The sequence below is a fragment of the Marinobacter sp. bablab_jr003 genome (assembly GCF_016464245.1).
Taxonomy (GTDB): domain Bacteria; phylum Pseudomonadota; class Gammaproteobacteria; order Pseudomonadales; family Oleiphilaceae; genus Marinobacter; species Marinobacter vinifirmus.
On record NZ_JADARC010000095.1, the window covers coordinates 1 to 56,951 of the forward strand.

Annotated in this window: 54 protein-coding genes (1 of these 54 running past the window's edge); 25 read left to right on the top strand and 29 right to left on the bottom strand. The window is 59.3% G+C overall.

The genetic code is table 11. From position 1 onward, the window contains the following. On the top strand, nt 1-242 hold a 242-nt coding region (locus H3Z84_RS08505; RefSeq protein WP_140443226.1), incomplete at its 5' end, for a transposase. Between the two features lie 95 nt (nt 243-337). Here H3Z84_RS08505 and H3Z84_RS08510 read toward each other — a convergent pair. From H3Z84_RS08510 to H3Z84_RS08540, 7 genes are all read right to left on the bottom strand, one after another. Continuing rightward, nucleotides 338-853: a nucleotidyltransferase domain-containing protein gene (locus H3Z84_RS08510; protein ID WP_323126964.1), complete on the bottom strand. Its 516-nt coding sequence runs from the start codon at nt 851-853 to the stop codon at nt 338-340. A gap of 47 nt (nt 854-900) precedes the next feature. Then, a complete protein-coding gene (locus tag H3Z84_RS08515) occupies nt 901-1,917 on the bottom strand; it encodes a nucleoid-associated protein (protein ID WP_199457153.1) in 1,017 nt (338 codons plus the stop codon). Nucleotides 1,918-2,165: 248 nt separating this feature from the next. Continuing rightward, nucleotides 2,166-2,420 (bottom strand): Txe/YoeB family addiction module toxin, encoded by a 255-nt coding sequence (locus H3Z84_RS08520; protein WP_022989703.1) that lies wholly within the window; start codon nt 2,418-2,420, stop codon nt 2,166-2,168. Next, nucleotides 2,417-2,668, bottom strand: a complete 252-nt coding sequence (locus tag H3Z84_RS08525) for a type II toxin-antitoxin system Phd/YefM family antitoxin (protein ID WP_022989702.1) — start codon at nt 2,666-2,668, stop codon at nt 2,417-2,419. The genes H3Z84_RS08520 and H3Z84_RS08525 overlap by 4 nt, the downstream gene beginning before the upstream one ends. Nucleotides 2,669-2,898: 230 nt before the next feature. Further along, on the bottom strand, nt 2,899-4,557 hold the full coding sequence (cysN, locus tag H3Z84_RS08530) for a sulfate adenylyltransferase subunit CysN (RefSeq protein ID WP_199457154.1): 1,659 nt from the start codon (nt 4,555-4,557) through the stop codon (nt 2,899-2,901). 1 nt (nt 4,558) lies between these two features. Then, nucleotides 4,559-5,467, bottom strand: coding sequence for a sulfate adenylyltransferase subunit CysD (cysD, locus tag H3Z84_RS08535; protein WP_199457155.1), 909 nt, complete (start codon nt 5,465-5,467; stop codon nt 4,559-4,561). 146 nt (nt 5,468-5,613) lie between these two features. Next, on the bottom strand, nt 5,614-6,060 hold the full coding sequence (locus H3Z84_RS08540) for a PilZ domain-containing protein (RefSeq protein WP_199457156.1): 447 nt from the start codon (nt 6,058-6,060) through the stop codon (nt 5,614-5,616). A gap of 253 nt (nt 6,061-6,313) precedes the next feature. Between H3Z84_RS08540 and rimO the strand changes: the two genes are divergently transcribed. Next, entirely contained in the window at nt 6,314-7,654 is a 1,341-nt protein-coding gene (gene rimO / locus H3Z84_RS08545) for a 30S ribosomal protein S12 methylthiotransferase RimO (RefSeq protein ID WP_199457157.1), read from the top strand. Nucleotides 7,655-7,810: 156 nt separating this feature from the next. On the opposite strand, the gene H3Z84_RS08550 is transcribed toward rimO, so the two are convergent. The 3 genes from H3Z84_RS08550 to H3Z84_RS08560 are packed head-to-tail and all read right to left on the bottom strand — an operon-like array spanning nt 7,811 to nt 11,749. Further along, nucleotides 7,811-8,476 carry a carbonic anhydrase gene (locus H3Z84_RS08550; RefSeq protein WP_199457158.1) on the bottom strand — a complete coding sequence of 222 codons (666 nt, stop codon included), beginning with the start codon at nt 8,474-8,476 and terminating at the stop codon, nt 7,811-7,813. An 18-nt stretch (nt 8,477-8,494) separates the two neighbouring features. Continuing rightward, complete coding sequence (gene oadA / locus H3Z84_RS08555) at nt 8,495-10,303, bottom strand: sodium-extruding oxaloacetate decarboxylase subunit alpha (protein ID WP_199457159.1); 1,809 nt, start codon at nt 10,301-10,303, stop codon at nt 8,495-8,497. Between the two features lie 18 nt (nt 10,304-10,321). After that, nucleotides 10,322-11,749, bottom strand: a complete 1,428-nt coding sequence (locus H3Z84_RS08560; protein WP_058341314.1) for an acetyl-CoA carboxylase biotin carboxylase subunit — start codon at nt 11,747-11,749, stop codon at nt 10,322-10,324. Between the two features lie 132 nt (nt 11,750-11,881). On the opposite strand from H3Z84_RS08560, the gene H3Z84_RS08565 reads away from it, so the two are divergent. Next, nucleotides 11,882-12,829, top strand: coding sequence for a LysR family transcriptional regulator (locus H3Z84_RS08565; RefSeq protein WP_199457160.1), 948 nt, complete (start codon nt 11,882-11,884; stop codon nt 12,827-12,829). A 460-nt stretch (nt 12,830-13,289) separates the two neighbouring features. Here the strand turns inward: H3Z84_RS08565 and gatB are convergent, their stop codons facing one another. Genes gatB through gatC form a run of 3 tightly spaced genes read right to left on the bottom strand, consistent with a single transcriptional unit; the run spans nt 13,290 to nt 16,542 of the window. Continuing rightward, entirely contained in the window at nt 13,290-14,741 is a 1,452-nt protein-coding gene (gene gatB / locus H3Z84_RS08570) for an Asp-tRNA(Asn)/Glu-tRNA(Gln) amidotransferase subunit GatB (protein ID WP_199457161.1), read from the bottom strand. Nucleotides 14,742-14,763: 22 nt separating this feature from the next. Beyond that, nucleotides 14,764-16,221 (bottom strand): Asp-tRNA(Asn)/Glu-tRNA(Gln) amidotransferase subunit GatA, encoded by a 1,458-nt coding sequence (gatA, locus tag H3Z84_RS08575; RefSeq protein WP_199457162.1) that lies wholly within the window; start codon nt 16,219-16,221, stop codon nt 14,764-14,766. A gap of 33 nt (nt 16,222-16,254) precedes the next feature. Then, on the bottom strand, nt 16,255-16,542 hold the full coding sequence (gene gatC / locus H3Z84_RS08580) for an Asp-tRNA(Asn)/Glu-tRNA(Gln) amidotransferase subunit GatC (protein WP_199457163.1): 288 nt from the start codon (nt 16,540-16,542) through the stop codon (nt 16,255-16,257). A gap of 400 nt (nt 16,543-16,942) precedes the next feature. Between gatC and H3Z84_RS08585 the strand changes: the two genes are divergently transcribed. Genes H3Z84_RS08585 through H3Z84_RS08615 form a run of 7 tightly spaced genes read left to right on the top strand, consistent with a single transcriptional unit; the run spans nt 16,943 to nt 26,037 of the window. Then, a complete protein-coding gene (locus H3Z84_RS08585; RefSeq protein WP_036219800.1) occupies nt 16,943-17,983 on the top strand; it encodes a rod shape-determining protein in 1,041 nt (346 codons plus the stop codon). Nucleotides 17,984-18,012: 29 nt separating this feature from the next. Continuing rightward, complete coding sequence (mreC, locus tag H3Z84_RS08590; RefSeq protein ID WP_199457198.1) at nt 18,013-18,879, top strand: rod shape-determining protein MreC; 867 nt, start codon at nt 18,013-18,015, stop codon at nt 18,877-18,879. Then, entirely contained in the window at nt 18,879-19,355 is a 477-nt protein-coding gene (mreD, locus tag H3Z84_RS08595) for a rod shape-determining protein MreD (RefSeq protein WP_022989687.1), read from the top strand. The genes mreC and mreD overlap by 1 nt, the downstream gene beginning before the upstream one ends. 4 nt (nt 19,356-19,359) lie before the next feature. After that, nucleotides 19,360-19,962: a Maf family protein gene (locus tag H3Z84_RS08600; protein WP_199457164.1), complete on the top strand. Its 603-nt coding sequence runs from the start codon at nt 19,360-19,362 to the stop codon at nt 19,960-19,962. Then, complete coding sequence (gene rng / locus H3Z84_RS08605; protein ID WP_199457165.1) at nt 19,959-21,440, top strand: ribonuclease G; 1,482 nt, start codon at nt 19,959-19,961, stop codon at nt 21,438-21,440. The genes H3Z84_RS08600 and rng overlap by 4 nt, the downstream gene beginning before the upstream one ends. 39 nt (nt 21,441-21,479) lie before the next feature. Then, nucleotides 21,480-25,202: a YhdP family protein gene (locus H3Z84_RS08610; RefSeq protein WP_199457166.1), complete on the top strand. Its 3,723-nt coding sequence runs from the start codon at nt 21,480-21,482 to the stop codon at nt 25,200-25,202. 10 nt (nt 25,203-25,212) lie between these two features. Continuing rightward, nucleotides 25,213-26,037: a carbon-nitrogen hydrolase family protein gene (locus H3Z84_RS08615; RefSeq protein WP_058341307.1), complete on the top strand. Its 825-nt coding sequence runs from the start codon at nt 25,213-25,215 to the stop codon at nt 26,035-26,037. Between the two features lie 28 nt (nt 26,038-26,065). Here the strand turns inward: H3Z84_RS08615 and yjgA are convergent, their stop codons facing one another. The 12 genes from yjgA to H3Z84_RS08675 all read right to left on the bottom strand — a co-directional run bounded on the left by yjgA (nt 26,066) and on the right by H3Z84_RS08675 (nt 35,309). Then, nucleotides 26,066-26,593 (bottom strand): ribosome biogenesis factor YjgA, encoded by a 528-nt coding sequence (gene yjgA / locus H3Z84_RS08620; RefSeq protein ID WP_199457167.1) that lies wholly within the window; start codon nt 26,591-26,593, stop codon nt 26,066-26,068. Between the two features lie 18 nt (nt 26,594-26,611). Then, on the bottom strand, nt 26,612-27,973 hold the full coding sequence (gene mgtE / locus H3Z84_RS08625; RefSeq protein ID WP_058341306.1) for a magnesium transporter: 1,362 nt from the start codon (nt 27,971-27,973) through the stop codon (nt 26,612-26,614). A gap of 86 nt (nt 27,974-28,059) precedes the next feature. Beyond that, complete coding sequence (locus H3Z84_RS08630; RefSeq protein ID WP_022989680.1) at nt 28,060-28,329, bottom strand: HPr family phosphocarrier protein; 270 nt, start codon at nt 28,327-28,329, stop codon at nt 28,060-28,062. Nucleotides 28,330-28,335: 6 nt separating this feature from the next. Then, on the bottom strand, nt 28,336-29,220 hold the full coding sequence (gene rapZ / locus H3Z84_RS08635) for an RNase adapter RapZ (RefSeq protein WP_022989679.1): 885 nt from the start codon (nt 29,218-29,220) through the stop codon (nt 28,336-28,338). A gap of 34 nt (nt 29,221-29,254) precedes the next feature. Continuing rightward, nucleotides 29,255-29,725, bottom strand: coding sequence for a PTS IIA-like nitrogen regulatory protein PtsN (ptsN, locus tag H3Z84_RS08640; RefSeq protein WP_058341304.1), 471 nt, complete (start codon nt 29,723-29,725; stop codon nt 29,255-29,257). Between the two features lie 95 nt (nt 29,726-29,820). Then, nucleotides 29,821-30,123, bottom strand: coding sequence for a ribosome hibernation promoting factor (gene hpf / locus H3Z84_RS08645; RefSeq protein WP_094623924.1), 303 nt, complete (start codon nt 30,121-30,123; stop codon nt 29,821-29,823). A 96-nt stretch (nt 30,124-30,219) separates the two neighbouring features. After that, entirely contained in the window at nt 30,220-31,752 is a 1,533-nt protein-coding gene (locus H3Z84_RS08650; protein ID WP_199457199.1) for an RNA polymerase factor sigma-54, read from the bottom strand. Nucleotides 31,753-31,885: 133 nt separating this feature from the next. Continuing rightward, nucleotides 31,886-32,611 carry an LPS export ABC transporter ATP-binding protein gene (gene lptB, locus H3Z84_RS08655; protein WP_022989675.1) on the bottom strand — a complete coding sequence of 242 codons (726 nt, stop codon included), beginning with the start codon at nt 32,609-32,611 and terminating at the stop codon, nt 31,886-31,888. Next, nucleotides 32,589-33,158, bottom strand: a complete 570-nt coding sequence (lptA, locus tag H3Z84_RS08660; RefSeq protein WP_199457168.1) for a lipopolysaccharide transport periplasmic protein LptA — start codon at nt 33,156-33,158, stop codon at nt 32,589-32,591. Before lptA ends, lptB begins: the two co-directional genes overlap by 23 nt. After that, a complete protein-coding gene (gene lptC / locus H3Z84_RS08665) occupies nt 33,142-33,741 on the bottom strand; it encodes an LPS export ABC transporter periplasmic protein LptC (protein WP_199457169.1) in 600 nt (199 codons plus the stop codon). Before lptC ends, lptA begins: the two co-directional genes overlap by 17 nt. Beyond that, entirely contained in the window at nt 33,738-34,319 is a 582-nt protein-coding gene (locus tag H3Z84_RS08670) for a KdsC family phosphatase (protein ID WP_199457170.1), read from the bottom strand. The genes lptC and H3Z84_RS08670 overlap by 4 nt, the downstream gene beginning before the upstream one ends. Beyond that, nucleotides 34,320-35,309 carry a KpsF/GutQ family sugar-phosphate isomerase gene (locus tag H3Z84_RS08675; RefSeq protein WP_199457171.1) on the bottom strand — a complete coding sequence of 330 codons (990 nt, stop codon included), beginning with the start codon at nt 35,307-35,309 and terminating at the stop codon, nt 34,320-34,322. Nucleotides 35,310-35,447: 138 nt separating this feature from the next. On the opposite strand from H3Z84_RS08675, the gene H3Z84_RS08680 reads away from it, so the two are divergent. The 11 genes from H3Z84_RS08680 (at nt 35,448) to H3Z84_RS08730 (ending at nt 44,595) form a co-directional block, all read left to right on the top strand. After that, on the top strand, nt 35,448-36,260 hold the full coding sequence (locus tag H3Z84_RS08680; RefSeq protein ID WP_199457172.1) for an ATP-binding cassette domain-containing protein: 813 nt from the start codon (nt 35,448-35,450) through the stop codon (nt 36,258-36,260). After that, entirely contained in the window at nt 36,257-37,039 is a 783-nt protein-coding gene (mlaE, locus tag H3Z84_RS08685) for a lipid asymmetry maintenance ABC transporter permease subunit MlaE (protein WP_022989669.1), read from the top strand. Before H3Z84_RS08680 ends, mlaE begins: the two co-directional genes overlap by 4 nt. A gap of 22 nt (nt 37,040-37,061) precedes the next feature. Then, nucleotides 37,062-37,511 carry an outer membrane lipid asymmetry maintenance protein MlaD gene (mlaD, locus tag H3Z84_RS08690; protein WP_022989668.1) on the top strand — a complete coding sequence of 150 codons (450 nt, stop codon included), beginning with the start codon at nt 37,062-37,064 and terminating at the stop codon, nt 37,509-37,511. A gap of 38 nt (nt 37,512-37,549) precedes the next feature. Further along, entirely contained in the window at nt 37,550-38,203 is a 654-nt protein-coding gene (locus tag H3Z84_RS08695) for an MlaC/ttg2D family ABC transporter substrate-binding protein (RefSeq protein WP_199457173.1), read from the top strand. Continuing rightward, a complete protein-coding gene (locus H3Z84_RS08700) occupies nt 38,200-38,511 on the top strand; it encodes an STAS domain-containing protein (protein ID WP_199457174.1) in 312 nt (103 codons plus the stop codon). Before H3Z84_RS08695 ends, H3Z84_RS08700 begins: the two co-directional genes overlap by 4 nt. Before the next feature lie 60 nt (nt 38,512-38,571). Beyond that, entirely contained in the window at nt 38,572-38,820 is a 249-nt protein-coding gene (locus H3Z84_RS08705) for a BolA family protein (protein ID WP_022989665.1), read from the top strand. Nucleotides 38,821-38,839: 19 nt separating this feature from the next. Next, complete coding sequence (murA, locus tag H3Z84_RS08710; protein ID WP_058341293.1) at nt 38,840-40,102, top strand: UDP-N-acetylglucosamine 1-carboxyvinyltransferase; 1,263 nt, start codon at nt 38,840-38,842, stop codon at nt 40,100-40,102. A gap of 27 nt (nt 40,103-40,129) precedes the next feature. Beyond that, nucleotides 40,130-40,780: an ATP phosphoribosyltransferase gene (hisG, locus tag H3Z84_RS08715; protein WP_199457175.1), complete on the top strand. Its 651-nt coding sequence runs from the start codon at nt 40,130-40,132 to the stop codon at nt 40,778-40,780. 241 nt (nt 40,781-41,021) lie between these two features. Beyond that, on the top strand, nt 41,022-42,326 hold the full coding sequence (hisD, locus tag H3Z84_RS08720) for a histidinol dehydrogenase (protein WP_199457176.1): 1,305 nt from the start codon (nt 41,022-41,024) through the stop codon (nt 42,324-42,326). A 239-nt stretch (nt 42,327-42,565) separates the two neighbouring features. After that, the gene (hisC, locus tag H3Z84_RS08725; protein ID WP_199457177.1) at nt 42,566-43,627 is read left to right on the top strand and encodes a histidinol-phosphate transaminase; all 1,062 of its coding nucleotides are present in this window, start codon (nt 42,566-42,568) and stop codon (nt 43,625-43,627) included. Between the two features lie 224 nt (nt 43,628-43,851). Further along, nucleotides 43,852-44,595 carry a Nif3-like dinuclear metal center hexameric protein gene (locus tag H3Z84_RS08730; protein ID WP_199457178.1) on the top strand — a complete coding sequence of 248 codons (744 nt, stop codon included), beginning with the start codon at nt 43,852-43,854 and terminating at the stop codon, nt 44,593-44,595. 270 nt (nt 44,596-44,865) lie between these two features. Here H3Z84_RS08730 and H3Z84_RS08735 read toward each other — a convergent pair whose 3' ends face one another. Then, on the bottom strand, nt 44,866-45,303 hold the full coding sequence (locus tag H3Z84_RS08735; RefSeq protein WP_199457179.1) for a YhcB family protein: 438 nt from the start codon (nt 45,301-45,303) through the stop codon (nt 44,866-44,868). A 233-nt stretch (nt 45,304-45,536) separates the two neighbouring features. On the opposite strand from H3Z84_RS08735, the gene zapE reads away from it, so the two are divergent. The 4 genes from zapE (at nt 45,537) to H3Z84_RS08755 (ending at nt 52,969) form a co-directional block, all read left to right on the top strand. Beyond that, on the top strand, nt 45,537-46,637 hold the full coding sequence (gene zapE / locus H3Z84_RS08740) for a cell division protein ZapE (protein WP_206768865.1): 1,101 nt from the start codon (nt 45,537-45,539) through the stop codon (nt 46,635-46,637). Between the two features lie 273 nt (nt 46,638-46,910). Continuing rightward, a complete protein-coding gene (locus H3Z84_RS08745; protein WP_199457181.1) occupies nt 46,911-48,692 on the top strand; it encodes a DUF1302 domain-containing protein in 1,782 nt (593 codons plus the stop codon). Nucleotides 48,693-48,725: 33 nt separating this feature from the next. After that, entirely contained in the window at nt 48,726-50,087 is a 1,362-nt protein-coding gene (locus H3Z84_RS08750) for a DUF1329 domain-containing protein (RefSeq protein WP_199457182.1), read from the top strand. A gap of 191 nt (nt 50,088-50,278) precedes the next feature. Next, the gene (locus H3Z84_RS08755) at nt 50,279-52,969 is read left to right on the top strand and encodes a LuxR C-terminal-related transcriptional regulator (RefSeq protein ID WP_199457183.1); all 2,691 of its coding nucleotides are present in this window, start codon (nt 50,279-50,281) and stop codon (nt 52,967-52,969) included. On the opposite strand, the gene H3Z84_RS08760 is transcribed toward H3Z84_RS08755, so the two are convergent. The 3 genes from H3Z84_RS08760 to H3Z84_RS08770 all read right to left on the bottom strand — a co-directional run. After that, a complete protein-coding gene (locus H3Z84_RS08760) occupies nt 52,970-53,866 on the bottom strand; it encodes an acyltransferase (RefSeq protein WP_094623938.1) in 897 nt (298 codons plus the stop codon). Between the two features lie 12 nt (nt 53,867-53,878). Then, complete coding sequence (locus H3Z84_RS08765; RefSeq protein ID WP_199457184.1) at nt 53,879-54,697, bottom strand: glucosaminidase domain-containing protein; 819 nt, start codon at nt 54,695-54,697, stop codon at nt 53,879-53,881. 61 nt (nt 54,698-54,758) lie between these two features. Then, nucleotides 54,759-56,951, bottom strand: partial view of a hypothetical protein gene (locus H3Z84_RS08770; protein ID WP_199457185.1) — the 3' portion only. 15 nt of this gene lie beyond the right edge of the window; only the last 2,193 of its 2,208 coding nucleotides appear in the window; the start codon falls outside the window, past its right edge; the stop codon is at nt 54,759-54,761.

Genomic DNA, 56,951 nt, shown 5'->3' on the forward strand with positions numbered 1-56,951 from the left:
AGACGGACATGCCCGTCACCAACGCTTACACGGAGTCCATCAACCGACTGGCCAAGGACAAGAACCGTGAAGGGCGCGGTTACTCCTTCGAGGTGATGCGGGCACGAATGCTCTACACCACGAAGCACAAGAAGAAGGCACCGACTGCGAAGGTCTCTCCTTTCTACAAGAAAACCATCGGTTACGGACTGCCGGACTTCGCAGAGGAACTCAACTACGGAGTCGATCTATCAACCATCTGAGGGTGGTATCAGATTGATGGAGTGAAGGTGCCCCATCAACCATTAAATCCGTATACCCAAAAATTTGAGCCTTTCCTGCATTTCTGGTGATACCTTCACAGAGCAATTCCTTGTGCCCGGGCAATTTGGTGAATTACGGCTCGCTCAAGATTTGGGGCATCCAATAGAATGTCAATCTTTCGGTCGCCTAGCTGTTTGATGATTTTGGCCTGAAGTCTGGCTACATCCCAGGCAGGGTGGTCTGCTACTTCGTCGATAGTGACCAGCAGGTCGATGTCGCCCCCTCTGGCTGTGTCATCGGCGCGCGACCCAAACAGGGCCACTCTGGCGCCCGGGCCAAAAATCTCCCTGACAGAGGCTTTGATAACAAGTACCTCTTCAGCCGTTAACCTCACAGTGACGCCCCCCTTGTTAACTCCGCCATTATCCAACCATGGAGACAAGCATAGACTTTCCCGATCAGACTGACCATCGTCGTAGTGTTCCCCATAGAATCCGAAACCTAAGCGGTCAGTATGGAGCAATGCCGGTGCGGGGTGGGTGAAGCTTTTTTCTGCCGGAAAAAGATGTCTGAGCGAAGCAAGTTGTTTTTCCAAAGAAAAAAGCTTCACCCACCCCGCGACCCGCCCCCAAAACCAGCAGGCTAGGAAAGCACAACTCAGTCCTCGCGAGCCTCCAGGTACCGCTGCAACTGCTCCCGCAAAGCCTTGGGCAGGCGGGTAATGGTCAGGGCGTCTTTGTCACGGTCGTAGTAGACCGCCTGGTTCACCAGGTCAGATGAGAACGACACGCTCATGCCCCCACCAGAGCCGGCAATGCGCACCAGCTTTTTGACCTTGCGGTGGTCCGGGTGCAGCACGCCGGTTTCGGGCATTTCTGAGTTCTTGCTGGCAAATTCCTTGAAGCGCTCAGGCTGGCTTTCGTCCAGATAATTGGACAGCGCCTCGATGGCCACCGGCTCGCCGAGGGCGTGCTGGTCTTTGCAGAATTCGTAGGCCTTGGCGCGGACTTCCCCGGCCTTTTCCGGTTCGCTGGACTTGGCGAAGGCTTCCACTGCGTCCAGGAAAGTCATGGTTTCCTTTTCCACATCCACGCTGTTGGTGAACGCGCACAGGCGCAGGAACAATTCGCCGGGGTCGCCGGTGCCGCGGGCGTGGACGACGGTCATGTAGTTGTCGCTGGTGTTTTCATTACGCCATTCGTCCAGCTCAATTCGCACGGCGAGGTTCAGGCGCGACAGGCTCAGCACGTCCGTGGCATCCAGTTTCTGGCTGCCGTCAAAACGCATGGCGCCGTCGGTTTCGAGGATGAACAGGTAAACCACTTCGGAATCGGCCAGGGCGTCGTGAACCACCATCAGGTGGCCATCAAACTCTTCCTGGCTGCCGTTGAGCAGTTCCTGCCACTGGCCGAACAGGCGGTCGGTCATGGCGGTGAAGGTTTGTTTGTCTTCCAGATAGTCTTTAAGCCAGGCGCTGAAGGGGCATTCGCCGATGTCGTCCGAGAAGCGGCCGTATTTCTTGCCGGGTTTGCTGTTGAACAGGCGCTTCATCTGCTTGTGCAGGGCTTCGTAATCGCCACCGGGCTCCTGCAGGGCCTCGCCGGCAACAAGGCGGGCGGGCTGGCCCGGCTGGTACTGGCTGGCGAAGGCAGTGCGCAGGTGTTTGATGGCCATGTTATTCAGCTCCTGTGGTTAATCTTGGTGGGCGGGGATTTTGCCATGTATCGGCGTGGGATTCATTGTAGCTTTCGAGTTGTGGGGGCGGGTCGCGGGGTGGTGGTTTATTTTTCTTTGGAAAAACAACTCGCTTCGCTCAGACATCTTTTTCCGGCAGAAAAATAAACCACCACCCCACGACCGGCAGACCATTTGAGTGAAGTCGGCTTTTTCTGGAACTGCTGAGGATAAGGGGGTGTTTGCTGTCAGTAGTGATATCGGAGCTGGGCGATGAGTAGGGCGTCTTCGGTGACTTTGTAGACCATGCGGTCTTCTTCGTTAATCCGGCGTGACCAGTAACCGGCGAGGTTGTGCTTTAGTGGCTCCGGCTTGCCGATGCCTTCGAAGGGCTCTCGCATGGTCGCCTTGATAAGTTTGTTGATGCGACTAACGACCTTTTTGTCAGTGCTCTGCCAGTACAAATAGTCTTCCCAGGCGTGCTCGGAGAAGATGAGTTTCATTCAAGAAGATCCTTTTCCTGGCCGCCGCCTTGTTCCAGTTCAGCGACGGATTCCAGCAATCGGCGGGCGTTTTTGGGTGCCCGTAGCAGATAGGCGGTTTCCTGCAGTGCTTCGTAATCCTCCAGCGAAATCATCACCACAGACTGGGCCTTGCTCCGGGTAATAATCACCGGTGAGTGGTCTTCACAAACCTGCTCCATGGTTTTCGCCAGATTACTTCTTGCAACGGTATAGCTTATAGCGTCCATAAAATATGCCCTGTACAGAATGCTGTACTGTACAGGATACTGTGCAGGCCAAAAAGTGGCAACCACCAACAAACAGTTGGATTACAGAACCCCCTAAAAATCTCTGCCGGCGTCGGGGTGGGGGATGGTTTTCTGCCGGAAAAAGATGTCTGAGCGAAGCGAGTTGTTTTTCCAAAGAAAACCATCCCCCACCCCGGCAGCCCGCCCGCCAAGGATGGGGAATCAAGAGCTTAAACCCGCTGACTCCGAGCCAGGTCCTGCAAGAGCCCCGCAACCGCAGCTGGAATATCGGTCTCCGAATCAGCAGAAACGCTGGCATTGGCAATGTCAGTGCCCAGGTTTACCGCCACAGCCACCAGGCCATGGGAGGTCAGCAGCTGGGCCACGCGCCGGCGTTCGTCGGCGTCGCCGGTGTTTTCTTCGGATACCACCACCGCCGTCTTGCCCTGGTCAAACAAAGCGCGCTCCACGGCCAGGGCCAGTTGTGGGGCCTGTTTGCCGGTGCAGGCGATGATGGCCGGTTTCTGGGCCAGGCGGCGTTCGCGTTCTTTCGGGGTAACCGGATCAAGCGATTCCAGCCCATCGGCCAGGCCCGCGATCATGCCGGCGCCGACAGTTACGTTGGTTAGGCGGTCGATGACGATGAAGCTGCCGGTGGCGTGGTTGCGCTGGTAGGCGTCGAACGCGATGGGCTGGTTCAGGGTCAGTTCGCACAGGCCGATTTCGTTGAGCTGAAGCTGGCTTGGGTTCGGGTTCTGTTCCAGGGTGTTTACATCGGTCTGGTGGTGAATCTTTTTCACCGTGCCGGAGGTAAACGTGGGCCCGAGCTTGATGTCGTACAGGCGGCCGGTTTCCAGCGGCGCATCGGTCATCCAGACAATGTTGGCGTTAAAGCGGTTGTGAACTTCCGGCTCATCGTCCGCTTTCACCAGCATGTCGCCACGGCTGATGTCGATTTCGTCTTCCAGGGTCAGGGTCACGGCCTGGTCGATGTAGGCTTCGCTCAGGTTGCCGTCGAAGGTGACGATTTCCTTCACTTTGCTGGTGCGCCGTGAGGGCAGGGCCATCACGGTTTCGCCCGGGCGGATCACGCCGGAGGCGACGGTACCGCAGAAACCCCGGAAATTGAGGTTGGGGCGGGTGACGTACTGCACCGGGAAGCGGAAGTGTTCCAGGTTTTTGTCCCGGGAGACCTCCACGGTTTCGAGGATTTCCATCAAAGGCTGGCCGGTGAACCAGGGCGTGTTCTCACTCTTGTTCACCACGTTGTCGCCGTCCAGGGCGGAAATCGGCACAAAGCGGACATCCTTCAGGCCGAGTTTGGTGGCAAAGGCCAGGTATTCGTCGCGGATTTCATTGAAGCGCTGTTCGCTGAAGTCCACCAGGTCCATCTTGTTCACCGCCACCACAATGTGGCGAATGCCCAGAAGCGAGGCGATGAACGAGTGCCGGCGGGTCTGGGTCATTACGCCGTGGCGGGCGTCGATCATCAGGATCGCCAGTTGCGCGGTGGAGGCGCCGGTGGCCATGTTGCGGGTGTACTGCTCGTGGCCCGGGGTGTCGGCAATGATGAACTTGCGCTTGTCGGTGCTGAAGTAGCGGTAGGCCACGTCAATGGTGATGCCCTGTTCACGCTCGGCCTGCAGGCCGTCGACCAGCAGGGCCAGGTCCAGTTTTTCACCGGTGGTGCCCATCTTGGCACTGTCCGTTTTCAGGCTGGCCATGTGATCTTCGTAGATCATTTTGGTGTCGTGCAGCAGGCGGCCAATCAGGGTGCTTTTGCCGTCATCCACGCTGCCGCAGGTGAGCAGGCGCAGCAGCTCTTTGTTTTCGTGTTGTTTCAGGTACGCCAGAATATCGTCGGCGATCAGTTCAGACTGGTGTGACATCTCAGAAGTACCCTTCCCGCTTTTTCTGTTCCATGGAGCCGGCGGAATCGTGGTCGATTACCCGGCCTTGCCGTTCGGAGCTGGTGGCCAGCAGCATTTCCTGGATAATTTCCGGCAGCGTGTTGGCCCCGGATTCAATGGCGCCGGTCAGGGGGTAGCAGCCCAGGGTCCGGAACCGCACCGATTTCATCACCGGATTTTCGCCTTCTTTCAGTGGCATGCGGTCGTCGTCCACCATAATCAGGGTGCCGTCGCGCTCCACCACCGGGCGCTCGGCGGCGAAATACAGGGGCACTATGTCGATGTTTTCCAGGTAGATGTATTGCCAGATATCCAGCTCGGTCCAGTTCGACAGCGGGAACACGCGAATGCTTTCGCCCTTGTTGACCTTGCCGTTGTAGATATTCCAAAGCTCCGGGCGCTGGTTTTTTGGATCCCAGCGGTGGTGTTCATCCCGGAACGAATACACCCGCTCCTTGGCCCGGGATTTCTCTTCATCCCGGCGCGCGCCACCGAAGGCGGCATCAAACTTGTACTTGTTCAGAGCCTGTTTCAGGGCCTGGGTTTTCATCATGTCGGTGTGCTTGGCGCTGCCGTGGGTGAACGGCCCTATGCCTTGCTTCACGCCTTCTTCGTTGGTGTGCACGATCAGATCCAGCCCGTAACGGCTCACCTGCTTGTCACGGAATTCGATCATCTCCCGGAATTTCCAGGTGGTGTCTACGTGCATCAGGGGAAAGGGGGGCTTGCCCGGGTAGAAGGCTTTGAGGGCCAGGTGCAGCATCACGGCGGAATCCTTGCCGATGGAATACAGCATTACCGGGTTGTCGAACTCGGCCGCCACTTCCCGGATGATGTGGATGCTTTCCGCTTCCAGCTGCTTGAGATGGGTGAGGTTGTATGTGGTCATGGTTTTCCGTTGCCGCAAAGGCCAGTAAGGGCTTTAACTCAGAAAACCGACTATATCAGAGGGCAATATGGAATAAGAAGATGGGCAACAAGAACTTCTTGTTCTAAAAATATAGCGACTCGCGGGCAGTCCGGCGGGTATGCCGGTCAGCTTCCTGCCAGCAGCTTGGCCACGTAACGGTCTACATAATCAAAGCCGTTGCCTTCAAATTCGCAGAAACGGATGCCCAGATGAAACTCGTCCCTGGCAACGCGGCGCATGTGTACGATATTGCCTTCGGCTACCACGGCAACCGGTTGGGTGGGTAATACCGGCACGCTGAAACGGGTGGTTACTTCCAGCGACTGGCCGGGAGCCGGCGGGATAAGGCCGGGTAGCAGTGTCCGGGCAGTGTCCTGTGAGCAGGATATCATCACACCGGAGCGGGAAAGGTTGGCAATTTTGCAGTCAAGACGGCTGCCGTCCGCTCGTTCAATCAATATGTCGGCAGACACATCCACCCGTTGCTGGTTGCGCAGGTTGTGCCTTGCAGCGATGGGCTTGACCCGAACCCTTCTGGCGAATGCAGTTTCCAGATGTGTTGCCTTTCCCATAGATGGCTTCCGAACAGGTGTTTGATTGCTGAGAGAGTGTAGTTGTTCAAATTATGACCAGCAAGGGTATTGAAGCATATTATTGCAAATTTATGAATTAAATCTGAACCATGGTTCACAGAATGGTCTGCGGTGATCCGTATTATCCACCCACGACCGGTAGCAGGATAGTGCTGCAGTTGCAATTCTGCTGAGGTAAAATCGCCGCCTACATTCATCAGGGGCATTGCCCCGGGATTCCTGCAGAACCGTTATGACCGAGAAAACAGAAAACACCGCCAAGGGCGGAAAAGTCGGCTTTATCAGCCTGGGTTGCCCGAAGGCACTGGTTGATTCCGAGCGCATTCTTACCCAGCTGCGCCTGGACGGGTACGACGTGGTGCCCACCTACAACGACGCCGACATCGTGGTGGTAAACACCTGCGGCTTTATCGACGCCGCCAAGCAGGAATCCCTGGACGCCATCGGCGAGGCCATCAGCGAGAACGGCAAGGTCATCGTAACCGGCTGCATGGGCGTGGAAGCAGACAAAATCCGCGAAACCCACCCGGGCGTACTGGCGGTTTCCGGCCCCCAGGCCTATGAAGAAGTGGTGGGCGCAGTGCACCAGTTTGTGCCCCCGAATAAAGACCATGACCCCTTTGTGGACCTGGTGCCGCCCCAGGGCATAAAGCTGACCCCGCGCCACTATGCCTACCTGAAGATTTCCGAAGGCTGCAACCACAGCTGCACCTTCTGCATCATCCCGGACATGCGCGGCAAACTCGTCAGCCGTCCCATTGGTGATGTCATGGACGAAGCCAAGCGCCTGGTGGATGCCGGCGTGAAGGAACTGCTGGTGATCTCCCAGGACACCTCCGCCTACGGCGTGGATATCAAATACCGCACCGGATTCTGGCAGGGCCGGCCCCTGAAAACCAAGATGCAGTCCCTGTGTGAAGCGCTGGGTGATATGGGTGTCTGGGTGCGCCTGCACTATGTGTATCCGTACCCCCACGTGGATGACATCATCCCGCTGATGGCCGAAGGCAAGATCCTGCCGTACCTGGATATCCCGTTCCAGCACGCCAGCCCGAAAGTGCTCAAAGCCATGAAACGCCCCGCCCACGACAGCAAAACCCTGGAGCGCATCAAGAAGTGGCGGGAGATCTGCCCGGAACTGACCATTCGTTCCACCTTCATTGTCGGCTTCCCCGGTGAAACCGAAGAAGACTTCCAGTACCTGCTCGACTGGCTGGACGAAGCCCAGCTCGACCGCGTGGGTGCCTTCACCTACAGCCCGGTAGAAGGCGCAAAAGCCAATGAGCTGGAAGGTGCCGTGCCGGAAGAAGTGAAGCAAGAACGCCTGGCCCGTTTTATGGCCAAACAGGCAGAAATCTCAGCCGCGCGCCTGCAGGCAAAGATCGGCAAGACCATTGATGTGCTGATTGACGAAGTAGACGAAGAAGGCGCCATCGGCCGCTCCAAGGCCGACGCCCCGGAAATCGACGGCATGGTCTACCTCAATGGCGAGACCAACCTGCAGCCAGGCCAGATTGTCCGGGCCGTAGTGGAGCACGCCGACGAGCACGACCTCTGGGCCGTACTGGCCTGATCGGAATAAGGGGCGGGGTCTTGGCGTGTGAGGCCAAGGTCTGAAAGGGTGGGGTGGGGATGCCTTCCCGCAGGAAAAAAAGATGTCTGAGCGAAGCGAGTTCTTTTTTCCCGGAGGGAAGGTATCCCCACCCCGCCCAAACACCACACAAAGACGTCAGGCCTCAGCAACCCGAGCAATCGTCTCCGCATAATAGTCATCGAAATTCTTGAACTCGATGCTATCCCGCCCGCAGCAACGAATGTTGCCGGACTTGATATCGTACACCCAGCCGTGAATCTCGATCTTTCCGGTAGCCAGCTTGGCCGCCACCACAGGGTGCGTGCGCAGGTGCTGAACCTGCTGCAGCACATTTTCCTCAATGGCCTCGTTCAGGAATTTCGGGTCCAGCGCAGTATCGCCGTCAATACCGTGGCGCTCCCGCACAATCTCCATGGCCGAGCGGCAATGCCCCAGCCACTCTTTTACGTGGGGCAGGCCCTTAAGGGCCGGGATATCCAGTGCACCTTTGATGGCACCGCAGTCGGTGTGGCCGCAGACGATGATGTGTCGCACGCCGAGCACCGCCACAGCATATTCGATGGAAGCGGTCATGCCTCCGGTCTCGTTGCTGTGGGGCGGGATCACGTTGCCGGCATTACGGCAGATGAACAGGTCACCGGGGTTGGAGCCGGTGACCATGTTCGGGTCGATGCGTGAATCGGAACAGGTGAAGAACAGAACATCCGGGCTCTGACTGTCGGCCAGGGCGCCAAACAGGTCTTTGTGCTCCGGGTAAACGTTCTTGCGAAAATCCAGTACGCCGCGAACAATGTGGTCCATAGTGTTTCCTCCTGCCGGTCAGGCAATCTCGATTAATACTTCGCCCGGAGTAACCCGGTCGCCCTTGGTGACGTAAACCGCCTGCACGGTGCCGTCCACGCTGGTGTGAATTTCGGTTTCCATTTTCATGGCTTCGGTGATCATCACCGCCTGGCCAGCGGCGACAGTATCGCCTTCCTTGACCAGTACATCCACCACATTGCCGGGCATGGTGGTGGTGATATGGCCCGGATCCGTGGCCTGCTTGCGGCCGCTGCCGCCGGCTGCTGCCTCGTATTCATTCAGCGACTCGAACACCACTTCCTGGGGCATGCCGTCCAGCGACAGGTACAGCTTGCGCTTGCCGGGGCCGGATGCGCCCACGCCGGTAACGGCGACTTCGTAGGTTTCCCCGTGCACGTCAATGCGGAATTCGGTGGCCACAGAAGTGCCCATTCGGTCACGGCCCTTGTGCTCGGCCGGCAGCAGTTCTTCCGGCTTGAGGGTGCCGTCTTTGCGCTGCTGCAGGAACTCCCGGCCGAGGTCCGGGAACATGGCGTATGTGAGCACATCCTCCTCGCAGGTGGCCAGACTACCAATGTCTTCTCGCAATTTGTTCAGCTCCGGGCTCAGCAGGTCTGCCGGCCGGCCTTCGTTTACGCTTTCATTGCCGATGGCTTTCTTCTGGATATCCGCATTCACCTCAGCCGGCGGATGGCCGTAGCCGCCTTGCAGGTAGCGCTTTACCTCGTTGGTGATGGTCTTGTAACGCTGCCCGGCCAGAACGTTGTATACCGCCTGGGTGCCTACAATCTGGGACGTGGGGGTTACCAGAGGAGGGTAGCCCAGATCCGCCCGCACCCGGGGAATCTCGCTGAACACGTCCCGGATTTTGTCCAGGGCGTTCTGTTCCTTCAACTGGTTGGCCAGGTTGGACATCATGCCGCCCGGCACCTGGTTGATCTGTACCGACACATCTTCCCGGGTAAATTCGCTCTCGAACTGATGGTACTTCTTGCGAACTTCCCGGAAGTAATCGGCAATCTCGCTCAGCAGTTCCAGGTCCAGCCCGGTGTCGTAGTCGGTGCCTTTCAGGGCGGCCACCTGGGATTCTGTCGCCGGGTGGCTGGTGCCGTTGGCAAAGGAAGAGATGGCGGTATCAATCCGGTCAGCACCGGCTTCGATGGCTTTCAACTGGCACATGGCGGCGAGGCCTGCGGTGGCATGGCTGTGAATCACCAGCGGCAGGTCGACGGCGGATTTGATGGCTTTCACCAGCTCAAAGGTGGCATAGGGGGTGAGCAGGCCGGCCATATCCTTGATGGCGATGGAATCTGCACCCATGGCTTTAAGTTCCAGGGCCTGCTGAACAAACAGCTCAGGAGTGTGCACCGGGCTGGTGGTGTAGCAAATGGTGCCCTGGGCATGCTTGCCGACTTTTTTCACCGCTTTCATGGCGGTTTCCAGGTTGCGCAGATCGTTCAGGGCGTCGAACACCCGGAATACATCAATACCGTTGTCGGCGGCTTTCTGCACAAAGGCTTCCACCACGTCATCGGCGTAATGCCGGTAACCCAGCAGGTTCTGGCCCCGCAGAAGCATCTGCAGGCGGGTGTTGGGCAGGGCCTGGCGTAGCTGGCGCAGGCGCTCCCACGGGTCTTCCTTCAGAAAACGCACGCAGGCATCAAAAGTGGCGCCGCCCCAGACTTCCAGCGACCAGTAACCCACCTGGTCCAGCTTGTCGCAGATCGGTAGCATGTCTTCGGTGCGCATGCGGGTAGCAATCAGGGACTGGTGCGCGTCACGAAGGATAACGTCGGTCACTTCAATCTTCTTTGCTTTACTCATGTTAAATCCTCCTGCGGATTACCAGCCGGCGTGGGCTGCGATCGTGGCGGCAATGGCCAGGGCAATTTCACTGGGATGACGTTTGGCGGAATAGTTCAGCAACTCCGGGTGGCTCGGCACAAAGCTGGTATCGAACACCCCGGCCCGGAAATCCGGATGGTCCAGGATCTGCTGGTAATAGTTGGCGGTGGTGGTAATGCCGTGCAGGCGCATGTCATCCAGCGCCCGCTTGCCCCGGGCAATCACCTCGTCCCAGGTCAGGGCCCAGACCACCAGCTTCAGGCACATGGAGTCGTAGTAGGGCGGAATTTCATAGCCGGTATAGATGGCCGTATCCACCCGCACGCCGGGGCCGCCCGGTGCGTAATAATGGGTAATGCGGCCGAAGCTGGGCAGAAAGTCGTTCTTCGGGTCTTCCGCATTGATCCGGAACTGCAGGGCATAGCCCCGGTAGGAAATGTCCTCCTGCCGGTAGCTCAAAGGTTCGCCGGCGGCGATCCGCAGCTGCTCGCGGACAATGTCCACCCCGGTGATGGCTTCGGTAATGGTGTGCTCCACCTGCACCCGGGTGTTCATCTCCATAAAGTAGACTTCGTTGCCGGTAAGCAGAAACTCCACCGTACCGGCGTTCTCGTAACCCACCGCTTTCGCCGCCTTTACCGCCAGGCCGCCGATGTACTGGCGCTGTTCCGGGGTAAGCTGAGGGCTGGGGGCAATCTCGATCAGCTTCTGGTTACGGCGCTGAATGGAGCAGTCCCGCTCGAACAGGTGAATCGCATTGCCGTGGCTGTCAGCCAGCACCTGCACCTCGATATGGCGCGGGTTCACAATGCATTTTTCCATGAACACCTCGGCCGAACCGAAAGCCTTGGTGGCCTCGGAAATTACCCGCGGGTACTGGGTTTTCAGCTCTTCGGGAGAATCACACCGGCGAATGCCCCGGCCACCACCACCGGAGGTGGCTTTTAGCATCACTGGGTAGCCGATCTCGTTGGCCAGCTTCAGCGCGTGATCCAGGTCCGCCAGGTTGCCCTCGGAACCCGGGGTGATGGGCACACCGGCCGCCCGCATACTGTCCCGGGCCTGGGTTTTGTCGCCCATCTTGTGGATAACGTCCGACCTGGGGCCGATAAAGGTAACTCCGTGCTGCTCGCACAGCTGGGCAAAGCGGGCATTCTCCGACAGAAAGCCGTAGCCGGGATGGATGGCGTCGCAGCCGGTCTCCAGCGCCAGGTTCACAATCCGCGCCGGGTCCAGGTAGCCGGCCAGCGGGTCTTCTCCCAGTGAATAGGCTTCGTCGGCGCGCTTCACGTGCAGGCCGTAGCGATCCGGCTCGGTATAAATCGCCACCGAGCGGATGCCCATCTCGGCGCAGGCGCGGACAATACGCACCGCAATCTCGCCACGGTTGGCGATCAGAACTTTTTTAAGCGTGGGCTTCAACATGGGCGATTCCTCGTCTCGTCGTCCCGAATGAAGGTGGGAAAAGAGTAACGGGGATGACGGATCACGAAAAATTGATATTATTTCGCTTATGTATAACTAATATCTTATGAATAGACTGATTCGGGAACGCCCATGCCCCTGAGTATCCAGAAACTCGCCAACCGCCTGACCTTCCGGCAGCTGCAAGTGTTCAAAGCGGTCTACGACCTGAAAAGCTACAGCAAAGCCGGCGACCTGCTGGGCCTGACCCAGCCCGCCGTCAGCAGCCAGGTACGCCACCTGGAGCAGGCCCTGGGCATGCCCATGTTCGAATACGTGGGTCGAAAACTGTATTGCACCGCGGCAGGCGAAGAAATGGCCGCCTGCGTGCGCTCCGTGTTCCAGGAACTGGCCGACATGCAGAACCGCCTGGCGGCGTTGGAGGGCAGGGTAGCGGGAGATCTGAAACTGGTGGCCGTCAGCACCGCGCAATACGTGGTGCCCTACCTGCTGCGCTCATTCCTGCAACTGAACCCTCAGGTCAACGTCTCGGTGGCCGTGGTCAACCGTGCCACCGCACTGCAGCGCCTGAACGACAACAGCGACGACCTGGTGATCATGGGCATGGTGCCGCCGGACCGTCCGCTGACCTCGCTGCCGTTTCTCGACAACGAACTCATACCCATCGTCCCGGCCGGCCATCCGCTGCTGGAGCAGGAGGTTGTAGCACCTCAGGACTTCCTCAACAGCCAGCTGCTAACCCGGGAAACCGGCTCCGGCAGCCGCCTGGCGCTGGAGGTCTATTGCCAGCAACACCGCCTGAAGATGGAGCCAACCATGGAACTAGGTTCCAACGATGCAGTGAAGCACGCAGTCCTGGCCGGACTGGGTGTGGCGGTGGTGCCAAAGCTCAGCGTGCTTTCAGAGCTGGCCCTGGGTTCCCTGCAGGCCCTCAACATCACCGGCTTCCCCCTGCGCCGCAGTTGGTGCGTGGTCTACCCCCTGGCCCGGCACCCGACGCCGGCCATGCAGGCGTTCATCGATTACATCCAGCAAAACATCGCCCAATTCGAGCGGCTGTTTCGCCGTTTGGGATCTTAGTTTCGGCCCTAGCCTGTCGACTTCGGTGGTGGGCCTTGGCGGGAGGTGCCTCCCAAAAACCGCTCCTTACGGCACATCCCTGTGGCGCTTCTGCTCCGCCATCCATGGCTCCGCAAATTTTTGGGAGGCACCTCCCGCCAAGGCCTTCAGGCACGCGGAGTAATAGGCTCAAGAAAATCGAAAAATAGAAGGGCGGGCTGTTTGGAAGAATGTGATGGAGAGGTTCGGCCGAAAAAGTAAGTATCCTGGGCGCAGTTTTTTTACAGCCTATGCCCCGATAGTTTGAACGGGTGGGTTTGGGGCCCCTTCCCAAAAATCTCGGAGGCCATGGATGGCCGGAGCGAAGCGCCACAGGGATGTGCCGCAAGGAGCGTTTTTTGGGAAGGGGCCCCAAACCCGACCCTCCTCATATCTAACAGGCTAGGGCCGGAGTCAGCCCCTCGGCACCTAGCCAGAACCATCAACCGCCAAGCTTGCGAACGAGAATCTCATTAAACAGCTTGGGATTACCCTGGCCCTTGGAAGCCTTCATCAGAGGGCCCATGAAGCCGCCAAGCATCTTCTTGCGCTTCTTCGGGTCGTCCTCGTTCTGGTATTGAGCCACCTGATCCGGTATGCCGGCCAGCACCTCATCAACCATGGACTCCAGGGCGCCGGTGTCGGACACCTGCTTCAGGCCCTTGGCTTCGATGATGGCGTCGACATCGTCGTTCTCGCCCGTCCACAGAGCTTCGAACACCTTCTTTGCGCCGGCAGAGGACAATGTGTTATCGGCGATGCGGGTCACCATGGCACCGAGCTGTGCGCCGGTGATCGGGGCTTCGGCTACGGACTTTTCTTCCGCGTTCAGGCGGGCGGAGAACTCGCCCTGAATCCAGTTGGAGGCCAGTTTGGCGTCTTTGCCGTGTTCCGCGGTTTCTTCGAAGAACGCGGCCAGTTTGGCATCGGCAGACAGGATGCCAGCGTCATAATCGTTCAGGCCGTACTGCTCCTTGAAGCGGGCCTTGCGGGCATCCGGCAGTTCCGGCAGGCGAGATCGGGCGTCTTCGATGAAGGCGTCGTCGATTTCCACCGGCAGCAGGTCCGGGCAGGGGAAGTAGCGGTAGTCGTTAGCTTCTTCCTTGGTGCGCATGGAGCGGGACTCGTCCCGGTCGCCGTTGTACAGGCGGGTTTCCTGGGTGATGCTGCCGCCGTCTTCCAGGATGTCCATCTGCCGCTCTACTTCGTGGGCAATGGCCTGTTCCATGAACCGGAAGGAGTTCAGGTTCTTGGTTTCGGTGCGGGTGCCCAGGGTGTCGGAGCCTTTAGGTTTCAGGGAAATGTTGACGTCAAAGCGCATGGAGCCCTGGGACATATCACCATCGCAGATGCCCAGGGAGGTGACGATGCTGTGCAGCTTCTTGGCGAAGGCTACGGCTTCCTCGGCATTGGTCATGTCCGGCTCGGTGACCACCTCGATCAGCGGTGTGCCGGCGCGGTTCAGGTCGATGCCGGACATGCCATGATAGTCCTCGTGCAGAGACTTACCGGCGTCTTCTTCCAGGTGGGCGTGGTGAATACGCACGCGCTTGGTACTGCCGTCAGCCAGGTCGATGTCCACGTAGCCCGGGCCGACAATGGGCTGGGCCAGCTGGGTGGTCTGGTAGCCCTTGGGCAGGTCCGGGTAGAAGTAGTTCTTGCGCTCGAACACCGAGCGGCGGCCGATTTCCGCGTTGGTGGCCAGGCCGAACATCACCGCGTAGCGGAATGCCTGCTCGTTGGGCACCGGCAGGGTACCGGGCATGGCCAGGTCAACGGCGTTGGCCTGGGTGTTGGGCTCGGCACCGAAAGCGGTGCTGGAGCCGGAGAAAATCTTGGTCTGGGTGGCGAGCTGAACGTGAATTTCCAGCCCGATCACGATATCCCACTGCATGTGTTCGTCTCCTAGTCCGGGCTTATTGGGGTTCACGCTGGTGCCAGTCGGTCACCTGTTGGAACTGATGGGCGGCGTTCAGCAGGCGCGCCTCGGAGAAGTAGTCCCCGATAATCTGCAGCCCCACCGGCAAGCCGTCAACAAACCCGGCCGGCACCGACATAGCCGGAATGCCTGCCAGGTTGATGGCGATGGTGAACACGTCTTCCAGGTACATGGACACCGGATCGGTGTTCTTCTCACCCAGCTTGAACGCCGGTGTTGGCGACACCGGGCTCATCAGCACGTCCACTTCCTTGAACGCATTGATGAAATCCTGCTGGATCAAACGCCGAACCTTCTGGGCTTTCAGGTAATAAGCATCAAAGTAACCGGCGGACAGGGCATAGGAACCCACCAGAATCCGGCGCTTCACCTCGTTACCAAACCCTTCCGCCCGGGTGCGGGTGTACATATCCATCAGGTCTTTCGGATCTTCACACCGGTAGCCGTAACGCACACCGTCAAACCGGGACAGGTTGGCGGACGCCTCTGCCGGCGCAATCACGTAATAAGCCGCAATGGCCAGCTTCGCGTTCGGCAGCGACACTTCCTTCACCGTCGCGCCCAGCTTTTCATACTCGCGAATGGCATTGCGAACCTGCTCTTCCATAGCCGGAGCCAGCTGGTCGCTGAAGTATTCCTTCGGCAAGCCAATCTTCAGGCCCTTAAGCGGCTCGTTCAGGGTGGCCGTGTAATCCGGAACCTCCCGGTCGATACAGGTGGAATCCTTCGGATCGTGCCCCGCCATCACATTCATCATCAGCGCCGCGTCTTCTGCCGTGCGCGCCATCGGCCCGCCCTGATCCAGGGAAGATGCAAAGGCAATCATCCCGTACCGGGACACCCGGCCGTAAGTCGGCTTCAGGCCAGTAATGCCACACAGCGCCGCTGGCTGGCGAATAGAACCGCCGGTATCCGTCCCCGTCGCTGCCGGCACCAGCCTCGCGGCAACCGCAGCGGCAGAACCACCGGAAGAACCACCCGGCACCCGCTTGTCACCGCTGGACAGCCCCCAGGGATTGGTCACCGCGCCATAAAAACTGGACTCGTTGGACGAACCCATGGCGAACTCATCCATATTGGTCTTGCCCAGACACACCGCACCGGCCGCCTTGAAATTGGCCGTTACCGTGGCGTCGTAAGGAGGCACAAAATTATCCAGCATCTTCGAACCACAGCTGGTGCGAACGCCACTGGTGCAGAAAATATCCTTATGGGCAAACGGCACCCCGGTCCACACCGTGGCCTTACCGGCAGCCCGCATCTCATCAGCGGCCTTCGCCTCGGCCAGCGCCTGCTCGTCGGAGATGGTAATAAAGCTGTTGTACTTGCCGTCTTCCGTTTTCAGACGGTCCAGGAACTGCTGAGTCAGCTCCACACTCGAAATCCTGCCACTCTCCAGCTCTTTGGAAAGCTCTGCTACAGACTTGTTATGCATGATAAATCCCGAAATCTCTGATGGACGACCAAATCACTCAATAACCCTGGGCACCAGATACAACCCATCCTCGGTAGCCGGCGCAATCGCCTGAAACGCCTCCCGCTGATTGGTCTCGGTAACCACATCCGGCCGCAGCGTCTGCACCGCATCCAGCGGATGCGCCATGGGCTCCACCGAATCGGTATCTGCGGCACTCAACTGATCCACCAGATCCAGGATATTGCCGAGATCTTTCTCCAGAGCCGAAACCTGCTCGCCGTCCACCTTGATGCGGGCGAGCACGGCAACTTTTTCGATGTCCTCGCGGGAAATGCTCACGTTGCCTCCAATAGAAGAGTGTGAAAACAATTTAATGCAATGATCTCCGGAGGTTTAGCCTGGCTGTTTTGATGCTGCCTGTGCCGTCCGGGGATGCCTTGGGGCAGGGCCTTCCAAAAATTTGCGGAGCCATGGATGGCGGAGCAGAAGCGCCACATGGATGTGCCGTAAGGAGCGGTTTTTGGAAGGCCCTGCCCCAAGGCATCCTTGCACCTGTCTGAAACAAGCCGAACATATTACCAGAATCCCGCCAGAGATTGGCCCCGGAACACGCCCAAAAATGTGAGAATGGTAAGCTCCCGCCACAGATGGCGCCTTGCCTGAAAATGGCGCCACTGCTAAAGTTGCCGGATTCTTCTACATCCGCAACCGCAACTCTCAGGTTGAAACTACACTAATGCTGATCAAAAGACTCCGAGGCCTGTTCTCAAGCGACCTGTCCATCGACCTGGGCACCGCCAACACACTGATTTTTGTACGTGATCGCGGAATCGTACTGGACGAACCCTCCGTTGTCGCCATCCGCACCAGCGGATCCCAGAAAATGGTTGCCGCCGTAGGCGCCGAAGCAAAACGCATGCTTGGCCGTACCCCGGGCAACATTACCGCCATCCGCCCGATGAAAGACGGCGTGATTGCAGACTTCGTAGTCACCGAAAAAATGCTCCAGCACTTTATCCACAAAGTGCACGAAAACAGCTTCATCACCCCGAGCCCCCGTGTACTGGTGTGCGTGCCCAGCAAATCCACCCAGGTAGAACGCAAAGCCATCCGCGAATCTGCCCTGGGCGCCGGTGCCCGTGAAGTCTTCCTGATTGAAGAGCCCATGGCGGCGGCCATCGGTGCCGGCCTGCCGGTAGAAGAAGCCAGCGGCTCCATGATTGTCGACATCGGCGGCGGCACCACCGAAATCGCCATCATCTCCCTGAACGGCATCGTTTATGCGGATTCCGTACGTGTCGGCGGCGACAAATTCGACGAAGCCATCGTCACCTACGTGCGCCGCAACTACGGCAGCCTGATCGGTGATTCCACCGCCGAGCGCATCAAGCACGAAATCGGCTGCGCCTACGAAGGCCTGGAAGTGCGCGAAATCGACGTTCGCGGTCGCAACCTGGCCGAGGGTGTGCCCCGGGCCTTCACCCTGAACAGTGAAGAAATCCTGGATGCCCTGCAGGAATCCCTGGCCCAGATCGTCCAGACCGTGAAAAGCGCCCTGGAGCAGTCTCCGCCCGAACTGGCCTCTGATATCGCCGAGCGCGGCATCGTGCTGACCGGTGGTGGCGCCCTGCTGCGTGGCCTGGACAAGCTCATCAGTGAAGAGACCGGTCTGCCGGTGATCATCGCCGAAGACCCGCTCACCTGTGTCGCCCGTGGTGGAGGCAAGGCGCTGGAAGTCATTGATCGCGGTGGCATCGGAATGTTCTCCCAGGAGGGGTGACCCTGTGGGAGGGCTAAGCCATTAAGACCATCTTCGTCCAGGGGCCGGTTCCCGGCTTCAGACTTCTGCTTGTGATTCTGGTATCGGCAGCGTTAATCGCTGCCGATGGCCGTTTTGACAAGCTGGCACCGATGCGCAGCGTGATTGCTACCGGCCTTGGCCCCGTTTACTGGCTGGGCAACGCGCCCTACCGCTTCAGCGACTGGTTCTCCGGCCTGTTTGTCAGCCGCGACGACCTGCAGCAGGAAAACGAAGAACTCAAAACCCGCCTGCTCATTCTCGAGCGCCGGGCCCTCAAATACGCCGCCCTGGCGTCTGAAAACAACGAACTGCGCCGCCTGCTGAACTCCTCCGAAGTGCTGGATGACCGGGTGATTGTCGGCGAAGTGGTCGCGGTCTCCCCGGACCCGTTCTCCCATGAGGTTGTCATCAACAAAGGCAGCAACGACGGTGTAACCACGGGGCAGGCGGTGCTCGATGCCGAAGGCCTGCTGGGCCAGGTGATCCAGACCAGCCAGTTTACCTCCCGGGTATTGCTGGTGTCGGACAGCAGCCATGCCGTGCCCGTGGAAGTGGTTCGCAACGGGCTGCGCTCGATTCTGCTGGGTAACGGCGAGACCGACGAACTGGAACTGGTGCATGTCCCCGACACTGCCGATATCCGCGAAGGCGATATGCTGGTGAGTTCGGGCCTGGGCGGTCGTTTCCCCCGGGGCTATCCGGTGGCAGAGGTCAGCAGTATTACCAAGGAGCCGGGCGAGCCCTTTGTGGATATTGTCGCCGTGCCAAAGGCCCGGCTGAACCAGAGCCGCCTGGTTTTGGTGGTGTTCCAGCATAAGGATGAGCCAGCCGAAGCCCCGCTGGTACCGCTCGGAGAAGTGGAGGAGCAGAACTGATGTTGTCGGTGATCAGCTACCCCCTGTTTGCCCTGACGGTTGTGCTGGCGCTGGTGCTCAGTATTTCCTGGTTCCCGGTGGGCTGGTTCGAGTTCCGCCCCGAGTGGCTGGGGCTTATCGTCTTTTACTGGACTTTCCGGGCGCCCGCTCAATTCGGCATCGTGATGGCCTGGTGCCTGGGTCTGTTGCTGGATATCCTGGAATCCACACCGCTGGGCGTCAACGCCATGGCCATGGCCCTGATTGCCTTCCTGGTGCTGACGGTTCATCACCGCCTGCGCATGTATCCCTTGCCCCAGCAGTGTCTGATGGTGTTTCTGTTAGTGGGCATCAACCAGATGCTGGTGCATTTCGTTAAACAGCTGTTCGGCGCCGACACTCCCGGCTTCAGTTACCTGTGGCCGGCGCTGACCAGTGCCGTCGCCTGGCCCTTCGTGTCTGGACTGCTCGACAGCCTGAACCGCAAACTCGGATAACCCTATGACCGGCCTGATCCTGGCATCTGCTTCTCCCCGACGTGCCGAGCTGCTGAGCCAGATTGGCGTAAACCACCGGGCCTGCCCGGCGGATATCGACGAAACCCCGCTGGCCGGCGAATCCCCTCAACACTACGTAGAACGGTTGGCCCGGGAAAAGGCCCTGGCGGTTGCTGCTGACCATCCGGAAAACCTGGTGCTGGGCTCAGACACCACCGTGGTATTGGCCGGCGAGATCCTGGCCAAGCCGGAGTCGGATGACCATGCTTGCAGCATGCTGTCCCGTTTGTCCGGGCAAACCCACCAGGTCATGACCGCCGTGGCGCTCGCCAGGGGAAGCGATTGCCAGTCCCGGGTGAGCATCACCGAAGTAACGTTCCGTACCCTGGGCGAGCCGGAAATTCAGGCCTACGTGGCCAGTGGCGAGCCGATGGATAAGGCCGGCGGCTACGGCATTCAGGGCCGTGGCGGTATTTTTGTCAGGGAACTGAAAGGCAGTTACAGTGCCGTAGTGGGATTGCCACTACAGGAAACCGCCGAATTACTCGCTCAGGCCGGTTGTCCGGTCTGGCAGAACTGGCCGCGCAGTAAGGAGAACCAGGCATGAGCGAAGAAATTCTGATCAACGTAACCCCGGTCGAAACCCGGGTGGCACTGGTCGAAAACGGCATGTTGCAGGAAGCCTATATCGAGCGGACCAGCCGCAAAGGCATCGTTGGCAACATCTACAAGGGTAAGGTCGTGCGGGTTCTACCGGGCATGGAAGCAGCGTTCGTGGATATCGGCCTGGAACGGGCTGCGTTTATCCATGCCTCCGATGTGGCCTGCACCCAACAGCCCAGCGACGAAAGCGGAGACGGCCCGAAAACCGTGCCCGACATCCGCACCCTGCTGCGCGAAGGTCAGTCCCTGGTGGTTCAGGTCACCAAGGACCCGATTGGCACCAAGGGCGCTCGGCTGACCACCCAGTTATCGATCCCGTCCCGCTATCTGGTCTTTATGCCCGGGGTCAGCCACGTCGGTATTTCCCAGCGCATTGAAGATGAAACCGAACGCGCCCGCCTGAAAACCCTGATCGAAGAAGCCGCAGCCGAAGACAGCGACGTGCAGGGCGGTTACATCATCCGCACAGCGGCAGAAGCTGCCCAGGCGGAAGAGTTGATCGCCGACATGACCTATCTGCACCGGCTGAGTGTGTCTATCAAGGAACGGATCGGCAAGGTGCAGGCTCCGGCCGTTGTTTACCAGGACCTGCCCTTGTTTATCCGCACCATCCGGGACCTGATCCGGCCGCAAACCGAAAAGGTGCGCATCGACAGCCGCGAGAGCTACCAGCGGGTGATGGAGTTTGTGCAGGAGTTCGTTACCGAGTTTGCCGACAAGGTTGAGTACTACCCCGGTGAGCGACCGATCTTCGACCTGTATTCCGTGGAAGATGAAATCCAGAAGGCGCTCAGCCGCAAGGTGCAGCTGAAATCCGGTGGCTATGTGATCATCGACCAGACCGAGGCGATGACCACCATCGACATCAACACCGGGGCTTTTGTCGGCCACCGGAACCTTGAAGAAACCATCTTCAAGACCAACCTGGAAGCGGCCCGGGCCATCAGCCGGCAACTACGCCTGCGCAACCTCGGCGGCATCATCATTATCGATTTTATCGACATGGAAGACCCGGAGCACCAGCGCCAGGTGCACCGCATGCTGGAAAAAATGCTCGAGCGGGACCACGCCAAGACCAAGATCACCGGCGTATCGGAGCTGGGCCTGGTGGAGATGACCCGCAAGCGCACCACCGAAAGCCTGGGCCAGGTGCTGTGCGAGCCGTGTCCGATCTGCGATGGCCGGGGTTTCCTGAAAACGGCCGAAACGGTGTGCTATGAAATTTTTCGGGAGATCCTGCGGGTCAACCGGGCCTACGAGGCGGAAAACTACCTCGTGATGGCGTCCCAGAAAGTGGTAGACCGGCTGCTGGACGAAGAATCCGACAACGTGGCCGACCTTGAAACCTTTATCAGTAAGACCATTCGCTTCCAGGTAGAGCCTTTCTACAGCCAGGAGCAGTACGATGTGGTTCTGCTCTGACGCCTGACCGGCGGAACCAGCCGGGGAGTTCTCTGCCATATGTCGAGCCGCGATCAGAACACCGATCAGCCGGAGCTGCCAAAAAGCGGCCCGGTTGGCCGGCTATTGGAGCTGATTGCAGGCGCGGTCTGGTGGTCGATCCTGGTGGTTCTGGTATTGCTCGCCCTGTATGCCGGCATCGGCCGGCAGCTGACCGCTCAGGTCGACCGCTTTTCCGACCGTATTGCGGCTGAAATATCTGCCCAGACCGGGCTGGACGTAGATATTACCCGGCTGTCCTCCAGCTGGAACTGGCTCGACCCGTCCCTGACCGCCTCCGGCCTGACCCTCTCCAACCCCGATTCCGGCCGTACCATTGCCGAGCTGGAACACCTGCGCCTGCGGCTGGATTTCCTGGCGTCGGTATCACGGCTTCGGCTGGTGTTCGAGGATTTCGAGGCCGATGGCCTGGCGCTTACCCTGATTCGGGCTCCCGGAGACCAGCTCTCGGACCCGGTCGAGCAGATGGCCGAACTGGAACCGCTCAATGAAGGGGCGGCCCGGGAGTGGCTGAAGCTGGCGGGGCAGTGGTTATCGGAGCCGGAGGTACGGATTACCCGGGTCAGCCTGGCCATCGGCCAGAACGAGGACGACCTGCGCCATCTCTATATTCCCCGGCTTGATTTGCTGTATACCCGTGGGCTGTTCCAGGCCTCCGGCCGTGCCATGCAAAGCGGCACGGCCACCCAGCTGGCCAGTTTCGCGCTGGTAGGCCAGCGCTTTTTCCGGGGCGACTTTACCGGCCAGCTGTATGTGGATGTGGATTCGGGCCGCCTGTTTGATGGCCTGATCGATGACCTGAGCTGGCGCGGCATCCGGGTGGAAGGCTTCGATCTGGGCGGCCGGGCCTGGCTGACCTTTGAAAACGGCAACTTGCAGCAGATACAGGGCACCCTGGAAACTCCGTACCTTCAGCTGGGTGTCGGTATGGCGTCACTGGCTCCGCTGGAAGACATCAGCACCCGCTTTGGCTGGCGCCGGGGCGGTGACCTGATGCTGCAGCAATTGCAGTGGCAATGGGATGGCGACCAGGTGGAACCGTTCAGTGTGCGCCTGCTGAACCAGCCTGGTGCCTCCGCGCTGGTGGCGGATGCGCTGCCCCTGGGGCCGCTACGTCGCCTGGTTCGCTCACTTTCGGTATTGCCACAAGTAGCCGATGATGCCCTCGACCACTATCGCCCCACCGGTTACCTGGACGACATGTTGCTGGAGTTACCGGAGCAGGCCCGGGATTTCCGGTTGTCCGGGGAAATCCGGGATCTTGGGGTAAAACCCTGGCGGGGCGCACCGGGTGCATCCGGGCTTAATGGCCGCTTACAGCTGACGGCGGATCAGGGCTTTGTTGAACTGGATAATAACGAACCCGCGACCCTTGGTTTTCCAGGTTTGTATACCGGGAGCTGGACCCTGAACACCATGACCGGCCGCGTAGCCTGGGAAAAAGCGGGCAATATTACCCGGGTATGGGCGGACGACCTGCAGTTTTCCTATCAGGACAACACCCGCCTGACTGGCGCCTTTGAACTGCGCCTGGACCGGGCCGGCGATGACTATCTGGGCCTTCGGGTCGGCGTCCAGAATGGCCAGGCCGGAATGCTGGCGGAGTTTGTGCCCGCAAAAGTGGTGAATGAAGGGCTCTATGAATGGCTCACGACTCGCATTACCGAAGCCGACATTACCGGTGGCGAATACTATGGCCATGGCCGGATCGATTCCGGTGCGCCAAAAGGCTCTTTCGTATCCTCCATGTGGTACGAATTCGACAATGCCCGGGTCCGCTATGACGACCGCTGGCCGGAAGTGGAAGCCGCCGCGGGCCGGGTGGAAGTGCAGAATGCCGACACCCGGGTAACCCTCAGCCGTGCCCGGACCGGAGGCCTGGACGTCCGTGACGGATTGGTACAGGTTGTGCCGGCAACCGTCGAACAGCCGACCCGGGTGCTGGTGGATGTCACCTCGGATGTGCCGGGCGATGTAGTGCCCTGGTGGATGGCCAACAGCCCGCTGGGTGAGCTGGCCGGGGCGGCCGTCAGCAGTGCTGAATTTGCCGGCCAGTACCGTCTTGGCCTGAACATTGAGATTCCGCTGCAGGACGGTGCCAACACCGAGGTACAGGCCCGGGTTCGCACCGAGAACGGAGGCTTCCGCCTGCCCGGGCCAGGCCTGGCCTGGACGGATATCCGCACCGACCTGACCTACCACACCGAACAGGGTTTCTCCGGCGGCCCGGTGAATGCCCTCTTTATGGATCAGCCGGTTACCCTGTCGTTCGAGCAAACCGGCCGTGCCGAAGCCCTGACCATCCGGCAGGCCGGCCAGTTGTCCCTGCCGTCCTTCCTGCAACAGCTGGGACAGGCTGAAGGAACCGGATTTGGCCTGGATGGCACACTGGATTACCAGGCCCGGATGCGGGTGGATACCAATGGCCCGTCCGCCATCGAGATGACCTCTGACCTGGCCGGCCTGAACGTGGACTGGCCCGAGCCTTTCGCAAAAACCGCCGGGCAAACCGCGCAACTGGAAGCCCGTGTTGATCCCTTTGTTGAGGAAGGTGTGCGCATTACCGGAGACTGGCAAGACCGGATGGCGTTGGACCTGCTCTGGAAAGAATCGGCACTGGATTTGCGGTTTGATTATCTGAGCCTGGGCAGCCACCGGCTCACCGATATCACCATCAGCGCCCTGAACCTGGGCGACCGTTGGGTAGTCAACACCGAGTCGGAGCGGGCCGCCGGCCGGGTGGTGATTCCCGATGACGACGGCGTGGTTCAGGTAGACCTGCACACCCTGCACCTGAGCCGGGAGGACGCTTCAACCGAACAGGACCAAGTGCCTGAGTTGCTGACGCTGGAGCAACAGCTGGAAGCCTTCCGCCAGCTGGATATTGGCAGCTGGCCGGATGTGGACGGCCGCATCAGTAACCTCAAGCTTGGGGATGAATCAGCGGGCAGCTGGAGCTTCCGGTTGCGCCCGGCCCCGCACCAGCTGAATGTGGAGGCCATTGAAGGCCGCCTGGGTGCCCTGGAGCTGTCAGGTGATATGGTCTGGCGGGTCGTGGATGACCGGGAAACCACCCGCTTTCAGGGCCAGCTGACCGGCGGTGCCCTGAAAGACCTGGAAGCCCTGACCGGCAGCTCCATCCCCATGACCAACCAGGCCACGGCGGTGGAGCTGGATATTGACTGGCCTGGTGGCCCCAATGATATCGGCCTGAGTGCGCTCAGCGGGGAAGTCAGCGTGCGGCTGGACGATGGCGTGATCCTGGAGCAGAACAACTCGGCCCAATTGTTCCGGGTCTTCAACCTGCTGAACACCGACACCCTGTGGCGCCGTCTGCGCCTGGACTTTTCCGACCTGTACGAGCGGGGCGTGGCCTTTGATGCCATTTCCGGCAAGGCCCGCATCAGTGACGGGCTGGTTACCATGGACCCGGAGCTGCAACTGGTGGGCCCGTCCGGTGCCTTCAAGATCAACGGCACCACCAACATGGCCGATGAAAGCCTGGATATGCGACTGGTGGTGGTGTTACCGGTTACCCAGAACCTGCCCCTGGCTGCCATACTGATGGGAGCCAGTGCGCCGATTGGTGGCGCCCTGTTTGTGCTGGACAAGATCCTTGGCGACCCCTTGAGCAAACTGACCAGCGCCACCTACAGTGTCACCGGTAGCTGGAGCGAACCCGAAGTTGATCTGCGCAGTGTGTTTGATACTGCTGAACAGTAAGGAGGGAAGGATGACACAGGTAGCCGCCATACAGATGGTCAGCAGCCACGATGTTGCAGCCAACCTGGACGAAGCCGGGCGCTTGCTGGCCGAAGCCGCAGGGCAGGGCGCGAAGGTGGCCGTGCTTCCCGAGAACTTTGCCGTACTGGCCACGGGGAAGATGCGTGGCTGCGGTGAGCAGGAGGCCGGGCCGGAACCGGTCATCCGCCGTTTCCTGGCTGACCAGGCCCGGCAAAACAAACTCTGGATTGTCGGCGGCTCCCTGCCGCTGGCGAACCGGCCTGACGGCAGCGATATTCCGGACCGGGTGCGGGCCAGTTGCCTGGTGTATGACGACCAGGGCCACGAAGTCGCCCGCTATGACAAAATCCACCTGTTCGATGCCATGGTGGACGATGCCCACGGCCAGTACCGGGAGTCAGACAGCTTCGAGCCCGGGCAGCAGGTGGTTACCGTGGATACGCCGGCGGGCAGGCTGGGGCTGGCAATCTGCTACGACCTGCGCTTCCCGGAGCTGTTCCGGGCGCTACGGGAGCAAGGGGCAGACTGGGTATGCCTGCCCAGCGCCTTCACCTGGCAAACTGGTGATGCCCACTGGCATGCCCTGATTCGCGCCCGGGCCATCGAGAACCAGGTATGGGTGGTTGCAGCGGGGCAGGGTGGCCAGAACAGCGAACGCCGCAAAACCTACGGCCATAGCTTGATTTGTGATCCCTGGGGCGAGGTGGTCTGCGAACTAGAGCAGGGCCCCGGAGTGGTGCTGGCAGACCTGGACCTGGAGCGGCTGGAACAGCTGAGAACCCGCATGCCGGTGTGGCAGCACCGGCGTTTGTAAAGTGGTGGGGCGCTGCGCCCCGCCGTGATTACTGCTGCTCGGCGTCGTCGATCCATTCCCGCAGGGCGCGGAACAGTTTTCGGGACTGGCCGGTATTCTTCTCTTTCTCCACATCCTTGCGGGCGTTGCGCACCAGGTTGCGCAGGTGCTGCACCTCGGCGGTCGGGCAGTAGTCAATAAACTCGCCCACGACCTTGTCGCCCTCGGCAATCATCCGGTCGCGCCAGCGCTCGGCCAGGTGGTGCCGGCGCGTGTGTTCCTCGCTGCCGGCGTGGAAGGCGTCAATGGCCCGGCTCACCGCTTCAGGGTCATCTTCCTGGCGGATCACCTTGCCGATGTATTGCAGGTGCCGGCGCCGGGCTTCGCGCTGGTTAATCCGGCGTGATTCCACAATGGCGGCTTTCAGGGTTTCGCTGATGGTCAGCGAGGCCAGTTGTTCATCGCTCAGGTCCAGCATGCGTTTGCCCAGTTCCTGCAGGGCGTGCATTTCCCGTTTGAGCTGGGATTTACTGGGGCCGAAATCTTCCTCGAACTGGTCTTCGTGTTGGTCTGTCATGGCAATTAGGCTTGTTTGTCAGGCGTAGAAAAGGGTGGCCAATCCCAGGAAGGCCATGAAACCGACAACATCGGTTACCGTTGTCAGGATAACGCTGCCGGCCAGCGCCGGGTCAATGTTCCGGGATTTCAGGAACAGGGGCAACACAGTGCCCACCAGGGCCGCTGCTACCAGGTTGATCACCAGGGCAGCGGCAATCACCGCACCAATCAGCCAGTCGTTGAACCAGAGCACCGCGGCTGTCGCCACCACCAGGGCCCATAACAGGCCGTTGAGTACGCCGGAGAGAAACTCCCGGTTCAGCAGCCAGCCTACGTTGGCGCCGCTGATCTGGCCCACGGCCATGCCGCGGATAACCAGGGTCAGGGTCTGGCTGCCGGCAATGCCGCCCATGCTGGCCACGATAGGCATCAGTACCGCCAGGGCCACCACCTTGGAGATGGTTTCTTCAAACAGGCCGATGACTGCCGAGGCGGTAAAGGCGGTAATCAGGTTTACGCCCAGCCAGACCGCCCGCCGCTTGGTGGTTTTCATCACCGGGGCAAAGGTGTCTTCGTCTTCATCCAGGCCGGCCATGCTCATCAGGGAATGGTCGGCGTCGTCCCGGATAACGTCGACCACGTCATCGATGGTGATCCGGCCCAGCAGCCGATTGGTTTCATCCACCACCGGCGCAGAGATCAGGTCGTAGCGCTCGAACAGGGTGGCAACCTTGGTGTCGGACAGGGTGACGTGAATCGGCTCTATGTCGGTATCCATAACCTCCCGCACGGTTGCGCCGGGATTGGATACCAGCATGCGGGTAATGGGCAGAATACCGATAAATTCGTCGCGCCGGCTGACCACAATCAGGCTGTCGGTCATCGGCGGCAGGGTACGGTGCCGGCGCAGGTACCGCAGAACAACGTCAATGGTGATGTCCGGGCGCACCGTCACCGTATCGGTGTTCATCAGGCCACCGGCGGTGTCTTCCGGGTAGGAGAGTACTTCCTCTACCCGCTGCCGGTCCTGCTCGTCCATGGTATCCAGGACTTCCTGGATCACCGTATCCGGCAACTGCTGCAGCAAGTCGGCCAGGTCGTCCGATTCGAAGTCTTCCAGCAGGTTGGCCAGTTCCTGGGCGTTGAACTCGCTCAGGAAGTCGGCCCGGATGTCGTCCGACATGTACTGGAGGACTTCACCTTCCAGTTGCTTGTCGACCAGCTTCCACAGCAAAACCCGCTGCCGTGGCGGGGAAGATTCCAGCAGGTGGGCAATATCACTGGGGCTCAGGCCGCCATTCAGGATGCGCGCTACCTGTTTGAGGGCACCACTGTCGAGGGCCTCACTGAGGGAGCGAAGCCGCTGTCGGGCCTGACTTTTTTCCAGAATGTCGGTCATGAAACCACCTGCGATCAGAAAACCTTTGTATTATAGCGGAGTTAGGTTACACAGGTGAGGAAGACTTGTAGGTGAATTACGAAGTTTTATTCACCCTCGCCGAAATAGTCGTCGATCAGTGCAACCAGGGCGTCAATGGCTTCCTGTTCGTCCGGGCCATCGGCGGCCAGCTCCACTTCGGTGCCTTGGCTGGCGGCCAGCATCATCACCTGCATGATGTTGCGGGCATCCACTTCCCGGCCCTTGGCCTTCAGGGTGATCTTGCTGTCAAACCGGGAGGCGGTGGTCACCAGCTTGTTGGTCGCCCGGGCGTGCAGCCCGAGCTTGTTGATGATGGTGATGGGGCGGCAGATCATGGCGGCTCAGATCTCCCCCCGGGCTTGCAGGTGGGGCAGCTCGGTGTGGCGCACCTGCACGTTGCGGTACTGCGTGCGAAAGTAATCTCCCAGCTGCTCGCACACATACACCGACCGGTGCTGGCCACCGGTACAGCCGATGGAAATGGTCATATAGCTGCGATTGCTGTCGGCGAAGGACGGTAGCCAGGTGTTCAGGAAGCCGGTGAGGTCGTCCACCATTTGCCCGGTCAGGGGTTCCCGCTCCAGGAAATCGATTACCGGCTGGTCGGTACCGGTGTGCTGGCGCAGGCTGGTGTCCCAGTACGGATTGGGCAGGCAGCGCACGTCAAACACATAATCGGAATCCACCGGCACGCCGTGCTTGAAACCGAATGACTGGAACAGCAGGGCGATTTCCTGTTCCTTGCGGCCGGCCACCCGCTGTTTCACCATGTCGCGTAATTCGTACATGGACAGGCCGGTGGTGTTGATATACAGGTCGGCCAGCTTCGACAGCGGTTCCAGCAGCTGTTTCTCGTTGCTGATGGCTTCGCGCAGGGAGGTCTTGTCGTCGCTCAGGGGGTGCTTGCGCCGGGTGGCGTGGAACCGCTGCAGCAGGGATTGCTCGTCGGCATCCAGGAAGATGATTTCGATCTCGATCCCGGTATCACCCAGCCGCTGGTAGATGTCCTCGAAATTGGCCAGTTCACCGGACAGGTTGCGGGCATCGATACTGACCGCCATTTTCTTCAGGCGGCCGGGGGCCTCGTGGGCCACGGCTTCCCGGGTGAGGGGAAACAGCAGGCCGATGGGCAGGTTGTCTATGCAATAGAATCCCAGGTCTTCCAGTACGTGCAGTGCCGTACTTTTGCCCGACCCGGACCGGCCACTGACGATGATCAGCTTCATGGTTAGGCTTCTCCCGTACTTTGACAGCCCTCGGTTACTGGCTGTCGGTGGTCATGCCCTTATACAGGGAGTCGGCATCCTGGCATTTGCGCAGGCGCTCACAGAATGCGCTGTCGTTGAAACGTTCGGCAAGCTGGCTCAACAGCTCCAGGTGCTCGCTGGTGGCTTCTTTGGGCACAACCAGGGCGAACACCAGGTCTACCGGCTGGTTGTCGATGGCATCGAAGTCCACCGGCTCGGCCAGGGTCATCAACACTCCGATTACCCGATCCAGGCCTTCCAGGCGGCAGTGGGGTATGGCGATACCCTGCCCGATACCTGTGCTGCCAAGACGCTCCCGGGACACCAGGTTGTTGAAGATGTCGTTATCGTTGAGAGTCTCGTCCTGATAGTGAATCCGCTCGGCAATAAACTCCAACACCCGTTTCTTGCTGGACGCCGGTACCTGGCACAGCGTCAGTGCCGGGGCCAGGATGTTGTCGATGGTCAGGGATGTATCGCTCATGGATTAACTGTGAACCCGTAAAAAAAAGGCTGCGGCCGGTAGCCCTGCCGCAGCTCGTTCGATTGAATTACCCGGTAGCCTGCGCCTGAAGGCGCTTAGCCGTTACCGTGCATCCGGTCTACGTTCTTTTCCTTGTGCTTGAGGATCTGGCGGTCAAGCTTGTCCACCAGGGCATCGATTGCCGCGTACATATCCTCGTTTTCAGCCTTTGCGTGAATCTCGCCACCAATTACGTGGAGGGTAGCTTCAGCCATCTGGCGAACTTTCTCAACTTCCAGCGTCACCTGACAGTTACTGATGTGGTCAAAGTGGCGCTCAAGCTTCTCGAACTTGGTGTTGACGTAATCCTTCAGTGCAGGGGTCAGTTCTACGTGATGGCCTGAAATGTTGAGTTGCATTGGCGTCTCCTGTTGTCATCATGCCGGCGTTCCGCCGGACTGAGTACCAGGGCTTCGTGCCCCGGTGAATATTGGTAAACGATTGCCGGTAAAGGCTTAAACCAGTCGCTTGCGTTCGTTCGAAGGAGGTATGTGCATGGCCTCCCGATACTTGGCCACGGTGCGCCGGGCCACGTTGATACCCTGTTCCCCTAGCATGGCCGCAATTTTGCTGTCGCTCAACGGCTTTTTCGGGGTTTCCTCTGCAATCAGTTTCCTGATCATGGCACGAATTGCCGTAGAGGAACACTCCCCGCCTTCGGCGGTGCCCACGTGGCTGGAGAAGAAATACTTCAGCTCGAAGATGCCCCGGGGTGTGTGCATGTACTTCTGGGTGGTTACCCGGGAGATGGTGGACTCATGCATCTCCACGGCCTGGGCGATGTCCGACAGGATCAGGGGCTTCATGGCCTCCTCACCCTGGTCCAGGAAGCCCTGCTGGTGCTCGACAATGCGGGTGGCCACTTTCAGCAGGGTTTCGTTGCGGCTCTGCAGACTCTTGATAAACCACTTGGCTTCCTGCAGCTGGTCGCGCAGGTAAGTGTTGTCGGCGCTGCTGTCGGCCCGGCGAATCAGCGAGGCGTAACTGGCGTTCACCCGGATGCGCGGAGCAATTTCCGGGTTCAGTTCCACCCGCCACCGGCCTTCATGCTTGCGCACGATCACATCGGGGATTACGTAGTCGGTATCACCGTGATCAATCACATCCCCCGGTTTCGGGTTCAGGCTGGTAATCAGGGCCAGGACTTCCCGCAACTGGTCTTCCTTCAGCCGGCTGCGGCGCAGCAGCTGCGCGTAGTCACGGTTGCCCAGCAGGTGCAGGAACTGGGTGACAACCTGGCGCGCCTGGCGCAGCCAGGGGGTGTCCGGTGGCAGCTGGTTCAGCTGGATCAGCAGGCATTCCTGAAGGTCCCGGGCAAACACACCCGGGGGGTCGAAATGCTGCAGCCGGTGCAGCACGGCTTCTACCTCATCCAGGTCCAGTGGGTCTTCATCGCTGTCTTCACGCAGGCCGGCGTGGATTTCGTCCAGCGGCGAGGTGAGATAGCCCCGGTCGTCCACGGCGTCCATCAGGGCGTGCGCGATGGCCTGGTCCCGTTCGCTCAGGGGGGTGAGGTTCAGCTGCCATTCCAGGTGATCCCGCAGGGTTTCCGTAGGGGAGTTGCGGGTTTCGAAGTCCGAGTCGTTCTCGTCGTCGTCTTTCGGAGTGCTGGCCGGGGCGGTTTGGTAGATGTCTTCCCAGGCGGTATCGACCGGCAGGTCGTCAGGAATGGTGTCGGTAATGTCGTTTTCCGAGTTCCAGTCCGGCCCGTTTTCGGATTCGTCCCAGTCGTTGCTGCTTTCCGGGGCGTTGTCATCCTGGGCGCTGGCGGTTTCGTTGTGCTGGTCGTCAGAACTTTGCTGTTCGGTGGTGTCGTCCGGGCCGTGGTCGTCGTCCTCGGCGGTTTCCAGCATGGGGTTGGAGTCCAGCGCCTGCTGGATTTCCTGCTGGAGATCGAGGGTAGAAAGCTGCAACAGGCGGATGGCCTGCTGCAACTGGGGCGTCATGGTCAGGCTCTGGCCCAGTTTTAGCTGTAACGAGGCTTTCATAACCATGGCTTTAGATCCATAACAGACTGGTATCCCGGTAAAAAATCGAATTTCCTTGCAAGATCTTTGCCGAGTTTACTTGTTACCGTTCTGCAACACAATCAGACCTCGGTGAAAGGGCGGGGCGCTCCGCTTAAAGGCGGAATTCGTCCCCCAGATACACCTCTTTTACCTGCTGGTTGGCGAGGATGGCCTCGGAGTTGCCGGAGGCAATGATGTGGCCGCCGGACACAATGTAGGCGTTCTCACAGATGTCCAGGGTTTCCCGCACGTTATGGTCGGTAATCAGTACGCCAATGCCCTTATCCCGCAGGTGCCGGATAATGTGTTTGATGTCGCTGACGGAAATGGGGTCTACCCCGGCGAAGGGCTCGTCCAACAGGATGAAGGCAGGCTCCATGGCCAGGGCCCGGGCAATTTCCACCCGGCGACGTTCGCCACCGGACAGGGCCATGCCGAGGCTGTCCCGGATATGGGTGATGTGGAATTCTTCCAGCAGCTCTTCCAGCTTGGCTTCCCGGTCGGCCCGGTTCAGGCCCTTGCGGGTTTCCAGGATGGCCATGATGTTGTCCCGCACGGTGAGTTTGCGGAATACCGAGGCTTCCTGGGGCAGGTAACCGATGCCCTTACGGGCGCGGCCGTGCATGGGCAGCGGAGTGATGTCCTGGCTGTCGATGGTGATGCGGCCCCGGTCTGCCGGCACCAGGCCTACGATCATGTAAAAGCAGGTGGTTTTGCCTGCGCCATTAGGGCCCAGCAGGCCGACGATTTCTCCGGAGCGGATCTCCAGGGAAACATCCAGGACCACTTTTTTCTGCTTGTAGCTTTTGGCCAGATTACTGGCCCTGAGTACTGCCATCAGAACCTTCCCCGTTACTGGACTGGCCGGTGTTACGCGGCTGGATGACCATTTCGACCCGGCCGGAACCGCCGGTTTCTGTATTGCCGCCCTCGGCGGTGACCACCCGGCTGACCGTATTGTAATGAATAACATCACCCTTGAAGGTGTTGCCCGCCTGTTCGATGACGGCCTGGCGCTCGAAGGTCAGCTGGTTGTCTTTCGCGGCCCAGGTAATGTTCAGGGCGCTGGCATTGGTCATGCCTTCGCCTTCCCGGGAGGGCTGGCGGTAATGGGCGGGTGATCCACTGGCTTCAATGCGGCTCAGGCCCTGGTCGTCCCGGTACAGCACCGCCCGCTGGGCTTCCAGCCGGGTGCTGCCCTGCACCAGTTCCACGTCGCCGGTGTAGGTGGCCACGCCGGCGCTGTCATCCAGCCGGGCGGAGTCGGCACTCACCTGGATGGGGGTGTTCGAGTCCATATCAAAGGCCATCGCCGGGGCGGCCAGCATCAGCGCGGCAGCCAGCAGCGCCGGCGGATAAAAACGGAGCTTACCTAACGGTTTCATATTGCCCTTCCACCCGGGAGTTGAGTTCCAGTATGCGTTGATCAATCCAGGCCTTCATGCCGGTGGCCTGGGTGGTACCGAACGGCTCGGTAATGGTTACCGGCAGGTCGGTGAATACGGTGCCTTCGTTGTTGTCCAGGGTCAGCGCTTCCGTGGCCAGCGTGGCCCGGGAGTCGCCGCTGGTGCGCAGTACGGTCACGTTACCTTCCAGGTGCATCAGCCCCTGAGACTGCAGCAGGCTACCTGCATCGGCTTCAATTATCCACGGTTCGGCCTCACCCTCGCCGAACAGGCGGGCGCTCGGGTCTGTCATCCTGGCGCTGCTGTCGTGATCGAACTGCTCGATGCGGGGGCTGGTCATGTGGATTTCCAGGGTGCCCTGTTCATTCCAGGCCCGGTAGTCGGCGCCCACCACGAAGCCGTCCGGCTCGGCGGGGCCCCGAAGCTGTGCCGCTTCGGGATCGGGTACCGGTGGCTCGCCGCTTTGCCACATCAGGTAAATCGTGGCGGCAACCGTAGCCGCCAGGGCCAGGGTGCGCAGCCAGGGTTTGCCGGCCTGTGAGGAAAAGAACCGCCGGATCATGCCCGGTCGTCCTGTGATTCGGCCAGGTAGGGGGCCAGGGTGTTTTCCAGCTGGCCCTGGGCCCAGAGAATCAGTTCGCAGGCTTCGCGCACGGCGCCCTGACCGCCCGCTGCCTGCGTGCAGTAGTCGGCATGCTGACGGACCAGCCAGTGGCCGTTGGGCACGCTGATGCCAAGGCCCGCGTACTGCAGGGCAGGGAGGTCCGGCAGGTCATCGCCCATGTAGCCGATTTGCCCGGCGGTAATGTCCATGTCAGCCGCCAGTTCCTGCAAGGCCACCCGCTTGTCTTCCCGGCCCTGCATCAGATGGCTGATGCCCAGGTCGTTCATGCGCTTTTCGGTGAGCGGCGAGCGCCTGCCGGTAATCACCGCCACGGTAATGCCGGCGTGCATCAGCTGTTTCAGGCCCAGGCCATCCAGGATGTTGAAGGTTTTCAGCTCGTCGCCGCCGGCGCTGAAGTACAGGCGGCCATCACTCATAATGCCGTCTACGTCAAAGGCCACCAGGCGGATGGCGGCGGCCTTGGCTTTCAGTGCGTCGTTCCACTGGTTTTGCAGGGGGTGAACCATGCCGGTCATTCAGATAACCCCCGCGCGCAGCAGGTCGTGCATGTTGATGGCGCCGGTCAGCTGGCCGTTTTCATCGGTGACCGGCAGGGCGTTGATCTTCAGTTCTTCCATCATGTTCAGGGCTTCGGCGGCCAGGTGGTCGGCGCGGATGGTTTTGCCGTGGCGGGTCATGACATCCCGGATGACAGTGGTGTGCACATCCACGGATTTATCCAGGGTACGGCGCAGGTCACCATCGGTGAAGATGCCGGTCAGTTCGCCCTTTGTATTCACTACCGTGGTCATACCCAGACCCTTGCGGGTGATTTCCAGCAGCGCGGTGCTGAGGCTGACATCTTCGGTGACTTTCGGAATCGCATCGCCGGAATGCATGATGTCGGAGACCCGCAGCAGCAAGCGCCGGCCCAGGCTGCCGCCGGGGTGGGAGAACGCGAAGTCTTCCGCGCTGAAGCCGCGGGCTTCCAGCAGGGCCACGGCCAGGGCATCGCCCATCACCAGGGTGGCGGTGGTACTGGAGGTGGGGGCCAGGCCCAGGGGGCAGGCTTCAATAGCCACGCTGACATCCAGGTTGGCAATGGCCTCCTTGGCCAGGACCGAGTTGGGGTTGCCAGTCATGCTGATCAGCGGAGCACCCATGCGCTTGATCAGGGGCAGGATGGTAACCACTTCGCTGGTGCTGCCACTGTTGGAGATGGCAATGACCACATCCTGCGGGGTAATCATGCCCATGTCGCCGTGGCTGGCTTCGCCGGGGTGGACAAAGAATGAAGGCGTGCCGGTGCTGGCCAGGGTGGCGGCAATCTTGTTGCCGATGTGGCCGGATTTGCCCATGCCGGTCACCACCACGCGGCCCTTGCAGGCCATGATGACCTCGCAAGCCCGGGTGAAGTCGCCATTAATGCGGCCCTCAAGGGCTTCGATAGCTTCCCGTTCGATGCGAATGGCCCGCAGGGCAGAGGTGCGGTAGTCCTGGCCACTTGAAGAATTGGAGTCTGTCATCTCGGCTGGTTTTCCCTCTGTCCGCTTGCTCGGTTTGGCTGCCCCGGCTACCATCCGGGGCCGTGAGCGATTGGCTGGCAAGTATATCATTTATGAACCTCTTGTCTTAATGTAGGCGCTCCCCGAGAAGGATGGATTATGGAGTCATCTGCTTACATAACACTTAAGGATGTGGTGTTTTCCCGAGGTGGTCGCCGCATTTTCGACGGCGTAACGCTGGATATACCCAAGGGCAAGATCACCGCCATTATGGGCCCCAGCGGCACCGGCAAGACCACGCTTTTGCGCCTGATCGGCGGCCAGCTAAGGCCGGATTCCGGGCAGGTTTCCGTGGACGGCCATAATGTGCCGGCCCTCAAGCGCAAAGACCTTTACCGGTTGCGGGAAAAGATGGGCATGCTGTTCCAGAGTGGCGCCCTGTTCACCGACCTGAGCGTTTATGAAAACGTGGCCTTCCCGCTGAGGGTGCACACCAGGTTGCCGGAAGACATGATTCGCGACATCGTGCTGATGAAGCTTGAGGCCGTGGGCCTGCGTGGTGCCCGTAAACTCATGCCTTCCGAACTGTCCGGCGGCATGACCCGCCGGGTTGCACTGGCCCGTAGCATTGCCCTGGATCCGGAACTGATCATGTACGACGAGCCGTTTGCCGGGCAGGACCCTATTGCCATGGGCGTGCTGGTGAAGCTGATCCGGGATCTGAACAGTTCCATGGGGCTGACCAGCGTGCTGGTCTCCCACGATGTGCCGGAATCTCTCAGTATTTGCCACTACGCCTGTATCCTGGCGGACGGTAAGGTGATCGGAGAAGGTACTCCGGAGGAGTTGCGCGAGCATCCGTCTGACCGAGTCCAGCAATTTCTGAATGGCCAGCCCGATGGCCCGGTGCCGTTCCATTATCCGGCCAGCGATGCCGCTGAGGACTTCGGCGTAACCGGAGGCGCACTATGATCGACCGTATTGCCGCCCTGGGCCGTGGCGGGCTGGATGTGATTTCTTCCTTTGGCCGGTCCGGGCGTTTCCTGGTGGGCGTTCTGGCAGGCATTCCCCGGCCGGCGACCGGGTTTCCGCTGTTGCTGCGCCAGCTGTATTTTGTCGGTGTACTGTCGCTGGCCATTGTGGTGGTGTCCGGGCTGTTTATCGGCATGGTGCTGGGCCTGCAGGGCTACACTATTCTCAGCGATTACGGCTCCGAAGCTGCGATCGGCCAGATGATCGCCCTGACGCTGGTGCGTGAGCTGGGGCCGGTGGTAACGGCTCTGCTGTTTGCCGGCCGGGCAGGTTCAGCGTTGACTGCAGAGATCGGCCTGATGAAAGCCACCGAGCAGCTCTCCAGTATGGAGATGATGGGGGTGGACCCCTTGCGCCGGGTGATTGCGCCCAGGCTCTGGGCCGGATTTATCGCCATGCCGGTGCTGGCTATCATCTTCTCTGTAGTGGGTATCTGGGGCGGCATGCTGGTGGGCGTGGACTGGCTGGGCGTGTTTGAAGGCGCGTTCTGGGGCAATATGCAGTCGTCAGTGGATTTTGTGGATGACGTACTGAATGGCGTTATCAAGAGCGTGGTGTTCGGTTTTGTCTGTGCCTGGATTGCGGTGTATCAGGGCTACGATTGCGTGCCCACCTCCGCCGGCATCAGTTCTGCCACCACCAAAACCGTTGTTTATTCATCGCTGGCGGTGCTCGGGCTGGACTTCGTCCTGACGGCCGTCATGTTCGGCGATTTCTGATCAAATTTTCAGGGAGCCTGCAATGGCACAAAGAACCACAGAAGTAATCGTAGGCCTGTTCATGATCGCCGGGTTGGCCGCCCTGCTGTTCCTGGCGTTGCAGGTGAGCGGACTGTCTCCGAAATCGGCTGGTGATCGTTACACCCTCTATGCCAACTTCAATGACACCGGAGGCCTGGCGCCCCGGGGCAAGGTGTCGATGGCGGGTGTCACCATCGGTGCCATCGAATCCATCGAGCTGGATACCGAAACCTTCCAGGCCCGGGTAGTGCTGGCTATCGATGCCGGTATCGACAATATCCCGGCGGACAGTGCAGCAGTAATACGTACATCCGGCCTGCTGGGAGATCAGTACATTGATATATCTGTTGGTGGCGACCTCGAGTCCCTGAGCCCGGGCGACACCTTTTATTCCACTCAGTCTGCCATGAATCTCGAGCGGCTGATCAGTAACTTTGCCTCCGGACGCTGATGCGGGGCAGAGCACAGAAACGAATGCGGGAGAACACAATGCTTGTCCTGAAACAACGATTCATCTGGATGTTTGCCATGGTTGCCCTGGTGGCGGGCCAGGCCTGGGCCGGTCCGGAAGATGACCTGAAACAGTATGTAGACGAAAACACCCAGAAGCTGGTGCAGAAGCTCAATGAAGAAAAGGGCCTCTACGAGCAGGACCCGGAAGCCTTCTATGCCAGCATGGATGAAACCCTGGACCAGTTTGTGGATTTTCGCCGCATTGCAGCCCGGGTAATGGGGCGCTACGCTCGCCAGACCTCTCCCGAACAGCGGGACGAGTTTGTGGCCAAGTTCAAGCGCAGCCTGTTCGATAGCTACGCCCAGGCGCTGGTGAGTGCCGAGAACTTCGAAATCAACGTGCTGGACGCGGAAATCCTGGCTCAGAACGACGACCGTGCGTCTGTGCAGATGGAAGTAATCAGCGCGTCCGGCAACCGCTATCCGGTCACCTACTCCATGTACCGCAATGGCGAAGGCCGCTGGATGATGGAGAACGTGATTGTGGAAGGCGTGAACATCGGCCTGGCATTCCGGGATCGCTTTGCCCAGGAAATGGAGCAGAACCGTGGCCAGGTTCAGGCCGTGATTGATGGTTGGGGCGATGCTGTTGAAGCCCTGAAGCTTGATGAGGAGCTGGACCGTTCATGACCGCTCCGGCTGTCGAGCTCTCAGGTAATACTCTCGCCGTAACCGGTGAGGTGAACGCCGATACCGTGATCGCCCTGCGCAAGCAGGGTGAACAGTTGATCGGGGCGGCCAGCGTCCCGTTAACCGTTGACCTTTCCGGCCTGGCCACCGCCCACAGTGTGGTGTTGTCCATGCTGTTGTGCTGGCACCGGCTGGCCCTGGGAAAACAGCAACCCCTCACCTTTCAGGGTGCCAGCGACCGCCTGTTGTCGCTGGCCGCCCTCAGCAATCTGGAAGACCAGATTCCCGGATTTGCCACACACAGCTGACCGGCGCCCGGGAATTGGTTACAATTCCGCCCCTGATTTCAAACCAGTCGAGGAATCCCTATGGACGCCGCCCAGGTTACCGAACTTGTTAAAGAAGCCCTGCCCGGTTGCGAGGTTCAGGTACAGGTCGATGGCAGCCACTACCTTGTGGTTGCTGTGGGTGACGTATTTGAAGGCCTGCCCACCATCAAACGGCAGCAGATGATCAACAAGGTACTGTTCCAGCACATTATGGACGGCACCATTCACGCCCTTCACCCGAAAGCCTACACCCCGAGCGAGTGGGCCGAGCGGCAGGCCCAGGCCTGAACAGCACAGGACAAGTATTGTGGACAAACTTCTGATCGGGGGCCGCAAGCCCCTGGATGGCGAGATTCGCATTTCCGGCGCCAAGAACGCGGCACTGCCCATTCTGGCGGCCACGCTGCTGGCCGATGAGCCGGTAACCATCGGCAACCTGCCGCACCTGAACGACATCACCACCATGATCGAGCTGCTGGGCCGCATGGGCGTGGAGCTGATGATCGACGAAAAGATGAGTGTGGAAATTCACGCCAACACCATCAAGCACTTCCACGCGCCCTACGAGCTGGTGAAAACCATGCGCGCCTCCATCCTGGTGCTGGGCCCGCTGGTGGCGCACTTCGGCGAAGCGGAAGTGTCCCTGCCCGGTGGCTGTGCCATCGGTACCCGCCCGGTGAACCTGCACATCCACGGCCTGGAGCTGATGGGCGCAGACATCAAGGTGGAGAACGGCTACATCAAGGCGAAAACCAACGGTCGCCTGAAAGGTGCCCACATCTTCATGGATACCGTCACCGTAACCGGTACCGAGAACCTGTTGATGGCGGCCACCCTGGCAGAAGGCAAGACCATTCTGGAAAACGCCGCCCGGGAACCGGAAGTGGTCGACCTGGCCGAATGCCTGATCGCCATGGGTGCAGACATCAAGGGCCATGGCACCGCGACCATCGAGATCAACGGGGTAGAACGCCTGCACGGCTGCCACTACAACGTACTGCCTGACCGTATTGAAACCGGCACCTACCTGGTGGCGGCAGCGGCGACCGGTGGTCGGGTAAAACTGAAAGACACCCGGGAAGACCTGCTGGAAGCGGTACTGCTGAAGCTGGAAGAAGCCGGCGCGGAAATCACCACCGGCCCGGACTGGATCGAGCTGGACATGAAGGGCAAGCGCCCGAAAGCGGTCAGCCTGCGCACTGCACCGTACCCGGCGTTCCCCACCGACATGCAGGCCCAGTTTGCGGCCATGAACGCCGTGGCGGAAGGCACCGGTACCATCGTGGAAACCGTGTTCGAAAACCGCTTTATGCACCTGCAGGAACTGATCCGCATGGGTGCCGATATTACCCTGGAAGGTAATGCCGCCATCATCAAGGGCGTGGAGCACCTGACCGGCGCTCCGGTGATGGCCACCGACCTTCGGGCTTCTGCGAGCCTGGTGATTGCCGGGCTGGTTGCCGATGGCGATACCATTGTGGACCGCATTTATCACATAGATCGCGGCTATGAATGTATTGAAGAAAAACTGCAGCTGCTGGGCGCAAGTATTCGCCGTTTGCCGGCATAATTAACCAACGGGAAACCGGATAGATCCATGACAGATTCCATCACCATCGCCTTGTCGAAGGGACGAATCCTCGAAGAAACCCTGCCGCTGCTGGCGGAAGCCGGTATTGAGCTGGTGGACGACGTGAAAAAGTCCCGCAAGCTGGTGTTTCCGACCACGGATCCGAACGTGCGGGTGCTGATTATCCGTGCCACGGATGTGCCCACTTACGTTCAGTACGGCGGTGCCGATCTGGGCGTGACGGGCAAGGACGTGCTGATGGAGCACGGCGGCGAAGGGCTGTACGAGCCCCTGGATCTGAACATTTCCCGCTGCCGGTTGATGACCGCTGGCAAGAAGGGTGAGCAGCCTCCGGCGGGGCGCATCCGCGTGGCCACCAAGTTTGTGAACCTGGCGCGGCGCTATTACGCGGCCCAGGGGCGGCAGGCGGATATCATCAAGCTCTACGGGGCGATGGAGCTGGCGCCGATTCTGGACCTGGCCGACGAGATTGTCGATATTGTCGATACCGGCAATACCCTGAAGGCCAACGGGCTGGAGCCGCGGGACCTGATTGATTACATCAGCAGTCGGTTGGTGGTGAACCGGGCTTCCATGAAGATGAAACATGGGCAGATTAATCCCATCATCGAGAAGATGGCACTGGCTGTGGATCGTCGGCGCGGTTCTCAGGAGTAAGGCTTCCCTATACTTTGGGAGTGTGTCACCCATCGGGTTGGCCCTTCCAAAAACCGCTCCTTACGGCACGTCCCTGTGGCGCTTCTGCTCCGCCATCCATGGCTCCGCACATTTTTGGAAGGGCCAACCCGATGGTTTCCGCATACTTTTGAGTTAGGAAGCCCCAGAGTTTTTTAATCCCCGAACTGTTGGCGGGTAATCCGACGGAAATCAGTATTCAATCCAACGCAGGATTAACGAGATGAACGACAGAATCACCAGACTGAACACCACACAAGGCGACTTTGACAGTGCGCTGGCCAAGCTTTTGGCGTGGGATGACAGTGTTGACCACCAGGTGAATGAGTCGGTTCGGCATATCCTGCGTGAGGTGAAAACCCGCGGCGATGCGGCGGTTCTGGAGTTTACCGAGAAGTTTGACCGGTTGAAGGTTAACTCCATGGCGGAGCTGGAGATGGATCAGGGGCGTCTTCAGGAGGCTTTGGAGCGGATTCCGCAGGATCAGCGGGTGGCTCTTGAGAAGGCTGCCGGGCGGGTTCGGGATTATCATGAGCGGCAGAATCAGAAGTCCTGGCAGTATCAGGATGAAGACGGAACGATTCTCGGGCAGAAGGTGACGCCGCTGGATCGGGCGGGTTTGTATGTGCCGGGTGGTAAGGCTGCGTATCCGTCTTCTGTGCTGATGAATGCGATTCCTGCGAAGGTTGCCGGGGTTGCCGAGGTGATCATGGTGGTTCCTACGCCGGATGGTGTGGTGAACGACATGGTGCTGGCGGCGGCGGCGATTGCGGGTGTGGACCGGGTGTTCACCATCGGTGGCGCCCAGGCGGTTGCGGCTTTGGCGTACGGTACGGAAACTGTGCCTTCGGTAGATAAGATTGTGGGTCCGGGGAATATTTTCGTGGCCACGGCCAAGCGGGAGGTGTTTGGTGTTGTCGGTATCGACATGATTGCCGGGCCTTCCGAGATCCTGGTGATCTGCGATGGCAAGACCGACCCGGATTGGATTGCCATGGACTTGTTCTCCCAGGCCGAGCACGATGAGCAGGCCCAGAGCATTCTGGTGAGCCCGGATGCGGATTTCCTGGATGCCGTGGAAGCGAGCATTAACAAGCTGCTGCCGACTATGGAGCGTGAAGACATCATTCGCACTTCCATGCTGGGCCGTGGTGCACTGATCAAGGTGGCTGACCTGAAAGAAGCGGCTGAGGTGTCCAACCGCATTGCTCCTGAACACCTGGAGCTGTCGGTAGAAGACCCGCAGGCGATGCTGGATGATATCCGCCATGCCGGCGCCATCTTTATGGGTCGCTACACAGCAGAAGCTCTTGGTGACTACTGCGCGGGCCCGAATCACGTGCTGCCCACCAGCGGCACTGCAAGGTTCAGCTCGCCGCTGGGTGTTTACGATTTCCAGAAGCGTTCCTCTCTGATTGGTTTCACTCCGGAAGGCGCTGACCGGATGGGGCGTGTAGCCTCGGTGCTGGCTCGCGGTGAAGGCCTTACGGCCCATGCTCGTTCGGCCGAGTACCGTATCAAAGATTAAAGCTGGGTGTGGTGGCTGGCTGGTTCGGCCTGGGAGTGGGAGCGCGTGGCTGGAAAGCCTTTCCAAAAACCGCTACAAGCACATCCCTGTGCGCTTCTCTCCGGCCATCCATGGCCTACGACATTTTTGGAAAGGCTTTCCAGCCACGCACTCATTGACCTCTGAGTGCAACCAGCCAGCACCGACATTCGCTGTAAGAACCGATTTGTTTCTAGCCCCGATTTTGGAGTGCGTATCCCATGAGTAAGTACTGGAGTTCACTGGTCAGCGAATTACAGCCGTATGTTCCCGGTGAGCAGCCAAAAATGGCGAACCTGGTGAAACTGAACACTAACGAAAACCCCTTTGGACCATCCCCGAAGGTGATTGCGGCCATTCAGTCTGAACTTAACGACAACCTGCGCCTGTATCCTGACCCGGAAGGGCAGGCGCTGAAAGAAGCCATTGCTGACTACCACGTTGATTTTGCGATTAATGCAAAGCAAGTGTTTGTCGGCAACGGCTCGGACGAAGTTCTTGCGCACATTTTTCAGGGTTTGCTGAAACACGATAAACCGATCCTGTTCCCGGATATCACTTACAGCTTCTACCCGGTGTACTGCGGCCTGTACCAGATCGAAAGCACGGTGATTCCGCTGACCGACAGCTTCGAGATCAACCCGGAAGACTACAAACGCCCCAACGGTGGCATCATCTTCCCGAACCCGAACGCGCCGACTGGTCGCTACCTGGGCCTGCAACACGTGGAAGAGATCCTGCAAGCCAACCCGGACAGCGTGGTGGTGGTAGACGAAGCTTACGTGGACTTCGGCGGTGATACGGCGATTCGTCTGGTAAACCAGTATCCGAACCTGCTGGTTTGTCAGACCCTCTCCAAGGCCCGTTCGCTGGCAGGGCTGCGCGTCGGCTTTGCGGTGGGTAATGAAGAGCTGATCGAGGCTCTGAATCGGGTTAAGGATAGCTTCAACTCCTATCCGCTGGACCGTTTGGCGCTGGTTGGCGCTGTTGCCGCTTTTGAAGACAAGCAGTGGTTTGAAGACTCTTGTAGCGGGGTTATCCGCGAGCGGAAGAGGGTAACGGAAGAACTCGAAAAACTTGGCTTTGAGGTGCTGCCATCCCGGGCAAATTTCGTGTTCGCCCGCCACCCAGACCATGAAGGTTCAGACCTGGCAGTCAAGCTAAGAGAGCAGGGAGTTATAGTCCGGCATTTCAATAAGCCAAGAATCAGTGACTTCCTCCGAATCACCATTGGCACCAGCGACCAGAATGACGCTTTGATCAAGGGCCTTGATTCGCTCTAAACTGGTGTCACGGATTCGGGCAAGGAATCGGCGCGCACCCAAGCGTGATGCAAGGGGCGGGATGGGTTGTCCAAAAATTTGCGGAGCCATGGATGGCGGAGCAGAAGCGCCACAAGGATGTGCCGTAAGGAGCGGTTTTTGGACAACCCATCCCGCCCCTTGCCCGCCACAAATGCCAAAGCGCCGATCCAATCTCAAAAGCTTCGTACGATAGGTGGGCAGATATGGCAAACCGGAACGAAATCCTCGCCAAAATAAGTGAATGGCTACAGCCAGAAAATTTTCAGGACTATGCTCCGAACGGCCTGCAAGTTGAGGGCAGCGAGAGTGTAGGCGTTATCGTTTCAGGTGTAACCGCATCACAGGCACTGATCGACGAAGCCGTAAAACAAAACGCAGACATGATCCTGGTCCACCACGGCTATTTCTGGAAAGGTGAAGACCAGACCATCCGTGGCATGAAAAAGAACCGCATCAAACAGCTCCTGGACAACGACATAAACCTCGTCGCCTACCACCTGCCACTGGATGACCACCCCGAGTACGGCAACAACCGCCAACTCGCCGATATACTTGGCATCCAGAATCCACGCCCAATGAGTGGATTAGTGTGGCAAGGTGAATTGCCCGAAGCCATGTCATCCGAAAAGTTCGGCCTGCACCTCGCCAGAGCCCTGAACCGGCAGCCGCTTCACGTAGGCAATGGCCCGGAAATGATCAAGACTGTCGCCTGGTGCACCGGGGCAGCTCAGGGGTTCATCAACGCAGCTTTGGGTGCGGGTGTCGACGCCTACATCAGCGGCGAGATCTCCGAGCCGACGACTCACACGGCCAGAGAGTGCGGGATTCACTACTACGCGGCCGGTCACCATGCGACTGAACGGTATGGTGTTCAGGCTCTGGGGGAGGCGTTAGCGAAGGAGTTTGCGGTGAAGCACCAGTTTATCGACTGTGATAACCCGGTTTAACGATAGTGCATGATGGGCGTGAATGCGGGCAAAGATTTAGGTTGTCAGGAGGTCTGTTTGAAGGCTGGGAGGCGGAGAGCGTAGAGTTATGGTCGGTCAGGCTGGGGGCTGCCTTCCAAAAATGTGCGGAGCCATGGATGGCGGAGCAGAAGCGCCACATGGATGTGCCGTAAGGAGCGGTTTTTGGAAGGCAGCCCCCAGCCTGGCCAAGCTACGAGCCAGGACGGCCCACTCCTGATTGAGCCGTCCGGTCAGGTTTGATCAGAGGCTCTAAGCTGACCGCTTAGACCCATCCGCATTCAGACCGTAATCTTCGGCCAGCGTACCCTTGGCCTCCGGATCAGACTTCGGCGCATAATCCCGAGGCGGCTCGGAAGGCTCAGCCTCGGAATGGCCAAGACGACCAGAAGAATCCTGCCCCAGCTCCTCCAGCCAGTCTTCATCATTGCACAGACGATTCGCGCCCCGGGCCATATGCTGATTCACATCCCGGTACGCATCATTAAACCGCCGCAGCAAATGCGCAGACTCCATAAAGTGCTCATTCACCTGGGCCTGATACCGCGTAAACTCACTACGCAACTCATCAACCTGCTGCTCCGCCCGGCGCTGTCGCAACGAAGCTCCCTGGCCAGACCGGCCAAACATAAGCCCGATGACAATGCCAACCACCAACGCGACAACCGCCGCCACAATCAGGTTTGTCATATAAAAATCGTCCTTTCATTGCCTGCAAGTGAGCCATTCCTCATTCAAGGAGTATAACCCCCCGAACGGATGTATCCCATGCCGAAACACTGCGCCAATCGTCTTATTGCCCCGGCGCCCGTGCGGCGTGGCGAAAAAACGTGAAATAAGCGACAATACCGCGCCCGAAAACCCACCTAGCAGGCAGGAAAATCCTGATGACAGAAGCCATGTCCTCCGAAACCGTCGCGAACCTGACCCCTTGGCAACGCTACCAAAAGGATCTTGAGCGCCCGGACTTTCACAAGGATCCGGCCCAGGAAGATGCCGTAAAGCGCCTGCAGGCACTGTACGACAAACTGGTGGAGGCCGAAAGCGAACGCAGCAAGGGCGGCCTGTCCAAGCTCCGCCGCAAACTGAAGAAGGGTAAGGAAGATCCGGTAAAAGGCCTGTACTTCTGGGGCGGCGTTGGCCGTGGTAAGACCTACCTGATGGACACCTTCTTCGAGGCGCTGCCGTTTGATCGCAAAATGCGTGTGCACTTTCACCGCTTTATGCAGCGGGTGCACAACGAGCTGAAGCAGCTCAAAGGCGAGAAGAACCCGCTGGAAATGGTCGCGAAGAAATTCGCAGACGAAACCCGGGTTATCTGTTTTGACGAATTCTTTGTTTCCGACATCGGCGATGCCATGATCCTCGCCACCCTGATGGATGGCCTGTTCAGCCGGGGTGTTACCCTGGTGTGTACCTCCAACATCGTGCCGGATGGCCTCTACAAAGACGGCCTGCAGCGGGCCCGTTTCCTGCCGGCCATCGCCTTGGTGAAACAGCACACCGATGTGGTGAATGTCGACGGTGGTGTGGACTACCGGCTGCGTACACTGGAGCAGGCGGAGCTCTACCACTGCCCGCTGGACGATCAGGCCGATATCAGCCTGCGTAACAGCTTCGATGCCCTGGCGGTAGAAGCGGCAAAGCACAGCAAAACCATGGAAATTAACGGCCGTAAAATCCCCGCCGAAGCCCATGCAGACGACGTGGTCTGGTTCGATTTCAAAGCCGTGTGCGACGGCCCCCGCAGCCAGAACGACTACATCGAAATGGCCCGCCAGTTCCACGCCATCATCATCAGCAACGTGCCGCAACTGGGCAAGAACAACGACGACCAGGCCCGCCGGTTTATCAACATGATCGACGAGTTCTACGACCGCAACGTCAAAGTTATCATTTCCGCCGCTGCGCCCATCACCGAGCTGTACATCGGCGGCCGGTTGAGCTTCGAATTCGAGCGTACCGAATCGCGGCTGCTGGAAATGCAGTCCCGGGAGTATCTGGAAGCACCGCACAAGCCTTAAAGAGCCATTCGGCCACGGATACTCGTGGCCGCTCTACCCAAGCCTCGCCCTTAGTCATTCCGAAGTGGTTGCACTCCCGAATCTTGTCTATAGTGAGGGAGTGCGAGAACACCATGAACGGAGAGTGACTGCAAAATCATACTTTTGACTGATCAAAGCCCCCACAGGCCTTGGATATAGTGCAAGCATCACGGCACTGTAAGTACAGCCGCCAGGACAAAAACACCAGAACAACCGAGCAGCGACTCAGAACAACAACGGAGTAGCCTTCCAATGACAAGAAAAACTCAACCGTGGCAGCGTTGGACCAAGTTACCACTGGCCGTAGCCATAGCCGCCGGCGTATCCACACCGGCCTCCGCCATTTCGTTTTACATGGGCGATGTAGAAGCTCAGTTCAACACGACGCTGTCTGCGGGTGCCGCCTGGCGGACTGAGGATGCGGACAAGCGCTTGCTCGCTCCCCACGATGGTCGTGGTACAGCGTCTACCAACAACTACGATGACGGTAACCGGAACTTCGACAAAGGTGACACCGTTTCCAAGATTGTTAAAGGCAACAGTGAGCTGTTTCTTGATTACAGTGTTGACTCCAACTATCTGACCCGTGTGGGTGCCTTTGTTCGCGGTCGTTATTGGTATGACTTTGAGCTCAAGGACGAAGGTCGGCGTTACGTTGAGCTGAACGACGAGGCTAAGGCATATGCCTCCGTTGGCGAACTGCTGGATGCCTATGTATTCACCGATTGGTATCTGGGCGACATACCGGTCAGTGCCCGCTACGGCAAACAGGTGGTCAGCTGGGGTGAGAGTACCTATATCCAGGGCGGTATCAACATCATTAACTCGGTAGATATTCGGGCTTTCCGTGCTCCCGGTGCCCAGCTGAAAGACGCGCTGCTGCCGGTTGAAATGTTCTATATGTCAGCCGGTATTACCGAGAACATCACAGTTGAAGGCTTTGTACAAGCAGACTGGGAAAAGGTTCGCATAGATGACTGCGGAACCTTCTTTTCTACCGTAGATTTCGTGGCCGATGGTTGTGGCCCGGTGTTCCTCACCGGTGCTGCATCAGAAGCTGCTAACCTGGCGTCAGGGCTGGTTATTGCGAGGGAAGGTGATCGCGAGCCAGATGCGAAAGATCAGTTTGGTGTCGCTATGCGTTGGTATGTGCCGGCTCTTAACGATTCCGAACTCGGCTTTTACTACATCAAGTACCACAGCCGTTTACCGTACATCAGCGGCCGTACTAATGGTGGCGAAGACAACCCGAACTTCCCTAATTATTTCATTGAGTATCCGGAAGATATCAACCTCTATGGTCTCAGTATCAACACCACTACCCCGGGTGGTTGGTCGCTCGGTGCAGAATACTCGTATCGTGACAAGATGCCGATCCAGTGGAACGCGTTTGAGCTGATTTATGGTGGTCTTCAGGCGCCCTTTAGTTTGCTCTATGCTCGTGAAGAGGAAAAAATTGCCGCAGAGAACAATGGCAATACCGATGGTGTAGCGGTATCTGGATACGATCGTTACGGTGTATCCCAAGCACAGATGACATTGATTAAATTCTTCGATCAGGTCATGGGTGCAAGCCGGATGTCCCTGGTGGCGGAAGTGGGTGCAACCTATATCCATGACCTGCCGGGCAAGGATGAAGCTCGATATGGTCGCTCGGGTACTTTTGGTTTGGGGGCAACTCCGAGCGCAGCCTGTGAAACCAACAACATCAACCCCGAAAACTGCACCAACGACGGCTTCGTAACCTCCTTCTCCTGGGGCTACCGTACCAACCTGTCCTGGGAATACCCGAACGCCATTGCTGGCATTAACCTGACTCCGTCTGTTTTCTGGAGTCACGACATCAAAGGCTACGCCCCGCAACCCGGTGGCGCCTTCAACGAAGGCAACAAATCCATCGGTTTGTCTCTGACAGGCGTATACCAGAACAAGATCACCGGCAACATTGGTTATACAAACTACTTCGGTGGCAAGCCGTATAACGAAATGACCGACCGGGATTTCGTGAGCGCGAGTGTTTCCTACTCCTTCTGAACCGGACCGAATTCGTTTAACGAGGTAACTTAAATGAAACTGAACAAGAAACTACTGGCCACCGGCGTTCTGACTGCAAGTTTGTTTGCAGGTCAGGCTTGGGGCGCGGTTTCTGCCCAGGAAGCAGCCAAGCTGGGTGATACCCTCACCCCGATGGGTGCGGAGAAAGCCGGCAACGGCGGCGACATTCCGGCCTGGGACGGCGGGCTTTCCACGCCTCCGGCCGGATACAAGGGGGACGGCATTTACGTGAACCCCTTCGCCGGTGAGCAACCGAAGTTTGTTATCGACCGGAGTAATGTCGACCAGTACGCAGACAAGCTGTCTCCGGGCCAGGTCGAGATGATCCGCAAGTACGATAACTACAGGATTCCGGTATATCCGACTCATCGTACCGCCACTTATCCGAAGAACATCATGGATGAGACCGTAGCGAATGCGACCAAGGCAGAACTGGTGTCTGGCGGTAACGGTATCGACAACTACCAGGATGCCACGCCGTTCCCGATTCCCCAGAACGGCCTGGAAGTAATCTGGAACCATATTACCCGTTACCGGGGTGGCTCGGTGCAGCGTAACGTGGGTCAGGTAACTCCTACCGCGGGCGGCGACTTCTCTGTGGTGAAGTTCCAGGAAGAACTGGTGTGGAACAGTTATCTGACCGACTACAAGCCGGGTAAAGACGATAACGTCCTGTTCTACTTCAAACAGTCCATCACCGCGCCGGCGCGCCTGGCGGGTAACGTACTGCTGGTTCACGAAACCCTGGACCAGGTAGCCGAACCACGCCGTGCCTGGTTGTACAACGCCGGCCAGCGCCGTGTTCGCCGTGCGCCCCAGGTTGCCTATGACGGCCCGGGTACCGCGGCTGACGGTATGCGTACCTCAGACAACCTGGACATGTACAACGGTGCTCCGGACCGCTACAACTGGGAGCTGATTGGCAAGAAAGAGATGTACATCCCATACAACTCCTACAAGCTGCTGGATCGTGGCCTGAGCTACGACGAGATTATCCAGCCTGGCCACATCAACCAGGACCTGGCCCGCTACGAGCTGCACCGTGTGTGGCATGTGCGCGCCACCCTGAAAGAGGGCGAGCGCCACGTCTACGCCCAGCGTGACTTCTACATCGATGAAGACACCTGGCAGGCTTCTGTGATCGACCATTACGATGGCCGTGGTGAGCTGTGGCGTGTGGGCGAAGCACATGCGGTTCAGATGTATGACCAGGACGTTCCCTGGTACGCCATCGAAGCACTGTACGACCTGCTCTCTGGCCGCTACTTGGCACTGGGCCTGACCAACGAGGAGAACACTCCGTACTCCTTCGACGTTGAGCGCCAGTCCCGCGATTTCACTCCGGCGGCTCTGCGCCGGGCTGGAACTCGCTAACCGGCCACACGTAATCGGTTGAGAAAGGCGGGCCAGCGATGGCTCGCCTTTTTTTGTGAGCGCTATCACATTACTGCGCTGGAAAATCGTCACTAACCCCGTTTAGCCCCGCCAATTTTTTGCAGCCAGACCCCGCTTTGGTTTACTCTCGAGGCCAATCTCCAATACTAAAGGTGTAATCGGGGCCGTGAGTGAAATCCTTTAACGAAGGCAACGCCGCCAACGACGAGTTTCAGGGCGCCAATACCAGCCTGCAAAATGGCGAGCTGGTTCGGGATTTACTGGAGCACCGGCTTCAGTTGCCGGCCATTCCAAAAGATCACCAGCCCCGCCCCGCGCTTTCCAAACAGATCCTGGATAGCCTCGCGCCCCGCTCCCTGTTGATGCTGGAAGCGCCCTGCGGCTACGGCAAAACCCACAGCCTGGTCAGCGCCCTGAGCGAGGGTGCCAGTGAGTTTGACCGGATTCGCTGGGTTACCCTGAATGCCGGCGACAACGCGCCGTCCCGTTTATTATCCCTCATCGCCATGGCGCTGGATTTGCCCCAGTCCCTGCACCCCGGCAATCAGGGCGGTGGAACGTTTGAAGACAACCTGGCCGTTATGCTGGTGGCCAAGGGTCGGCTGGAGCAGCAAGGCCGGGATGTGCTGGTACTGGATAACCTGCACCACCTGACCAATCCTGCGGTGGGCGGGCTGCTACAGCAGCTTGTCTGCGATATGCCGGGCAACCTGTCGGTAGCCTTTACCTCCCGGCTGCCGTTGCCGTTCGAATGCCACACCCTTGAGCTGGAAAACCGTTACCAATGTGTTGGCCGCGAGAGCCTGGAATTCACCCGCTCGGAAACCTTTGCCTACTTCCAGGACGCCCGGCCGGACAGCCTGATTACCAGTGTCGCCATTGATCATCTGTATAGCCTCACCGAAGGCTGGCCTACACCGCTGGCCCTGTACCGGCGGGAGCTGCTGCGCAGTCCGGAACGCCGGCCGATGCAGGAAACCGCCTCCGTTGAACGCTTCCTGAAAGGCACGGTGCTGGGGCAGATGGCGCCCGGCCAGATGAATTCGCTGCGCATGATGGCGGAGCTGGACGGGGTGTCGGATGAACTGTTTATCGCCCTGCAGGCATCGGTTGGCGACTCGGGCATGCTGCCGTCCGTTGCCTGTGAAAAAGGCTTGCCCCTGCAGCCGGTATCCGGCCGTGGCCGCTGGTATCGCCTCAATCCGTTACTTCAGGCCTGGCTGAAAACACCGGCACTGGGTGGTTACAACACTCGCATGCTGCTGGCCAGCCGCTGGTTCGGGCAGCGCAACCAGTTTCCGGAGGCATTGAAGTACGCACTGCTGTCCGGAGATGCCGAAGAAGTCGTGCGCATTGCCTCTGAGGGCACTGAAGCCCTGTTGCTGGGGCAGGACACCGCATCGCTGCTTACCCTGCGTAAACACCTGCCGGCCGGCTTGCTGGAGCGCAGCGCGCGATTACGCATTGTTTACAGCTGGGTTCATGCCATTGGCGGACAGTTCCACCAGGCCCGGCAGTTGCTCGAAGGCTTCTCGCCGGAAGACCGTGAGCAACAGGAAGCCCGCATCTATGCCCTGAAAGCCTTTATCCTGCGGGGCGAAGGCTACGTGCAGCCAGCCCTGGCCATGGCAGACAAGGCGCTCGCCGCTGGAGGCTTATCACCCCAGGCCCAGCTGGTCACCCAGATTGTTCGTGCCAGCGCCTTGTGTGCCGCCGGCAAATTTCATGAAGCCCGGGATGCCAACCGCGCCGCGGCCAAGCTGGCCCGGGAAGCGGGAGACTCCGGTTCCGAGGCGCTGGCGGTTTACGCCCACGCCCGTATTGAACTCGGTAAGGGCGCGCTCGGGCATGCCGAGCAGTTGCTCAGAACAGGCCTGGACACCGCCATGCACGAACTCAGCCGCCCGGCGCGTATCGGCGAAACCCGGCTGGAACTGAACCTGGTGCTGGTGCTGTGGCATCAGGGCCGGTTGGACGAAGCCGACCGCCTGTTGGTAAGTTGCTCCCGCCATGCCGAACAGACCCGGGACCTTGGCCTGTTGCTGGCCATGGCCCTGAGGGTGCTGATGTGTAAAGCCCAAGGCCGGCTGGAAGATGCCTTTGTGTGGATTGGCCGGGCAGAGCGGGCCATGCACGCCTGGCAGGTGGATGAATCCCTGTACGTGCCGGTGCTGGAAGCCTTGAAAGCCAGCTGCTGGTTATCCCATGGCCAGACAGAAAGTGCGGCCCAGGCCATCGAAAAGCTTCAGCCGTATCGACAGGGTGGTTGCGTGCCGGAGTTATTCCCCATGATGCCGGGGCTGATGGACTGCCTGCAGGTTCGGGCGGACATGGCCAGCGGTGACCTGGTTCGTGCCAGGGAGCAGTTGGACGCCGTTCTGGGCCGTTATGGCGATACCTTACCCTGGGGGCTGGAACTGCACGTTGGCCTGCTGAGTGCCGTCCTGCTGCAACAGGAGAAGGGTTTGCCGGCCGCCAGGAAACAGCTGGAGCAGGTGATTCGCCAGGCTGCCAGCGAGCGCTTTATCAGCCCGTTTGCGGAGCTGGTCAACGAACTCACACCGCTGATGCAGAAATGCTTCCGGCAATTACCGGAAAACGCCTTCAACCGGGATTTGGGCCAGCTGTTTGGTCTCAACAATGCGCCTGTCGCCACAGAGACCCTTGCTGAACCCATCAGCGACCGGGAGCAGGGCGTACTGGAGCTGATCGCTCAGGGCTTGTCGAACCAGGAGATCGCAGACAAGCTGCACATTTCCCTGCACACCGTGAAAACCCACGCCCGCCGGATCAACGCCAAGCTGGATGTGAAATCGCGAACCCAGGCCATTGTCCGGGCTCGCGAGCTGGGCATCCTGTAATCAGGCGCCCACTTTCAATTCCTCGATGCGGGCGTCTTTCTCGGCCCAGATCCCGCTTACCCAGCGCTGGAAGTCTGCCCGCAGCTCCCGGTTGCCTTCATAATCCATGCCCAGAAAACGCTCCGGCACTTCCCGGGTGCGGATATCGATGATAATCCGGCGCACCCGGCCGCTCAGGTAATCCCAGATGCCGGGCCGTCCGTCCGGGTACACAATGGTCACATCCAGCATGGTGTGGATCATCTCGCCCATGGCGCCGAACACAAACGCGGTGCCGCCGGCCTTCGGCTTCAGCAGGTTCTTGTAGGGGGAGTTCTGCCGGGCGTGCTTTTCCGGGGTAAATCGGGTGCCTTCCATAAAGTTGAAAATGGTCACCGGGGTGTAGCGGAACTTCTCACAAGCCTTGCGGGTGGCCTCTATATCCTTGCCCTTCAGCTCCGGCCGCCTGGCAATCTGCTCCTTGGTGTGCCGGTGCATGAAGGGGAAGTCCAGCCCCCACCAGGCAACACCCAGCAGCGGCACCCAGATCAGTTCCTTTTTGAGGAAAAACTTAAGCAGAGGAATCTTGTTGTTCAGGGCGTACTGGATGGCAGTAATGTCAGTCCAGCTCTGGTGGTTGCAGGTAACGAAGTACCAATGCTTCTTGCTCAGCTCCCGGGCGCCGCGAACATCCCACTCAATCTTGTGGAACAGGTCCGCCAGGGTGTTATTGAAACCAATCCAGTACCAGGCAATCAGGTTCACCATCCGTGTACACAGGGTACGCACCAATTTCACCGGAATAATCAGTTTGATGATGGCGAACAGCAGCAAAAATGGCAGGAAAATAAGGGTGTTCGTCAGGATAAGCAAAACCACCAGGACCCCTTTCAACGGGGCGGGCAAAAAGTCCAGCATGGGAAAGTCTCGTCAGTCCAGTTGAGCCCGGAATTGCTTGTCGTAGAATTCCAGGTTGTTGTAGCGAATCATGGCGCGGATCTCTTTTATATATTCCTCGCCCCTTTCGGAATAGCTCAGCAGGCCTTGTGCCAGGGCAATGCCGGAAAAAGCATCACCGTCGGCCCGGGCCGTTGAGCGTATCGACCGCAGCTGCTGGTAGGCAGGGTGCCGGTTCAGATTCTGGATGTAAGAGCGCACAGAATAATAAGGCGACGAAAACTTTGCCACCTCATGGTTGGCCCCTTCCGGGCGGCTCAGTGGCACCAGTCCGCAGCCACGGGTAAAGCACCACTGGCCGAACAGGTTGTTGCCTTCGGTGGCAAAGCGGGAAGTGCCCCAGGCGGATTCATTGGCGGCCTGGGCCATAATCAGGGACGGAGGAATCACATCCAGCTTTTCCGTGAGTTGCTCAAACTGTTTGGGGCTGCCGTTCTTCGCCTCAACTCTCAGCCGGTCCGCCTGCCGTTCCAGCCACTCCAGTTCATCGTCAGCCAGCTCGTCTTTGCCAGAAAGGGATAGCAGGTATTCCCGCTCCAGCAGAATGCGGTTGTTGGCCAGTTCAATGCGAGGGTAAAGAAACGAGAAAAAGGCGGCCTTCTTTTCGGTGGTGTCCTGGTACCCGGAAAAATCCGGCAGGCCGTCGGCAGTCCATTCAGGCAACTTGGGCAGGGAGCCCAGGGCAATGTCGGTGTCTTCACTTTCCGGGGCTTCGGGGGAGTACAAAGCACCGGCAATTGCAAATAACACCAGGGGAACACACAGCAAAAGTGCCCGGGAGATTAACGTCATAAAACCTCTCGCCAAAATCGATATGGCAGGAATTATAACAGGTTATACGGCTTACGCCTGTTCACTGAGCTGGCTCTGACCCGGGAATCAGAGTGGCGATCAGCAGGCCGGTGCGAAATTCCGGGCCGGTGTTATCCTGGACTACCAGAAACATCTGGTCACCGGATTCCGTGTAGAAGCCGTTCAGAACCAGCTCGCCTCCCGCCAGTTGGATGGTGCCGTTGCCACAGGGTTCCACGGTGAACCCAAGGTCGAGCAACTCATTTTCCGGAGTGCCGACCGCGTTCTCTGTGATGGTATGGCTAACCCGGTAGCTGGTGGCGGTCAGGTCTGCGCCGGTTTCGGATTCTGCGCAGGTTTCGGATAATGTGAGCGTTCCTCCGGCCACCTGGTACAGCTGGTTCTGGTTGGTATCCAAAGCGATCATCGTGCCCTGAACCCGGTAATCGCCGGTAACGGGGGCAGCCAGGGAGGTTGTTTTGCCGGCGATCACCAGGCCATCGCCAAGTCCCGCGTCGTCGAGATTGAACGCCAGCAGGGAGCCATCGGGCGTAGCTGCGCCAAGGCCCAGCGGCGGCTCGCTTTCGGTACAGCTGCGGCACAGGCTTAGCCGGCCGATATTCTTGGTGCCGGAACTGAGCTGGGCCGGCCGGTTGGCAATGTTCCAGGTGTCGGTCACGGTAGAAGACGCTCCTGCTCCCGGAGCCCCCGTGTTGTCACGATAGATCGTAGAGTTATTCGTGGTCAGTGCCCCATCTGAGCCGACCAGCTGACCATAGCCGGTCTCGAAGGTAAGCGGCTTGCTGCCGCCAAACTGGGCAGTAAGGTACACCAGGTTGTAATCGCTGCCGGTAATGCCGGCCATGTCGAAATCTTCGCTGCGTAACAGATGCAGCTCCAGCACGGAGAGATACTGTTCTTCCAGGGTTTCCTGGCGCTTCAGCTTGCCGTCTGCATCAGCCAGGGCGATGGCCTTGCCGGCGGTAAAGTAACTGCCCAGCACCCTGTCCGGGCTTTGGTTTTCATCGCCAGGGGCGGAGGTGAAGGCATCCATGAAATAGGGATTGCGGGTCCAGCCATTGTTGGCGCTGCCGGGTTCATCGGTAATGCTCTGGTACAGGGCGCGGCCGGCCAGCAGGCGGGCAGGGTCGGAGCCGTCTTCTGAGGGCGGTGTGAGAGTAGCCGCTCCCGGTGAGCTGGAATGGCTGTTCCGGGTCCAGCCGGTTTCCCGGGCGAACTGGTGGCCGTCCGGATTGGTAAAGCCGTGAACCAGGGTGCTCCGGTCGTAGGGAATATCCGTGGCCAGCGACGTCACGTTGATATTGAAGGCCTCGAAGGAGGTGAGGGTCAGGGCCGGGTACAGAAATGCCCCGCCAAGGTCTTCTTCCTGTGCGGTACGAGCACCCCACTGGCCGGCACCGGGGAAGCGGGCATCACGGAAAGTCGGGCCCAGCTCCAGCCCCAGAAACACCGAGTTGTAATCTGCGGAGCTGGCGCGGATGGTGCCAGACGCATTCGGGCCCAGCAGAGCATAGTCTGCCATCTGCTCAATATAGCCGGCAAAATCCGCCCGCCCGGCCAGCGTACTGACGGCAGCATCCAGCGTCAGGTTGCTGGCAATATCAATCTCGAAATCGTGCACCTGGTCGGCCAGGCTGGACCACACATACTTGTTCAGGCACAGGGCGCCGCCCCGGTCGTTCACGCAGTCCATCACGGCCTGGAACTCGGTGGAGGAGTAACCGCCAAGTCCGTTTTGCACCAGGTAATGGGAGAAGGGATTCACCTTCACATCCCGGTCTGAATCGGCCGCCAGGGCTTTCATTGCAATTGTTTGGCCGCCGCCGGAATAACGGGCTTCAATCACCACATCCGGGCCGATGGGCTGGCCGTCCGGAAACGCCACAATAATGTGGCCGTCCTCACCGGTACTTGTGCTGTAGGCCACACTGCCAAGGTTTTGCCCGCCCTGGTTGCTCCGGTACACCTGCACCTGGTCCGGAATCACGATTCTCAGGTTGCGCCGGGTTTGTTCCGCATCCGGGGCATAAAAGGCGGGCACCTCCATGGTGATTCGCACCTCGTTGGCCTTCAGGCCGGCGGTGTTGCCGGAATCGCCGGTGCTGCCGGGGTTAAAGTCGTCCAGGGCGTTGACTGTATTGCCAAAACGGTTGGGAATCTCGCGAGCGCCATCAATGGCGCTGTCACCACCGCCGCAGGCGGTCAGTAGGAAGGGCAGGGCAAGGGCTGGAAT

Coding starts and splice junctions, on each gene's coding strand:
- H3Z84_RS08515 (WP_199457153.1), bottom strand. CDS start 1,917: ATGGCCATCAAACACCTGCGCACTGCCTTCGCCAGCCAGTACCAGCCG.
- H3Z84_RS08520 (WP_022989703.1), bottom strand. CDS start 2,420: ATGAAACTCATCTTCTCCGAGCACGCCTGGGAAGACTATTTGTACTGG.
- H3Z84_RS08525 (WP_022989702.1), bottom strand. CDS start 2,668: ATGGACGCTATAAGCTATACCGTTGCAAGAAGTAATCTGGCGAAAACC.
- cysN (WP_199457154.1), bottom strand. CDS start 4,557: ATGTCACACCAGTCTGAACTGATCGCCGACGATATTCTGGCGTACCTG.
- cysD (WP_199457155.1), bottom strand. CDS start 5,467: ATGACCACATACAACCTCACCCATCTCAAGCAGCTGGAAGCGGAAAGC.
- H3Z84_RS08540 (WP_199457156.1), bottom strand. CDS start 6,060: ATGGGAAAGGCAACACATCTGGAAACTGCATTCGCCAGAAGGGTTCGG.
- rimO (WP_199457157.1), top strand. CDS start 6,314: ATGACCGAGAAAACAGAAAACACCGCCAAGGGCGGAAAAGTCGGCTTT.
- H3Z84_RS08550 (WP_199457158.1), bottom strand. CDS start 8,476: ATGGACCACATTGTTCGCGGCGTACTGGATTTTCGCAAGAACGTTTAC.
- oadA (WP_199457159.1), bottom strand. CDS start 10,303: ATGAGTAAAGCAAAGAAGATTGAAGTGACCGACGTTATCCTTCGTGAC.
- H3Z84_RS08560 (WP_058341314.1), bottom strand. CDS start 11,749: ATGTTGAAGCCCACGCTTAAAAAAGTTCTGATCGCCAACCGTGGCGAG.
- H3Z84_RS08565 (WP_199457160.1), top strand. CDS start 11,882: ATGCCCCTGAGTATCCAGAAACTCGCCAACCGCCTGACCTTCCGGCAG.
- gatB (WP_199457161.1), bottom strand. CDS start 14,741: ATGCAGTGGGATATCGTGATCGGGCTGGAAATTCACGTTCAGCTCGCC.
- gatA (WP_199457162.1), bottom strand. CDS start 16,221: ATGCATAACAAGTCTGTAGCAGAGCTTTCCAAAGAGCTGGAGAGTGGC.
- mreD (WP_022989687.1), top strand. CDS start 18,879: ATGTTGTCGGTGATCAGCTACCCCCTGTTTGCCCTGACGGTTGTGCTG.
- H3Z84_RS08600 (WP_199457164.1), top strand. CDS start 19,360: ATGACCGGCCTGATCCTGGCATCTGCTTCTCCCCGACGTGCCGAGCTG.
- rng (WP_199457165.1), top strand. CDS start 19,959: ATGAGCGAAGAAATTCTGATCAACGTAACCCCGGTCGAAACCCGGGTG.
- H3Z84_RS08610 (WP_199457166.1), top strand. CDS start 21,480: ATGTCGAGCCGCGATCAGAACACCGATCAGCCGGAGCTGCCAAAAAGC.
- H3Z84_RS08615 (WP_058341307.1), top strand. CDS start 25,213: ATGACACAGGTAGCCGCCATACAGATGGTCAGCAGCCACGATGTTGCA.
- yjgA (WP_199457167.1), bottom strand. CDS start 26,593: ATGACAGACCAACACGAAGACCAGTTCGAGGAAGATTTCGGCCCCAGT.
- mgtE (WP_058341306.1), bottom strand. CDS start 27,973: ATGACCGACATTCTGGAAAAAAGTCAGGCCCGACAGCGGCTTCGCTCC.
- H3Z84_RS08630 (WP_022989680.1), bottom strand. CDS start 28,329: ATGATCTGCCGCCCCATCACCATCATCAACAAGCTCGGGCTGCACGCC.
- rapZ (WP_022989679.1), bottom strand. CDS start 29,220: ATGAAGCTGATCATCGTCAGTGGCCGGTCCGGGTCGGGCAAAAGTACG.
- ptsN (WP_058341304.1), bottom strand. CDS start 29,725: ATGAGCGATACATCCCTGACCATCGACAACATCCTGGCCCCGGCACTG.
- hpf (WP_094623924.1), bottom strand. CDS start 30,123: ATGCAACTCAACATTTCAGGCCATCACGTAGAACTGACCCCTGCACTG.
- H3Z84_RS08650 (WP_199457199.1), bottom strand. CDS start 31,752: ATGAAAGCCTCGTTACAGCTAAAACTGGGCCAGAGCCTGACCATGACG.
- lptB (WP_022989675.1), bottom strand. CDS start 32,611: ATGGCAGTACTCAGGGCCAGTAATCTGGCCAAAAGCTACAAGCAGAAA.
- lptA (WP_199457168.1), bottom strand. CDS start 33,158: ATGAAACCGTTAGGTAAGCTCCGTTTTTATCCGCCGGCGCTGCTGGCT.
- lptC (WP_199457169.1), bottom strand. CDS start 33,741: ATGATCCGGCGGTTCTTTTCCTCACAGGCCGGCAAACCCTGGCTGCGC.
- H3Z84_RS08670 (WP_199457170.1), bottom strand. CDS start 34,319: ATGACCGGCATGGTTCACCCCCTGCAAAACCAGTGGAACGACGCACTG.
- H3Z84_RS08675 (WP_199457171.1), bottom strand. CDS start 35,309: ATGACAGACTCCAATTCTTCAAGTGGCCAGGACTACCGCACCTCTGCC.
- H3Z84_RS08680 (WP_199457172.1), top strand. CDS start 35,448: ATGGAGTCATCTGCTTACATAACACTTAAGGATGTGGTGTTTTCCCGA.
- mlaE (WP_022989669.1), top strand. CDS start 36,257: ATGATCGACCGTATTGCCGCCCTGGGCCGTGGCGGGCTGGATGTGATT.
- mlaD (WP_022989668.1), top strand. CDS start 37,062: ATGGCACAAAGAACCACAGAAGTAATCGTAGGCCTGTTCATGATCGCC.
- H3Z84_RS08695 (WP_199457173.1), top strand. CDS start 37,550: ATGCTTGTCCTGAAACAACGATTCATCTGGATGTTTGCCATGGTTGCC.
- H3Z84_RS08700 (WP_199457174.1), top strand. CDS start 38,200: ATGACCGCTCCGGCTGTCGAGCTCTCAGGTAATACTCTCGCCGTAACC.
- H3Z84_RS08705 (WP_022989665.1), top strand. CDS start 38,572: ATGGACGCCGCCCAGGTTACCGAACTTGTTAAAGAAGCCCTGCCCGGT.
- hisG (WP_199457175.1), top strand. CDS start 40,130: ATGACAGATTCCATCACCATCGCCTTGTCGAAGGGACGAATCCTCGAA.
- hisD (WP_199457176.1), top strand. CDS start 41,022: ATGAACGACAGAATCACCAGACTGAACACCACACAAGGCGACTTTGAC.
- hisC (WP_199457177.1), top strand. CDS start 42,566: ATGAGTAAGTACTGGAGTTCACTGGTCAGCGAATTACAGCCGTATGTT.
- H3Z84_RS08730 (WP_199457178.1), top strand. CDS start 43,852: ATGGCAAACCGGAACGAAATCCTCGCCAAAATAAGTGAATGGCTACAG.
- H3Z84_RS08735 (WP_199457179.1), bottom strand. CDS start 45,303: ATGACAAACCTGATTGTGGCGGCGGTTGTCGCGTTGGTGGTTGGCATT.
- H3Z84_RS08745 (WP_199457181.1), top strand. CDS start 46,911: ATGACAAGAAAAACTCAACCGTGGCAGCGTTGGACCAAGTTACCACTG.
- H3Z84_RS08750 (WP_199457182.1), top strand. CDS start 48,726: ATGAAACTGAACAAGAAACTACTGGCCACCGGCGTTCTGACTGCAAGT.
- H3Z84_RS08760 (WP_094623938.1), bottom strand. CDS start 53,866: ATGCTGGACTTTTTGCCCGCCCCGTTGAAAGGGGTCCTGGTGGTTTTG.
- H3Z84_RS08765 (WP_199457184.1), bottom strand. CDS start 54,697: ATGACGTTAATCTCCCGGGCACTTTTGCTGTGTGTTCCCCTGGTGTTA.